The sequence below is a fragment of the Streptomyces sp. NPDC002176 genome, from assembly GCF_044903645.1.
Taxonomy (GTDB): domain Bacteria; phylum Actinomycetota; class Actinomycetes; order Streptomycetales; family Streptomycetaceae; genus Streptomyces.
Genome location: NZ_JBJDQW010000007.1, coordinates 112423 through 170093, shown reverse-complemented (window position 1 = coordinate 170093; position 57671 = coordinate 112423). Strand labels below are relative to the sequence as shown.

The window sequence follows — 57671 nt, the reverse complement described above, 5'->3', positions numbered from 1 at the left end:
CGCCACCACCCCCGGCACCCGGCTCAGCACCGCCCACGCGCCCATCACCATCGACGCCGCCCGCGCCGCCACCGAGGCCGCCCTCACCACCCCCGGCCCCCGCCCCACCGCCATCGTCTGCGACGACGACAAACTCGCCGCAGGCGCCTACAAGGCCCTGCGCCGCCTCGGCCTGCGCATCCCCGACGACATCTCCGTCACCGGCCTCGACGACCTCGCCCTCGCCACCGCCCTCGACCCCGAACTCACCACCGTCCGCCTCGACGCCGAACTCTTCGGCGAACGCGGCATGCAAGCCCTCCTCGCCGTCCTGGACGGCCGCGAACCCGCGCACGGGGACATCCCGGTCCAGCTCATCCCCCGAGCCTCCACGGCCCCACCACGGCCCTCCTAGGGGTCATGGGGCGCCACCGACACGAAGCGCCCCCGACCGGAGACCGGCCGAGGGCACCTGAACAACACCGCGCGGGGCGCGCGCCTCACTCCTTCGCGGAGCCCGAACCACCCGACGAGCCCGACGCACCCGCGGCGTCCTCCGGGTCGTCCGCGCTCTCCGCCTCGGTCGTCGCACCGTTCGCCGCCAGCAGCCGCGACAGCTGACCGCCCACGATGCGCTTGAACTTCCGCTTCTGCGGACGCGTCCGGTCCAGCACCGCCACCTCGAGACGCTCCGCCGGAATCTCCCGCTCACCGCCATTGGTGTCCCGCGACAGCGCCTGCACCGCCAGCTTCAACGCCTCCGCCAGACTCATCCCGTCCCGGTGCCGCTGGTCCAGGAACGTACTGATCTGCTCCGCGTTGCCGCCGACCGCCACCGAACCGTGCTCGTCCACGATGGAACCGTCGTGCGGCAGCCGGTAGATCTGGTCACCGTCCGGAGTCCCGCCGACCTCCGCCACCACCAGCTCCACCTCGTACGGCTTCTCGGCCGCCGAGGAGAAGATCGTGCCCAGCGTCTGCGCGTACACGTTCGCCAGGCCGCGCGCGGTCACATCGTCACGGTCATAGGTGTAACCCCGCAGATCCGCGTACCGCACACCACCGATACGCAGATTCTCGTACTCGTTGTACTTACCGGCGGCCGCGAAACCGATCCGGTCATAGATCTCGCTGAACTTGTGCAGCGCACGGGACGGGTTCTCGCCGACGAACACGATGCCGTCGGCGTACTGCATGACCACCAGGCTGCGACCGCGCGCGATGCCCTTGCGGGCGTACTCGGCGCGGTCCGCCATGGCCTGCTGGGGTGAGACATAGAACGGCGTCGACACCGGTTATCCGTCCCTTTCTGTCATGGTCACTGGATCACCTCGCTGTGAAGACCGGAAGCCCGCTCAGAGCAGGGCGGCCCGCGGACCGTCCGGCTGCTCCAGCCGCCGCTGCAGCACCGCGCGCGACAGCTCGGACGCCTGCTCCTCGGTCAGCCTGCGGAAGCCCTCGTCGGTGATCACCGTGATGATCGGATAGATCCGGCGGGCGACATCGGGACCACCGGTCGCCGAGTCGTCGTCGGCCGCGTCGTACAGCGCCTGCACGACCAGGGTGGTGGCCTCCTCCTCGGTCAGGTCGCCGCGGAACAGCTTCTTCATCGCACCGCGCGCGAACACCGAGCCCGAGCCGGTCGCCGCGAAGTTGTGCTCCTCGCTGCGGCCGCCCGTCACGTCGTACGAGAAGATGCGGCCCCTCTCGCGGTCCAGGTCGTACCCCGCGAACAGCGGCACCACGGCCAGGCCCTGCATGGCCATGCCGAGGTTGGAGCGGATCATCGTCGACAGGCGGTTCGCCTTGCCCTCCAGGGACAGCTGGGCGCCCTCGACCTTCTCGAAGTGCTCCAGCTCCAGCTGGAAGAGCTTCACCATCTCCACGGCCAGACCCGCCGTGCCGGCGATGCCGACCGCCGAGTACTCGTCCGTCGGGAACACCTTCTCGATGTCCCGCTGGGCGATGACGTTGCCCATGGTGGCCCGGCGGTCACCGGCGAGGACCACACCACCGGGGAAGGTGACGGCCACGATCGTCGTCCCGTGCGGGGCCTCGATCACGCCCTGCACCGGCGGCAGCGTCCGCTTCCCCGGCAGCAGCTCCGGCTGGTGGTCCGACAGGAAGTCCATGAAGGAGGACGACCCAGGCGTCAGGAAGGCAGCTGGTAGACGCCCGGTGCTACGAGTGTTGGCTTCCACGCGTTTCCTTCCACGTATGCAGCAGCCCGCCTTATGGCATCGGGCCGATCCCTCAACTGCCCCAGCGCGGCATTGCAACTGAAGCACAGTACGCCTCGGACCCTACCCGTCTCATGGCAGTGATCCACATGTGCGGGCGGAGCAGAAAGACAGATGCAGCAGACACCGCCCTGCGAGGCGATCAGGGCGTCCCGCTCGGACTCGCTGAGGCCGTAATGGCGCTTGAGGTGGTCCTGCCGACCGTAGGCGGCCCGGCAGGCTCGGCACCGGGTGGACAGGCCGTCCGAGGCGCTCGCGTTGCGATGCCATTCGCTGTGCGGCTTGACCTCTCCGCACGCCCGGCAGAGCTTGTGCCCGGACGGCACGTCCACGTTTTCCCGGACCGGCTTCCCCATGGCCTCACGGCGGCGCCGGTAATGCGAGGCGCTGTATTTCGCCACGCATTCCCGGCAGTACGGCTGGAGGCCGTCGCGTCGGTTCCGGTCCCGCGCGAACGCCGCGGGAGCCATCTCCCGCTCGCACTTCCCGCAGCGTTTCGCGGTCGGTCCCTCAGCCACCCGATTCCCCCGCACCCTTCACTTCAAAGGCGAGCTTGCCATCCGGCCTTTATTCGCCGCCTTTTTGCACGAAGGAGCGCACGAAATCCTCCGCGTTTTCCTCGAGTACGTCATCGATTTCGTCCAGCACCGAGTCGACGTCGTCGCTCAGTTTTTCCTGTCGTTCCTTGAGGTCTTCGGAGCCCTGTGCTTCCTGGGTCTGCTCCTCGACCTCTTCGGTGGAGCGTGTGGCCTTCTGCTGGCCGCCGCCGGTGTCCTTGGTCGCCATAACCCTCACCCCGCTCAGTTCGCCGTTCGGTGATGATCAGACCCTACAAGCCGGGTCCGACATCGGCCCCGTAGTTCCAGGAACGTACGGGGGCCATCTCGATGATTCCCTGACGCCGGGATTTCCACCCTGCGAAGGGAGCCGAATCAATGCCCCGGGCCGGGGTTTCAATTGCCGGAGAGCACCCTGACCAGCTCGTCGGCGGTCCGGCACCGGTCCAGCAGCTCCTTGACGTGATTTCGCGTTCCGCGAAGCGGTTCCAGGGTTGGCACCCGCTGGAGCGAATCGCGGCCGGGGAGGTCGAAGATGACCGAGTCCCAGGAGGCCGCGGCCACGTCGTCCGCGTACTGCTCCAGGCACCGCCCGCGGAAGTAGGCGCGGGTGTCCTCCGGCGGCTTCGTGCGCGCCCGCTCGACCTCCGCCTCGTCCAGCAGCCGCTTCATGCGGCCCTTGGCGACCAGGCGGTTGTAGAGGCCCTTCTCGGGGCGTACGTCGGCGTACTGGAGGTCGACCAGGTGCAGCCGGGGCGCGTCCCAGTCGAGGTCGTCGCGGCGGCGGTAGCCCTCCATGAGCTGCCGTTTGGCGACCCAGTCGAGTTCGGCGGCCAGGCTCATGGGGTCGCTCTCCAGCCGGGTGAGGGTGTCCTCCCAGCGGACGAGGACGTCCTTGGTCTGGTCGTCGGCGTCGGCGCCGTAGCGCTCCTCGACGTATTTGCGGGCCAGCTCGAAGTACTCCATCTGCAGCTGCACGGCGGTGAGCGTGCGCCCGCTGCGCAGCGTGATGAGGTGCTGGAGGGAGGGGTCGTGGGAGACCTGGTGGAGGGTGCGGACGGGCTGGTCCACGGCGAGGTCCACCGCGATGAAGTTGTCCTCGATCATGGAGAGGACCAGTGCGGTGGTGCCCAGCTTGAGGTAGGTGGAGATCTCCGAGAGGTTGGCGTCGCCGATGATCACGTGCAGGCGGCGGTACTTCTCGGCGTCCGCGTGGGGTTCGTCGCGGGTGTTGATGATGGGCCGTTTGAGGGTGGTCTCGAGGCCCACCTCGACCTCGAAGTAGTCGGCGCGCTGGCTGAGCTGGAAGCCGTGTTCGTGGCCGTCCTGCCCGATGCCGACGCGGCCGGCGCCCGCGAAGACCTGGCGGGAGACGAAGAAGGGCGTCAGGTGGCGCACGATGTCCGAGAAGGCGGTCTCCCGCTTCATCAGGTAGTTCTCGTGCGTGCCGTAGGAGGCGCCCTTGTTGTCGGTGTTGTTCTTGTAGAGGTGGATGGGCTGGGCGCCGGGCAGCGCGGCGGCGCGTTCGGCGGCCTCGGCCATGATGCGTTCGCCCGCCTTGTCCCAGAGGACGGCGTCGCGCGGGTTGGTGACCTCGGGGGCGCTGTATTCGGGGTGGGCGTGGTCGACGTAGAGCCGGGCGCCGTTGGTGAGGATGACGTTGGCGAGGCCGATGTCCTCGTCGGTGAGCTGGCTGGAGTCGGCGGCCTCCCGGGTGAGGTCGAAGCCTCGCGCGTCGCGCAGCGGGTTCTCCTCCTCGAAGTCCCAGCGGGCCCGGCGGGCCCGGTGCATCGCCGCCGCATAGGCGTTGACGATCTGGGACGAGGTGAGCATGGCATTGGCGTTGGGGTGGCCGGGGACGGAGATGCCGTACTCCGTCTCGATGCCCATTACTCGCCGTACGGTCATGCGGCCCTCCTTGCCCGGCGGCACCCTCTGTCTTGGGTGTCGCTCGCGTACCGCTGGCGCTCCGGTGCGTGTGCGGTGCCCGTCCCCGCACTGCGCGACTCGGCGGTAGGAATGAGCCTAGAACGCCTTTGCACTGGTGGGGAGATCATTTGCGTCATTGACTGCTCCGGTCGTGGCCTGAAAAGCGAGCGGCTGCGGATGCCCGAGGCGGGCATCCGCAGCCGCTCGGCCTTTTACAGGTACTGACCGGTGTTCGCCACCGTGTCGATGGACCGTCCGGTGTCCGCGCCCTGCTTTCCGGTGATGAGGGTGCGGATGTAGACGATCCGCTCGCCCTTCTTTCCGGAGATCCGGGCCCAGTCGTCGGGGTTGGTGGTGTTGGGCAGGTCCTCGTTCTCCTTGAACTCGTCCACGCATGCCTGGAGGAGGTGGGAGACGCGGAGGCCCTTCTGGCTCTTGTCGAGGAAGTCCTTGATCGCCATCTTCTTGGCGCGGCCCACGATGTTCTCGATCATGGCGCCGGAGTTGAAGTCCTTGAAGTAGAGGACTTCCTTGTCGCCGTTGGCGTAGGTGACTTCCAGGAAGCGGTTCTCCTCGGATTCGGCGTACATCTGCTCGACCGCCGTCTGGATCATGCTCTGGACGGTGATCTCCTTGTCGCCGCCGTGCTCGCCGAGGTCGTCGGAGTGCAGCGGGAGGCGCTCGGTGAGGTACTTGCCGAAGATGTCCTTGGCCGCTTCGGCGTCCGGACGCTCGATCTTGATCTTCACGTCGAGTCGGCCGGGCCGCAGGATGGCGGGGTCGATCATGTCCTCGCGGTTGGAGGCGCCGATGACGACCACGTTCTGCAGGCCCTCGACGCCGTCGATCTCGGCGAGGAGCTGGGGGACGATGGTGTTCTCCACGTCCGAGCTGACGCCGGAGCCGCGGGTGCGGAAGAGGGATTCCATCTCGTCGAAGAAGACGATGACGGGGGTGCCTTCGCTGGCCTTCTCCCGGGCACGCTGGAAGACGAGGCGGATCTGCCGCTCGGTCTCGCCGACGTACTTGTTGAGCAGTTCGGGGCCCTTGATGTTGAGGAAGAAGCTCTTGCCCGATGCCTGTCCGGTCACTTCGGCGACCTTCTTGGCGAGCGAGTTGGCGACGGCCTTGGCGATCAGGGTCTTACCGCATCCGGGGGGTCCGTAGAGGAGGACGCCCTTGGGCGGGCGCAGCTCGTGCTCCTTGAAGAGGTCGGGGTAGAGGTAAGGGAGCTCGACGGCGTCGCGGATGGCCTCGATCTGGCCGCCGAGTCCGCCGATCTGTTCGTAGCCGATGTCGGGGACTTCTTCGAGGACGAGCTCTTCGACCTCGCTCTTGGGCACGACTTCGTAGACGTAGCCGGAGCGGGGTTCGAGGAGGAGGGCGTCGCCAGGGCGGATGGTAACGCCCCGGAGCGGTTCGGCGAGCCGGACCACGCGTTCCTCGTCGGTGTGTCCCAGTACCAGGGCTCGTTCGCCGTCCTCGAGGATCTCCTTGAGGGTGACGATGTCGCCGACGCTCTCGTACTCCATGGCCTCGACCACGTTGAGCGCCTCGTTGAGCATGACTTCCTGGCCGCGCCTGAGGGTGTCGAGTTCGACGCTCGGGCTGACGTTGACGCGGAGCTTGCGGCCGCCGGTGAAGATGTCGGCGGTGCCGTCCTCGTTGGCCTGCAGGAAGGCTCCGAAGCCGGCCGGCGGCTGGGCGAGCCGGTCGACTTCCTCCTTGAGGGCCACGATCTGGTCGCGGGCTTCGCGGAGTGTGTTGGCCAGGCGCTCGTTCTGTGCGGAGACGCCGGCCAGGTTGGTCTGAAGCTCGACGATCCGCTCCTCGAGAATCCTCGTGTGCCGCGGAGAGTCGGCGAGCTTGCGGCGCAGGACGGCGATCTCCTGCTCAAGATAGGCGATCTGCCCGGCGGGGTCGTCGGACCCTCGTCCCGAGCGGATGCCGCGGTTGATGTCGTCGTCGTGGGCTGCCACGGTCCTCACCTCCTCCAAGGGGAGCTGGACGCTTCCAGACCCTACCTGGGTGGGTGTCGATTGAAACCCCTAGATCAAAAAGACTGTCAAGGTGTGTCGTCGGTCACCCGGTGCGCTCCCTCTCGCACGGAGGGGATACCCACTGAACGTGATGCGGAAGCCGCTTGTTCCGGGTGATCCGTTGGCCGGGTGGGCGCGGACGGTGGGAAAGCGGGCGGCGGAGGTAGGGTCGGGATGTTCGACAGCCGCCGGGCACCGTGGTCCGGCGAATCGAGGTCAGGAGAGATGAGCGTGCAGCAGGAGGCCCCGGACGGCGAGGCGCTGGAGGTCTGGATCGACCAGGACCTGTGTACCGGTGACGGGATCTGCGCCCAGTACGCGCCGGAGGTGTTCGAGCTGGACATCGACGGGCTGGCCTATGTGAAGGACGCGGACGACGAGCTGCTCCAGGGGGTGGGCGCGACGACGCCGGTGCCGTTGCCGTTGCTCGCGGACGTGGTGGATTCGGCGAAGGAGTGTCCGGGGGCGTGCATTCATGTACGCCGGGTTTCGGACCGGGTCGAGGTGTTCGGGCCCGAGGCGGACTGAGGGCCGCCCGGCACGGTTTTCCCGAGGACGCGCGCGTGCGGTGGCATGCGCGCGTCTTCGTGCGTTCGGGGTGGACGCGCGGGAGGGTTCAGACGCCTCGGGTGTCGCCGGGGGTGGAGCGCAGGAAGGCGTGGCCGTTCCAGTGCCAGGCGGCGGGTTTCCTGACGTCGGGGCAGCAGCTGGGTACGTCGTCGGTGGAGTAGCCGAGCAGAGTGGCCGTCACGGTGCGGGCTTTCAGGTCGAGGTCGGTGACGGTGAGGCGGTCGGCGGGCTGGACGAGGGTGGCGACGACGCGTGGGTGGCCGTCGGCGAGGTCGCGGGTGAGGACGTAGAGGGCGTCGGGCGGGGTGCCCATGGCGGCGTCGCAGTGGACGACGGCGACGGTTTCGGGTCTGCCGTCGCCGTCGAGGTCGCCGCTGGTCTTGCGGGCGACGACGGCTTTGACGGGGCCGCAGTCCAGGGGGAAGGCGACGCCGGTGGTGCCGGGCGGGGTGGTGGCGGTGGGCGCGGGGGCGGGCCTGGCCTCGGTGGCGGTGGTCGGCTGGGCCGCGGTGGCCGGGCCGGGCTGTACGAGGGAGGTCAGTGCGATCACGCCGGCGACCGCGGTGGCCGTGGCGACCCAGTGGATGGGCCGGGTGTCCGTGCGGGCGAGCTCCGGGACGGCGGGTTGCTGCACTAGGAGGGTCTCCTGTGGGGCTGTGCCGGTGATGGGGTGGCCAGCATGGTGTCACACGTCACGGTGGGTGGGAACGGCGGGGCGGCTGCGGATCTGGGGCGGGCCGGGGTAATGCGAAGGCGCCGGGCCCGAGTTCCCGCGGGTGGTGGGGAACTGGGGCCCGGCGCCCTCGTGTTGTGCCGGGTGGGTGCGGGTCAGCGGCCCGCGCCGCCGTCGGCGTTGGGTCCGGCGTAGTCGTCGCCGTAGGCGCCCTTGGCGGGGCGGCGGCGGCGCATGGGGGGCTCGACGCCGTCGGCGAGGCGGCGGGCGGTGAGGAGGAAGCCGGTGTGGCCGATCATGCGGTGATCGGGGCGGACGGCGAGGCCCTCGATGTGCCAGTTGCGGATCATGCTTTCCCAGGCGGTCGGCTCGTTGAAGCAGCCGATCTCGCGGATGGACTCGACGGTCCGGGCGAGCTGGGTGGTGGTGGCGACATAGGCGCAGAGGATGCCGCCGGGGACGAGGGCCTTGGAGACGGCCTCGAGGCATTCCCAGGGGGCGAGCATGTCGAGGATGACGCGGTCGACGTCGGTGTCGGACAGGTTGTCCTGGAGGTCGCCGACGGTGAGCTGCCAGGCGGGGTGTTCGCCGCCGAAGTAGCGCTCGACGTTCTGCTTGGCGATCTCGGCGAAGTCCTCGCGGCGCTCGTAGGAGTGCAGCATGCCCTGGTCGCCGATGGCGCGGAGCAGGAAGCTGCTGAGGGAGCCGGAGCCCACGCCCGCTTCGACGACGCGGGCGCCGGGGAAGATGTCGGCGAAGGCGAGGATCTGCCCCGCGTCCTTGGGGTAGACCACGGCGGCGCCGCGGGGCATGGACAGGACGTAGTCGGGGAGCAGGGGGCGCAGCGCGAGGTAGGCCACGTTGCCGGTGGTGCGGACAACGCTGCCCTCGGGAGCACCGATCAGTTCGTCGTGCGGGAAGGAGCCCTTGTGGGTGTGGAAGTTCTTCCCGGCTTCGAGCGTGAACGTGTAGTGGCGGCCCTTGGGGTCGGTCAGCTGAACCTGGTCCCCGACCTTGAAGGGCCCGCGCCTGCGGGCGGCACCGGTCGGTTCGGACATGTGACCAGCTTACCGGCTTCCCGCCGGGGGCTTGACCGTCGGCAGAGGTCCGGGGAGGTGGCGGTGCGTCGGCCGGTGCGGGCCGTTCGGGGCCGGTCGCGCAGTTCCCCGCGCCCCTTGGTCGGCACGACTTCGCGGGGTTGTCAGGTGGGCCTTGCCATTGCCTTGACAAAGGCTTTCTCCACGTCCGCCGCGGAGAGGACGCCGTAGATCTCGCCGGTGTTCTCGATCACGAGGTACTCGGTGGCGGGGGTGGCGCGGAGGGTGTCGAGGAGTTCCTCGCCGGAGAGCTCGGCGGAGACGCGCATGCCGTCGGTGAGGTCCTGGGCGAGTTCGCTGACGGCGACCCAGGGGCGGCGGTGTTCGGGGACGCCGACGATGGCGGCTTCGCGGACGAGGGAGAGGGGGGTGCCGTCGGTGTCGACGACGACGAGGGCGCGGGCTCCGGCGGCGTTGGCGCGGCGCAGGCCCTCGGAGAGGGGGGTGTCGCTCTGTACGGGGACGGCGCGGCGGGTGAGGGTGCGGGCGCGGAGGTCGGGGAGGTGTTCGCGCAGGCGGGCCATGCGGAGGCTGTTTCCGGCGCCGGTCCAGATGATGGCGGCGAGGATGGCGGCGAGCAGGGCGTCGGTGACGGTGTCCATGCCGCTGATGTCCTGGTCGCCGCCGAAGGTGCCGGACTGGTTGAGCAGGGGCAGTCCGATGAGGACGGAGACGGCGAGGGCGCGGCCGACCCAGGCGGCGGCGACGGTGCCGGTCATGGGTTTGCCGGTGATCTTCCAGACGACGGCGCGGAGCATGCGGCCGCCGTCGAGGGGGAGGCCGGGCAGCAGGTTGAAGATGGCGACGATGAGGTTGGAGATCATCAGTCCGGCGAGGAGGACGCCGGGGACGGTGCCGGGCTGGACGGGTTTGAGGGCGAGGTAGAAGAGTCCGGCGAGGACGAGGGAGAGCAGGGGGCCGACGAAGGCGAGGACGAATTCGCGGCCGGGTGTCTCGGCTTCCTTCTCGATCTCGGAGACGCCGCCGAAGAACTGGAGCTGGATGCGGCGGACGGGGAGTTTGAAGCGGAGGGCCGCGATGACGTGCGCGAGTTCGTGGACGAGTACGGAGGCGTAGAAGACGACCGCGAAGAAGAGGGAGACGAGGTAGCGCAGGGCGCCGAGTTCGGGCAGGACGCGGTCGAGCTGGCCGCCGAAGACCCAGGTGATGAGGGCGGCGACGAGGAACCAGCTGGGGGCGACGTAGACGGGTACGCCGAAGGGGCGGCCCATGAGGATGCCGCCGCCGGGTTCCTTGGGGCGCTCGGGGGGCGGGTCGGTGCGGGCGATGCCTGCGTGGGCGAGGGAGCGGTGTTCGTGCTCGTGCTCGGCGCGGTCGGCGGTGTCGCCGGGTTCGGGCCGTTCGGGCTCGCTCTTGTCGTGTTCGGGGTCGTGTTCCGGGTTCGGGGTCGGAGGCACTGGGGGGTGCTCGGCCGGGTGGTTGTCGTCCGGCCGCGGCTGCCCGTTCCCGCCGCTCACGTCCACGGTGTCCCCTTGTTCGAAGCGTCTTCCGCGCGTGGCCGGGCGGAAGGGTCTCGGGTCGATGGTATGCGGCCGGGGTGGCGCGGTCGGCTCCGGCACCCTGGTGTTCTTGGGGCGGGGGGTGCGCGGGCTGGGTCGCTGTCAGTGCCGGGCCGTATGGTCTGGGGTCATGGAGAGCAGCGGTGAGGACAGGGGCCCTGAGGGCGTTTCCGGTGGCGAGGGCGGCACGGAGGGTGTCGCGCGGGTCGTCGTGGCGCCGTCGTCGCTGTCTCCGTCGCGGGCGAGTGATTTCATGCGGTGTCCGTTGTTGTACCGGTTCCGGGTGATCGACCGGCTGCCGGAGAAGCCGAGTGAGGCGGCGACGCGGGGCACGCTGGTGCACGCGGTGCTTGAGCGGCTGTTCGACGTACCGGCGAGGGAGCGTACGGCGCCGTGGGCGAAGTCGTTGATCCCGGCGCAGTGGGACCGGTTGCGGGAGAGCCGTCCGGAGGTCGCGGAGCTGTTCGAGGGTGATCCGGAGGGTGAGCGGCTGGCCCGCTGGCTGGGTGAGGCGGAGCGGCTGGTGGAGCGCTGGTTCGCGCTGGAGGACCCGACGCGGCTGGAGCCCGCCGAGCGTGAGCTGTTCGTGGAGACGGAGCTGGAGTCGGGGCTGCGGCTGCGCGGGATCATCGACCGGGTGGATGTGGCGCCTACGGGTGAGGTGCGCATCGTCGACTACAAGACGGGCAAGGCGCCGCGGCCGGAGTACGCGGAGGACGCGCTGTTCCAGATGAAGTTCTACGCGCTGGTGGTGTGGCGGCTGAAGCGGGTGGTGCCGAGGCGGTTGCAGCTGGTGTATCTCGGCAGTGGTGATGTGCTGACGTACGACCCGGTGCCCGCGGATCTGGAGCGGGTGGAGCGGAAGCTGCTGGCGTTGTGGGCGGCGATCCGGGAGGCGACGGAGTCGGGGGTGTGGCGGCCGCGGCCGACGAAGTTGTGCGGCTGGTGCGATCACCAGGCGGTGTGCCCGGAGTTCGGGGGTACTCCCCCGCCGTATCCGCTCAGTGTGAGGGCGGCGGAGTCCGGTGCGGAGGATGTGGGCAGAATGGGGCCGGTCTAGCGAAGGAGTTGCCACGTGGCCATCCGTGTCCTTTTGGTCGATGACCAGCCGCTGTTGCGTACCGGGTTCCGGATGATCCTGGAGGCGGAGGCGGGCATCGCGGTCGTCGGTGAGGCCGGTGACGGTCTGCAGGCGCTCGATCAGGTGCGTGCGCTGCAGCCGGATGTGGTGCTGATGGACATCCGGATGCCCCGGATGGACGGGGTGGAGGCGACCCGGCAGATCACGGGTCCGGAGCGGGACGGTCCGGCGAAGGTGCTGGTGCTGACGACGTTCGATCTGGACGAGTACGTGGTGGAGGCGCTGCGGGCGGGGGCGAGCGGTTTTCTGCTGAAGGACGCTCCGGCGGACGAGCTGGTGCAGGCGATCCGGGTGGTGGCGGCGGGTGAGGCGATGCTGGCGCCGAGCATCACGCGTCGGCTGCTGGACAAGTACGCGACGCATCTGCCGTCGGGTGAGGAGCCCGCGCCGAGCACGCTGCACACGCTGACGGACCGTGAGGTGGAGGTGCTGAAGCTGGTGGCGCGGGGGCTGTCGAACGCGGAGATCGCGGCGGATCTGTTCGTGAGCGAGACGACGGTGAAGACGCATGTGGGGCATGTGCTGACGAAGCTGGGCCTCAGGGACCGGGTGCAGGCGGCGGTGTACGCGTACGAGAGTGGTCTGGTGCGGCCGGGCGCGCAGTAGCCGGTACGGCTGAGGGCGCCCCTTCCTGGTGGGAGGGGCGCCCTCGGTGTTCCCGGTGCGGGGGTCAGCTCTTGCTGAGTTCCCAGAAGCGGAAGACGGTGGAGGCGTCGAGGCAGTACTCGAGGCCGTAGACCCCGTCCCGGACGACGGCGTACTGCTTGGCCTGCCAGACGGGCAGGATGGGCAGTTCGTCGGCGACGATGTCCTGGACCTGGGCGAAGTCCTTGTCGGTGGCGGCGCGGTCGCTCTGGGCGGCGGTGGCCGGGAGCAGGGTGCCGGTCAGGCGGCTGTTGTCGTAGCCGTTGGACAGGACGTTGCCCTTGCCGAAGAAGGGGGCGGTGAAGTTGTCGGCGTCGGGGTAGTCGGGCACCCAGCCCTTGACGTAGACGCCGTACTTGCCCGCGGCGATGTCCTTCTCGTACTGGCCGAAGGCGACGGACTTGACGTCGGCTTCGAAGAGGCCGCTGGCGTTGAGCTGCCCGGCGACGGCGCGGAGTTCGGCGTCGGTGGCGGGGCCGTAGCGGGCGGGGGTGGACCAGAGGGTGAGCTTGACCTTGCTGGTGATGCCGTCGGCGCGCAGGGCCTGGGCGGCTCTGGCTCGGGAGGGGCGGGCGCCGTAGGTGTCGAAGAAGGCGGTGTTGTGGCCGATGATGCCCGCCGGGATGATCGAGTACAGCGGGGTGGCGGTGCCCTGGTAGACGTTGTGGATGAGGGCGTCGCGGTCGAGCAGGTGGGCGATGGCCTTGCGGACGCCGAGCTTTCCGGCGACGGGGTCCTTCATGTTGAAGACGAGGTGCTGGACCTCGGCGCTGCTGCCCTCGATGACGTCGATGCCCTTGGTGCCTTCCTGGGCGTCGATGTCGGTGATGTCGGTGGCGCTCAGGCCGCGGTAGGCGATGTCGATGTCGCCGCCGAGGAGGGCCTTCTTCAGCGCTTTCTGGTCGCCGTGGAAGAACTTGAGGGTGACGCCGGAGTTCTTGATGTCGGCGGTGCCCCGGTAGTGGGGGTTGACCGAGAAGGCGGCCTGGCCCTTGTCGAAGGAGTCGAGCGTGTAGGGGCCGGAGCCGATGGCCTTGTGGTCGGTGCGCAGGGCACCGGCGTCGTACTGGCGGTGGTCGACGATGGAGCCCGCGCCGGAGGCGATCTTGCTGGGGAAGGTCGCGTCGGGGGCGTTGAGGTGGAAGACGACGGTCTTGTCGTCCGGCGTCTCGATCTGCTCCAGCGTCGGGAACATGACAGCCGGACCGGCGGCGTCGTTGATCTTCAGCAGGCGGTCGAAGGAGAACTTGACGTCCTCGGAGGTGAGGGAGTCGCCGTTGCTGAACTTCAGGTCGGGCTTCAACTGGCACTTGAAGACGGTGGCCCGCGCGTCACCGAACGCGCAGGACTTCGCCAGTTCCGGTTCCGGCTGAGTGCCGCCGTTGGGGAAGCTGAGGAGCGACTGGAAGACGTTGTTGAACAGCAGCCAGGAGCCGGGGTCGTAGCCGGATGCCGGGTCGGTGGCCAGGACGTCGTCGGACATCCCCATCACCATCGCCTGGCCGGTGCCCTTGGCGTCGTCGGTCCCGGAGCCGCAGCCGGTCAACAGGCCGCAGGCCAGCCCCACCACCACGGGCAGGACCGGCCACTGGTTGCGCATGTTCACAGCAGTGCCTTGTCGTCGGTTCGTGGCCCGGAGCCGCCAGCGCGGCTCCGGGTACGGGAGACGTCAGCCGCTCACACCGCGGCCGAGCTCCCACAGCTGAAGCGTCGAGGAGGAGTTCAGGGCGTACGAGGTGCCCGTGATGTCGTCCCGTGCGGCGACGTACTGCTTGCCCTGCCACAGCGGCAGTACGGGGACGTCCTCAGCGACGGTGTCCTGGATGTCGGTGATGCTCTTGGCGGCGTCGAGGCGGTCGGCCTCGCGGCGGGACTCGGGGATCAGTGTCCGCTCGATCGTGGGGTTGCGGTACGGCGAGCCGAGGAAGTTGTCCTTGTCGAGGAACGGCGCCAGGAAGTTGTCGGCGTCGGGGAAGTCGGGGAACCAGCCCATGCCGTAGACGTCGTACTGGCCCTTCTGCTCCGCGGGGCGGAAGGTGGCCCAGGGGTGGCCCTGGATGGTGACGTCGAAGAGACCGCTGTCGTTGAGCTGCTTGCTGAGGACCTCGAACTCCTGCTTGGTGGCGGAGCCGTAGTGGTCGGTGGTGTAGTGCAGGGTCAGCTTGACCGGGGCGGTGACCCCGGCCTTGGCCAGCAGCAGCTTGGCCTTGGCGGCGCTCGGGTCACCGTACTTGTTGAAGAACGAGTTGGAGTGGCCGGTCAGGGTGGCGGGCACCAGGGAGTACAGCGGCTCGGCCTGGGTGCCGTAGACCTTGGAGACCAGTTCGCCGCGGTCGATGACCTGGGCCATGGCCTGGCGGACGGCCTTGTCCTTGACGGTCTGCGCGTTGGTGTTGAAGGCGAGGTAGCGGATCTCGAGACCCGGCATGTCGACGAGGTCGGCCTTCGCGTCGGAGCCGCCGTCGAGCTTCTGGATCTGACCCGGCGACATGGTGCGGCTCATGACGTCGATGTCGCCGCGGTCCAGGGCGGCGCCCATCGCGTCGGCGTCGTCGAAGGAGCGGATCTCCACCTTGTCGTTGTTCAGCTCGGAACTGCCCTTGTACGAGGGGTTCTTGGTGAACGTGGCGCTGGTCATGGCGTCGCCCTTGACCTGGGCCTTGAAGGTGTACGGGCCGGAGCCGTCGACCTCGAAGCCGTCGCGCAGCTTGCCCTTGGCGTAGACCTTGGGGTTGACGATGCCCGCGACCGGGGTGGACAGCTTGAAGGGGAAGGTGGCGTCGGCCGTCTTCAGGTGGAAGATGACCTCGCGGTCGCCCTGCGTCTCGACGGTGTCGACGGTGTTCAGCAGGGCGGCGACACCGCTGTCGGCCTGGAGCTTGATGGCGCGGTCGATGGAGAACTTCACATCGGCGGCGGTGACGGGGTCGCCGGAGGCGAACTTCAGGCCGCTGCGCAGCTTGCAGGCGAAGCGCTCGTTGCCGGTGTCGGTGAAGCTGCAGCTCTCGGCGGCCTCCGGGACGGGGTTGCCCTCGCCCTTGGGCTGGGTCATCAGCGTCTGCACGGTCTGACGCAGGATGTTCCAGGTGCCGACGTCGTACGCGTAGGCGGGGTCGAGGGGCGCGGGGGCGTCGCTCGTGGCCGTGAACCGGTCCGTGGTGCCGACGACGATGGGGTCGCCGTTCTTGGCCCCGCTGTCGGTTCCGCCGCAGGCGGCGAGAACCGGCGTGAGCAGGCCGGCCACTGCCGGCAGCACCAGAGTCTTGCGGTTCATGCGGGACTTTCTCCAGAGCTGTTCGATTCCGTGAACCCGGTGGGCGGGGTGACGCGGCGGATCACGGGGGTTGGTGCGATGTTGTCGCGTCGACATTAGTCCGCGCCCGCAGGGCGGTTCGCGGCCGCCTGAGTTGAGGGCTCATCACGCAGTGAAACCGGGTGTGGACGCACCGAAAAACCGACAGCGGCAGGTTTCGTACAACGGTCCATCAATCAGGACACAAGGGCTGGCGCGCCCCGCGTCCGACGGGGATTTCTGCATATGCGGGCAGCCTTGTCGAGGCCGCCGGGAGTGGCGAACGTCACAGCGTCAACTGCGGTCCGGTATACCGGAATTCAGCCGGTCCGGCGGTTCGGAATTCCTTCCGGGGGCGCCGGTGGAAGGAATTGCGCCCCTGGTCATCATTGTTTTCGCACGCTGGGTGAACGGCTAGTGCGTGAGCGTCATCAGCCCGCGCAGAAAAGACAGGTCGACCTGTTCCAGCGAGGGTACGACGGTGCGTCGTTCGGCGGGGACGATGGGGGCGATGGAGGGGACGGCGACCACGTGGCAGCCCGCGGCCTCGGCGGCGGCGACTCCGGTGACGGTGTCCTCGATGACGGCGCATCGGGCCGGATCGGCGCCGAGTCCGGCGGCGGCGAGGAGGTAGGGGTCGGGGTGCGGCTTGGTGCGGGAGACCTCGTCGCCGCCGATGGAGAGGGTGAAGTGGTGCGGGCCGAGGGTGGCCAGCACGCGGTCGATGATGCGCCGGTGGGACGCGGAGACCAGGGCGGTGGGGATGTCGTGCTCGTGGAGTTCGGCGAGCAGCCGGGCGGCGCCGGGCATCAGCGGGAGGTGGCCGTCGATGCGGGCCTCGAAGCCCTCGTTGAGGAGGACGGAGAGGTCGGCGAGGGTGATGGCGGCGCCGGTGGCCTCGATCAGGAACCCGGCGCTGCGGGTCATGGGGCCGCCGACGACGACATGCCGCCAGGAGTCGTCGAGGGTGTGACCGAGGGCGCCGAACACCTCGACCTCGACGTCCCACCAGAAGCCCTCGGTGTCCACCAGGGTGCCGTCCATGTCGAGGAGGACCGCTTGAAGGGCGGAGCCTTCGGCCGTTCGGGTTCCGAGCGCGGGGACCGTGCTGGTCATCCGGGCGCACCTCCTTGAGGGACGATCAGGCCGGTTCCCGGAAAGGGAACCGGCCTGCGGTGGACCGACCAGCATACGTCGCTCGCGCCGGATGCGCCTGTCGTGTGCGCGTGTCCGCCGACGGGCCTGGTCAGCCCTGGTCAGCCCTGGTCGGAGGGGTCAGCGGGCGTTGAAGTACTTCGCCTCGGGGTGGTGGATGACGATGGCGTCGGTGGACTGCTCGGGGTGGAGCTGGAACTCCTCGGAGAGGTGGACGCCGATCCGCTCCGGCTGGAGCAGGTCGGCGATCTTGGCGCGGTCCTCCAGGTTGGGGCAGGCGCCGTAGCCGAGGGAGAAGCGGGCGCCCCGGTACTTCAGGGCGAACATGTCCTCGATGTCGGCGGGGTCCTCTCCCGCGAAGCCGAGTTCGGCGCGGACCCGGGCGTGCCAGTACTCGGCCAGCGCCTCGGCCAACTGGACGGAGAGGCCGTGCAGTTCGAGGTAGTCGCGGTAGGCGTTGGCCTCGAAGAGCTTGGCGGTCTCCTCGCCGATGCGGGAGCCGACGGTGACCACCTGGAGACCGACCACGTCCTGCTCGCCGGACTCCTCCGGGCGGAAGTAGTCGGCGAGGCAGAGGCGGCGGCCCCGGCGCTGGCGGGGGAAGGTGAAGCGGGTGCGTTCGTTGCCGTCCTCGTCCAGGATGATCAGGTCGTCGTCCTTGGAGACGCAGGGGAAGTAGCCGTGCACGACGGCGGCTTCCAGCAGGTTCTCGGTCTGGAGGCGGTCGAGGAGGCCGCGCAGCCGGGGGCGGCCCTCGGTCTCGGCGAGTTCCTCGTAGGTGGGGCCGTCGCCGGTGCGGGCCTGCTTCAGCCCCCACTGGCCCTTGAAGAGGGCGCCCTCGTCCAGCCAGGAGGCGTACTCCTTGAGCTGGATGCCCTTGACGACGCGGGTGCCCCAGAAGGGCGGGGCGGGCACCGGGTTGTCGGTGCGGACGTCGGAGCGGACGTGGCCCTCCTGCGCGGGCTCCTCGGGGAGGTCGGCCGCGGGGGTGGCGCGGACGCGGCGCTGCTTGAGTTCGGGGAGCTGGGCGCCGGGGCGGCCGCGCTTGACGCCGATGAGGGCGTCCATCAGGCGCAGGCCCTCGAAGGCGTCGCGGGCGTAGCGGACCTCGCCGTCGTAGATCTCGTGGAGGTCCTGTTCGACGTAGGCGCGGGTGAGGGCGGCGCCGCCGAGGATGACCGGGTAGTCGGCGGCCAGCCCGCGCTGGTTCAGCTCCTCCAGGTTCTCCTTCATGATCACGGTGGACTTGACCAGGAGGCCGGACATGCCGATGACGTCGGCGCGGTGTTCCTCGGCGGCGTCCAGGATCGCGGAGACGGGCTGCTTGATGCCGAGGTTGACCACGTTGTAGCCGTTGTTGGACAGGATGATGTCGACGAGGTTCTTGCCGATGTCGTGGACGTCGCCGCGCACGGTGGCGAGCACGATGGTGCCCTTGCCCTCGGCGTCGGACTTCTCCATGTGCGGTTCCAGATGCGCGACGGCCGTCTTCATGACCTCGGCGGACTGGAGCACGAACGGCAGCTGCATCTGGCCGGAGCCGAAGAGTTCACCGACGGTCTTCATGCCGTCGAGCAAAGTGTCGTTGACGATGTCGAGGGCGGGGCGGTCCTGGAGGGCTTCGTCCAGGTCGGCTTCGAGGCCGTTGCGCTCGCCGTCGATGACGCGCCGCTTGAGGCGTTCGTCCAGGGGCAGCGCGGCGAGTTCCTCGGCCTTTCCGGCGCGCAGGGACTTGGCGGTGGCGCCCTCGAAGAGCGCCATCAGCTTCTGGAGCGGGTCGTAGCCCTCGGCGCGGCGGTCGTGGATGAGGTCGAGGGCGGTCTGGACCTCTTCCTCGCTGAAGCGGGCGATGGGGAGGATCTTGGAGGCGTGCACGATGGCCGAGTCCAGGCCCGCCTTGACGCATTCTTCGAGGAAGACGGAGTTCAGCAGGATGCGGGCGGCCGGGTTGAGGCCGAAGGAGATGTTGGACAGGCCGAGGGTGGTCTGGACGTCGGGGTGGCGGCGCTTCAGCTCGCGGATGGCCTCGATGGTGGCGACGCCGTCCCCGCGGGACTCCTCCTGACCGGTGCAGATGGTGAAGGTCAGGGTGTCGATGAGGATGTCCTCCTCGCGGATGCCCCAGTTCCCGGTGAGGTCGTCGATGAGCCGTTCGGCGATCTCGACCTTCTTCTCGGGGGTGCGGGCCTGGCCCTCCTCGTCGATGGTGAGCGCGATCAGGGCGGCGCCGTGTTCGCGGGCGAGCCGGGTGACCTTGGCGAAGCGGGAGTCGGGGCCGTCGCCGTCCTCGTAGTTCACCGAGTTGATCACCGCGCGGCCGCCGAGCTTCTCCAGTCCGGCCTGGATGACGTCGACCTCGGTGGAGTCGAGCACGATCGGCAGGGTGGAGGCGGTGGCGAGGCGACCGGCGAGTTCGGCCATGTCGCTGACGCCGTCGCGGCCGACGTAGTCCACGCACAGGTCGAGCAGATGGGCGCCCTCGCGGATCTGCTCGCGGGCCAGCTCCACGCAGTCGTCCCAGCGGGCCTCCAGCATGGCCTCGCGGAACTTCTTGGAGCCGTTGGCGTTGGTGCGCTCGCCGATGGCGAGGTAGGAGGTGTCCTGGCGGAACGGGACGGACTGGTAGAGGGAGGCGGCGCTCGCCTCGGGGCGGGGCTGCCGCTCGGCCGGGGTGAGGTCGCGGACCCGCTCGACGACCTGGCGCAGATGCTCGGGGGTGGTGCCGCAGCAGCCGCCGACCAGGGAGAGGCCGTACTCGTGGACGAAGGTCTCCTGGGCGTCGGCCAGCTCGGGGGCGGTCAGCGGGTAGTGCGCGCCGTTCTTGCCGAGGACGGGGAGGCCCGCGTTGGGCATGCAGGCCAGCGGGATGCGGGCGTTGCGGGCGAGGTGGCGCAGGTGCTCGCTCATCTCGGCGGGGCCGGTGGCGCAGTTCAGGCCGATCATGTCGATGCCGAGGGGTTCCAGCGCGGTGAGCGCGGCGCCGATCTCGGAGCCGAGCAGCATGGTGCCGGTGGTCTCGACGGTCACGGAGACGATGACGGGCAGGTCGAGACCGAGGGCGTCCAGGCCGCGGCGGGCGCCGAGGACGGCGGCCTTGGTCTGCAGCAGGTCCTGGGTGGTCTCGATCAGCAGGGCGTCGGCGCCACCGGCGACCAGCCCCTCGGCGTTGCGCTGGTAGGCGTCGCGCAGGGTGGTGTACGGGGCGTGGCCGAGGGTGGGCAGCTTGGTGCCGGGGCCCATGGAGCCGAGCACCCAGCGGGGGCGGCCGTCGCGGGCGGTGAAGGCGTCGGCGGCCTCGCGGGCGACGCGGGCGCCGGACTCGGAGAGTTCGTGGACGCGCTCGGGGATGTCGTACTCGCCGAGCGCGGAGTGGTTGGCGCCGAAGGTGTTGGTCTCGACGCAGTCGACGCCGACCTCGAAGTACGCCTCGTGGACGGAGCGCACGATGTCGGGCCGGGTGAGGTTGAGGATCTCGTTGCAGCCTTCGAGCTGCTGGAAGTCGTCGAGGGTCGGTTCCTGGGCCTGGAGCATGGTGCCCATGGCTCCGTCGGCGACCACCACACGGGTGGCGAGTGCCTGACGGAGCGCGGACGCACGGGTCCGGCTGTCGGCGGAAGGGGACGTCGGCGACGAGGCCATGAAAGGGGCTCCCTTGGGTGCGACGGCTGTCGGCTATGCGCCTGCCAGGACGGATCTGGCGTGGGGCACGGCGTCAGCGTAACCGCCAGTGGGCTTGGATGGGCACACGCGTCCACGACACGGACGCGGATGGCGGAGTCCGGCCGGTCGGGTGCCGTGGCCGGAACCCGACGGGTGTTCCGGCGCGGCCCTGCTCATTGGCGGGAGGTCGGCATGGACCGGTAATGTTCGGCATTGCCGAACGCGTGTGGGATGGCTCGGCGGTGGCCGATGCGGACGGAGGCAGGACGGCGATGGCACGGAACATCCAGTCGCTCGAACGGGCGGCCGCGATGCTGCGTCTGCTCGCGGGCGGCGAACGGCGGCTCGGCCTCTCCGACATCGCCTCGTCGCTGGGTCTGGCCAAGGGCACCGCGCACGGCATCCTGCGCACGCTCCAGCACGAGGGTTTCGTGGAGCAGGACGAGGCGTCGGGCCGCTACCAGCTGGGCGCGGAGCTGCTGCGGCTGGGCACCACCTACCTGGACGTGCACGAGCTGCGCGCGCGGGCGCTGGTGTGGACCGACGACCTGGCCCGCTCCAGCGGGGAGAGCGTGTACCTGGGGGTGCTGCACCAGCAGGGCGTGCTGATCGTGCACCACGTCTTCCGCCCGGACGACAGCCGTCAGGTGCTGGAGATCGGGGCGATGCAGCCCCTGCACTCCACGGCGCTCGGCAAGGTGCTGTCCGCCTACGACCCGGTGGCGCACAGCGAGGCGCTGGACTCCTCCCGCAAGGCGTTCACCGACCGTACGGTGTGCGCGCCGGAGGACTTCGAGCAGGTGCTGGACCTCACCCGGGCGCGCGGCTACGCGGCCGACCTGGAGGAGACCTGGGAGGGCGTGGCGTCGATCGCCGCGCCGATCCACGACCGGCGCCGGATGCCGGTGGGCGCGGTGGGGATCGCGGGCGCGGTGGAGCGGCTGTGCCGGGACGGCGAACCGCGTCCGGAGCTGGTCGCGGCGGTGCGGGACTGCGCCCGCGCGGTGTCCCGTGACCTGGGCGCGGCCCGCTTCTGAGCACACCCCTGCCGGAAGGACGAAGAGGGCGGGTCTGCTGTGCCCCCGTCCGTAACGATCCTGCCTTCTGTGCTTTTTTTCGCCCTCGGAACCCTTGACGCGTGCGCGGGCTGAAAGCCAGACTCCCGTCCATCGGTCGGCATTGTCGAACACCTATCGGTATTACGCGTTAGGGTGGGACAGCGCCAAGGGCCGGGTTCCCCTGGACGAAGGACAAAGGAGTCGCGGGTGTCCAGCTCCGACATCTTCATCGGCGAGACCATAGGTACCGCCATACTCATCCTGCTCGGTGGCGGTGTGTGTGCCGCCGTGACGCTGAAGGCGTCCAAGGCGCGCGGCGCCGGATGGCTGGCCATCGCCTTCGGGTGGGGTTTCGCCGTTCTGACGGCCGTCTACACCTCGGCGCCGCTCTCCGGCGCGCATCTCAACCCGGCCGTGAGCCTCGCGCTGGCGATCAAGGATCACGGCTACAGCACGCTGCCCGCCTACTGGGGCGGCCAGTTGCTGGGCGCGATGATCGGCGCGACGCTGGTCTGGGTGGCCTATCTGGGCCAGTTCCGCGCGCACCTCACCGACCGGGAGATCGTCGGCGGGCCCGGCGCGCAGGACACGGCCAAGGCGGTCGAGGCACAGGAGGCGGCCGCCGGTCCGGTGCTGGGCATCTTCTCCACCGGTCCGGAGATCCGGAACGCGGTGCAGAACCTTCTCACGGAGATCATCGGCACGATCGTGCTGGTGCTGGCGGTCCTCACGCAGGGCCTGAACAACGAGGGCAACGGTCTGGGCCCGGTGGGCGCGCTGATCACGGCCCTGGTGGTCGTCTCGATCGGTCTGTCGCTCGGCGGTCCGACGGGGTACGCGATCAACCCGGCCCGTGACCTGGGGCCGCGCATCGTGCACGCCCTGCTGCCGCTGCCCAACAAGGGCGGCTCGGACTGGGGCTACGCATGGGTGCCGGTCGCCGGTCCACTGATCGGCGGCGCGATCGCTGCGGGCATCTACAACGTCGCTTTTGCTTGATGAGTAACGATTTGCGCGAAAAGCACCGATCATTCGAGTAAGCGCCGTACACACCGCCACCCTCACCTCGGATCTCCCAGGAGCACACAGTGACCGACGCCCACACCGCAGGCCCCTTCATCGCCGCGATCGACCAGGGCACGACCTCCTCGCGCTGCATCGTGTTCGACAAGGACGGCCGCATCGTCTCCGTCGACCAGAAGGAGCACGAGCAGATCTTCCCCAAGCCCGGCTGGGTCGAACACGACGCGAACGAGATCTGGACGAACGTCCAGGAGGTCGTCGCCTCCGCCGTCGACAAGGCCGGCATCACCCGCGACGACATCAAGGCCATCGGCATCACCAACCAGCGCGAGACGACCGTGCTGTGGGACAAGAACACCGGTGAGCCCGTCCACAACGCCATCGTCTGGCAGGACACCCGTACCGACGCCCTCTGCCGGGAGCTGGGCCGCAATGTCGGGCAGGACCGCTTCCGCCGCGAGACCGGTCTGCCGCTGGCGTCCTACTTCGCCGGGCCCAAGGCCCGCTGGCTGCTGGACAACGTCGAGGGCCTGCGGGAGCGCGCCGAGGCCGGGGACATCCTCTTCGGCACCATGGACAGCTGGGTCATCTGGAACCTGACCGGCGGTGTGGACGGCGGCCAGCACGTCACCGACGTCACCAACGCCTCGCGCACCATGCTGATGAACCTGCACACCATGCAGTGGGACAAGAAGATCTGCGAGTCCATCGGTGTGCCCCCGCAGATGCTGCCCGAGATCCGCTCCTCCGCCGAGGTCTACGGCGACATCACCGGCGGCAGCCTCGGCGAGCTGCTCGGCGGCATCCCCGTCGCCTCCGCGCTCGGCGACCAGCAGGCGGCCCTGTTCGGCCAGACCTGCTTCTCCGAGGGCGAGACCAAGTCGACCTACGGCACCGGCACCTTCATGGTGATGAACACCGGCGAGCAGATCATCAACTCCTACGCCGGTCTGCTGACCACGGTCGGCTACAAGATCGGGGACCAGCCGACGGTCTACGCCCTGGAGGGCTCGATCGCCGTCACCGGCTCGCTGGTGCAGTGGATGCGCGACCAGATGGGCCTGATCTCCACCGCCGCCGAGATCGAGACGCTCGCGCTCTCGGTCGAGGACAACGGCGGCGCCTACTTCGTACCGGCCTTCTCCGGCCTGTTCGCCCCGCACTGGCGCTCCGACGCGCGCGGTGTGATCGCGGGTCTGACCCGGTACGTCACCAAGGCGCACCTCGCGCGCGCCGTCCTGGAGGCCACCGCCTGGCAGACGCGGGAGATCGCGGACGCCATGACCAAGGACTCCGGGGTCGAGCTGACCACCCTCAAGGTGGACGGCGGCATGACCGCGAACAACCTGCTGATGCAGCAGCTCGCGGACGTGCTGGACGCCCCCGTGGTCCGCCCGATGGTCGCCGAGACCACCTGTCTCGGTGCCGCCTACGCCGCCGGTCTCGCCGTCGGCTTCTGGTCCAACACCGACGAGCTGCGCGCCAACTGGCGCCGGGCCGCCGAATGGACCCCCCGCATGGACGCGGAGACCCGCGACCGTGAGTACAAGAGCTGGCTCAAGGCCGTCGAGCGGACCATGGGCTGGCTCGAGGACGAGAGCTGACCGGGCCGGCCCAGCCGCCAGGTCCGGCTCCGACGAGGAGTTAAGTACCCGACATGACCAGTCCCACCACCCTGCAGTCCGTACCTGCCCTGGGCACGCACCCGGCCTCCGGCTCCCACCCGAGCCGCGCCGAGACCAGGGAGCAGCTCGCCCGGGCGTCGTACGACCTTCTTGTGATCGGCGGCGGCATCCTGGGCATCTCCACCGCCTGGCACGCCGCGCAGTCCGGGCTCAGGGTGGCGCTGGTCGACGCCGGTGACTTCGCCGGTGCCACCTCCTCCGCCTCGTCCAAGCTGCTCCACGGCGGCTTGCGCTACCTCCAGACCGGCGCGGTGAAGCTGGTGGCGGAGAACCACTTCGAACGGCGTGCGGTCTCCCGCCAGGTGGCCCCCCACCTGGCGAACCCGCTCACCTTCTACCTCCCGGTGTACAAGGGCGGCCCGCACGGCGCGGCCAAGCTCGGCGCGGGCGTCTTCGCCTACTCCGCGCTGTCCGCGTTCGGCGACGGCGTGGGGCATCTGCTCTCGCCGTCGAAGGCCGCGCAGGACGTGCCCGAGCTGCGCACCGAGAACCTGAGGGCCGTGGCCGTGTACGGCGACGACCAGATGAACGACGCCCGCATGGCGCTGATGACGGTCCGCGCGGCCGTCGACGCGGGCGCGGTCGTCCTCAACCACGCCGAGGTCACCGGGCTGCGCACCACGCGCGGCCGGGTCACCGGCGCCGAGCTGAAGGACCGGATCACCGGCGAGGAGTTCGGGGTGAACGCCCGCCTGGTGCTCAACGCCACCGGCCCCTGGGTGGACCACCTGCGCCGGATGGAGGACCCGCACGCGGCCCCCTCGATCCGCCTGTCCAAGGGCGCGCACCTGGTCCTGAAGCGCACCGCCCCCTGGAAGGCGGCGCTGGCCACCCCGATCGACAAGTACCGCATCACGTTCGCCCTGCCCTGGGAGGACATGCTGCTGCTCGGCACCACCGACGAGGTGTACGAGGGCGACCCGGCGGACGTGTCCGTGACCGAGTCGGACATATCCCAGATCCTGGACGAGGCCGCGTTCTCCGTCCGGGACCAGCAGCTCCAGCGGGATCTGATCACCTACTCCTTCGCCGGGCTGCGGGTGCTGCCGGGCGGCCCCGGCGACACCGCGAAGGCCAAGCGGGAGACGGTGGTCACCGAGGGTCCGGGCGGAATGCTGTCGGTGGCGGGCGGCAAGTGGACCACGTTCCGGCACATCGGGCGGACCGTGCTGAAGAAGCTGGAGGAGCTGCCGGGACGGCCGCTCGGCGACGACTTCGAGCCGGTCTCCGAGCTGCCCAAGCGGCTGCCGCTGCCCGGTGTCGCCAACCCGCGCGCGGTCGAGCACCGGCTGCTGGTGGACCGTCCGGCGCCCGGCCCGCGCATGGGCGCCGACACCGCCCGCCACCTGGCCACCCACTACGGCTCGCTCGCCTTCGACATCGCCCGGCTGGCCAACGAGCACCCGGAGCTGGCCGAGCGGGTGCACCCCGACGCCCCGGAGATCTGGGCGCAGGTGGTCTGGGCTCGCGACCAGGAGTGGGCCGAGACGGCGGACGACGTGCTGCGCCGCCGCACCACGCTCACCATCCGCGGCCTGGCCACGGACGAGGTGCGCGCGCGGGTCAGTGAGGTGCTCGACAAGAAGCAGTAGCGCGACGCAGTGACAGGGGCGGTTCCGCATCGGCGGGACCGCCCTCGCGCGTATCCGCACCTCCATCCGCCCCCGAACACTTCCGCGCGCTCCCTCGAACGTGTTTCAAAGTGTGCGTTTACCACCCACTCTCCGGCTAAAACGGATCTTTCAGACAGTGGTGGAACCGGCGACGGCGGAGTGGGGCGAGGCCCAGGTGCGGGGAGCGGTCATATGCGAGGCGGTTGGCACACTGCGCGGGCGCGGCGGCGCGTCGGTTTCGCCGCGTGCGGCGCGGCGCTCGCCGCGCTGGCCGCGGTCCTGCGGTTCTGGTGGCTGGACGCGGCGGTCGCGGGCGTCCTGATCTCGGCGATCGGCGCGTTCGTCTCGGTGGTGGCCCTGGTGGCTGACATCCTGCGCGGCGACGGGGACCCGCCGCTCCGTTCGGCGGCCGAGGACCGCTGCCGGGCCGCGGACGCGCTGGCCGAGGCGGTCCGGGACCAGTGGGCGGCGGAGGCCCGGTTCCGGCGGCTGCGGGACCCGTTGCCGATCGAGGTGGGCTGGGCCCCGGCCGACCGGCGGCTGGCGGACCATCCGGAGAACATCCGCCGCGCCCAGCCGCTGCCCGCCCCGCGTGACGCGGTGGTGCAGCACGTACCGGACTCCTCCGCGCTGCCGTCCGGCCGCCGCCTGGTGGTGCTGGGCGGTCCGGGGTCCGGCAAGAGCGTGCTGGCCCTGCGGTTCGTCCTCGGCCGACTGGCCGTCCGCCCCTCGGGCGGCCCGGTCCCGGTGATCGTCCCGGTGGCCGGGTGGGACCCCTGGCGTACGGGGCTGCGCGACTGGCTCGCCGAGCGGCTGGCCGCCGACTATCCCCCGCTGTCCGCCCCCGACGGGCAGCGCACCCTGGCCCGCGCCCTGCTGGACTCGGGCCTGGTCATGCCGGTCCTGGACGGCTTCGACGAGCTGGCCCGCCCCGGCTGGGCGGAGGCCGTGCGCCGGGTCAACGCCGAGCTGGACGACGATCTGCCGCTGCTGCTCACCAGCCGCAAGGAGGCGTGGGCGACGGCGGTTGCCGAGGGTGACGTGCTCACCGCCGCCGAGGTGATCGAACTGCGGCCGCTGGACCTGGCGCAGGCCGGGTCCCACCTGGAGCGCACCGCCCGGCCCCGGCCGACGGCGGACGGCGAGCGGGCCACGGTGTGGACGCCGGTGCTGCGGGAGCTGGCCGAGCGGCCCGGGTCGGCTCCGGCGCGGGCGCTCACCACTCCCCTGATGGTCTCGCTGGCCCGTGCCGTCTACGGCGACACCTCCGGCGACCCCTCGGAGCTGCTGGACACCGGGCGCTTCCCCACGGTGGCCTCGGTCGAGGAGCATCTGCTCGGGGCGTTCGTCCCGGCCGCGTTCGCCGGTTCCGGGCCGCGGGCCACCTCGGACGCGGAGCGCAGGCTCACCGTGCTGGCGCGGGCGCTGCAGCACCGCGACACCGGGCGGCTGGCGTGGTGGGAGCTGGAGTCGATGCTGCCCGCATGCTTGCGGGTGTACACGCCGGGGCTGCTGGCGCTGGCGGTGCAGGCGCTGCTGGTGCTCCCGGTGATGGTGGCGCGGGGGTTGAGCGGGCAGGCGCGGACGGAGGACGTCGTCTCGGTGGGGGCCACGCTGTTCGGCCAGACCCTGGGGTTCGCGTTCGGCGCCGCCTGTCTGCTGCCGCGCGACGGGGGGCTGCCCAGCAGACGGTTCATCCTGCGGCAGACGCTGCTGACCGCGCTGGTGAGCGGTTTGCTGTGGGCGGCGTTCGCCTGCACCGACGATCTCCGGTTCGGCTTCCGCTACGGCACGCTGACCGACGGCTGGCTGCCGGACCTGCTCGGCGGCTGCCTGTTCTCGCTGCTGTTCACCCTGTTCTTCGGCATCGCGGGACTCCCCCGGCGCCCGGTGCCGCTCAGCCTGCCGTGGAGCGGTGCGGCGGGCCGGGCGGTGGCCCGCGTCCTGGGGGCCGGGCTGCTGCTGGGCGGGGCGGGTTCGGCGGGGTCGGTGCTGCTGGACTCCTCGCGCGATCCGTGGACCGCGCTGATCGGCACCACCTGCATGGCGGCGGGCACGGCGCTCCTGGTGAGCGGCACCCATCGGCAGGACGGCCAGCATCCGGGCCGGGCGGGCCGGATCGGCCAGCGGTTCGCGGCCGGTGCCGTACGGGGCACGGCGGCCGCCCTGCTGATCGGGATCACCGCGTGCACGGCCGCCGGGCTGGCGGCGGTCGGGGTGACGGTAGGGAAGTCGGGTGGCGCGGCGGACCTGGCGGGCCGTCGGATCGACGGCTGGCGGTTCGCCGTACGGGACGGGGTGCGCACGGCGGTCACCTCGCGGCCGCTGCGCGGCAGGATGCTGATCCCCGGCGACGGCGCCCGGCCCATCGCCTATCCGGGCGACGGGGAGCCGCCGGACTGCACGATCCCGCTGCTGAAGGACCGTACGTGCCGCCCCTTCACGTCCCGGCGGACGGTGTTCGAGTCGCGGGAGGGGGTCGTCGTGGTGCGGCTGGCGCTCACCGGCGGCGCGGGCGGCCCGGCGACGGTGGTGTACCCGGCGAATCTGCGGTCCGTGCTGCCCGCGCCCGCCCGTGGCTGGCTCACCGAGGGCCCGGCCACCGGGCTGCTGATGCGCTGTCTGCCGCCGTTCGTGGCCAGCGGGGTGCTGATCGGGCTGGTGGGCGGGTGTGTGTGCGGGGTGTACCGGGCGCTGAGCGTGCCGTCGGACATCATGCGGGCGACCGGTCCCGGTTCGTCGCTGCGTACGGACCGGACGGCGTCGTTCACGCGGGCCGGGGTGGTGGCGCTGCTGGTGGCGCTGGTGTGTGTGCCGGTGATGGTGCTGCCCGGTGACTGGGGCGGGCTCGCGCATGTCGGGACCCGGCTGTGGCTGCCGCTGGGCGCGGCGGCGCTGGCGCTGAGCGCGTGGGGGCGGTTCGCGGTGGCGCGAGTGTGGCTGGCGGTGACGGGGCGGCTGCCGTGGCGGTTGATGGCGTTCCTGGAGGACGCCCACCGGCGGGGTGTGCTGCGCCGGTCGGGCGCGTGCTTCGAGTTCCGGCATCTGCGGCTCCAGTCCCACCTGGCGGGCGGCGCGGCGGGGGTACGGGGCCAGGGCGGGCCGGTGGACGGCGCCTGGGAGCAGGCTCCGCTGCGGGGTGTTCCGGGCCGGGGTTCGGGGCAGTGATCCGTTCAGCCCCTTGCGAGGGGGCTGCGGAGGCTCCCGTCGGACGCCGTAAGGTTGGGTGGTCAGGCGAGAGCACGTCGGAAGGAGGCACTGGGTGATCGAGCTGGAGGGTGTTCCCGAGCTGATCGACCCAGTCATGGTGGCCGCGTTCGAGGGCTGGAACGATGCCGGTGACGCCGCCTCCACGGCGGTCGCGCATCTGGAACGCGAGTGGAAGGGCCAGGTGTTCGCGGCGCTGGACGCCGAGGACTACTACGACTTCCAGGTGAACCGTCCCACGGTCTTCATGGAGGGCGGCGTACGCAAGATCACCTGGCCGACGACCCGGCTGTCGGTGGTCCGCGTCGGCGGGGACAAGCCCCGTGACCTGGTGCTGGTGCGCGGTATCGAGCCGTCGATGCGCTGGCGCTCGTTCTGCAACGAACTGCTGGGCTTCGCCCATGAGCTGGGCGTGGAGCTGGTGGTGATCCTGGGCGCGCTGCTCGGCGACACCCCGCACACGCGTCCGGTGCCGGTCAGCGGGGTCACCTCGGACGCCGACCTGGCCCGCCGGATGAACCTGGAGGAGACCAAGTACGAGGGCCCGACGGGCATCGTCGGTGTGCTCCAGGAGGCGTGCACGCACGCCGGTGTCCCGACGGTGTCGCTGTGGGCGGCGGTGCCGCACTACGTCTCCCAGCCGCCCAACCCCAAGGCCACGCTGGCGCTGCTGAACCGTCTCGAGGACCTGCTGGACCTGCGGGTGCCGCAGGGCGAGCTGCCGGAGGACGCGCGTGCCTGGCAGACGGGCGTGGACCAGCTGGCCGCGGAGGACAGCGAGGTCGCGGAGTACGTGCAGACGCTGGAGGAGGCCCGCGACACCGCCGAGCTGCCGGAGGCGTCCGGCGAGGCCATCGCGCGCGAGTTCGAGCGGTATCTGCGGCGCCGGGACGTGGGCGGCCCGGGTGGGCACGCCACGGCGGACGGCTCGGACAGCGGGCCCTACCGCCGGGACACGCCGAGTGGCCGTACCCGCCCGCCCAAGCCCCAGAAGCCGGAGGCGCCGGGCGTCTCCGACGGTGACGAGCCGGACGGCTCGGAGGATTAGCAAAGTGGGGCGGTACCCGGCCGGGTACCGCCCCACTCTTTTGTGTCAGCTCAGAGCGCCACGCCGAGCAGCGCGTCGACGGTGCGGCTGACCACGCCGGGGGCGCCGATGTCGGTGCCGCCCTCGCCCTCCTGGCGGGCCGCCCAGCGGTCCACGGCGGCGAGCGCGGCGGGCGCGTCCAGGTCGTTCGCCAGCGCCTCGCGGACCTCTTCCACCAGCGCCTCGGCGGACGGGCCGTCCGGCCGGGAGACGGCGGCGCGCCAGCGGCCGAGCCGGTCCACGGCGTCCTGGAGCACCTGGTCGGTCCACTCCCAGTCGGAGCGGTAGTGCCGGGAGTGCAGGGCGAGCCGGATGGCGGCCGGGTCCACGCCGTCGCGGCGCAGCGCGGAGACGAAGACGAGGTTGCCCTTCGACTTGGACATCTTCTCGCCGTCCAGGCCGACCATGCCCGCGTGGACGTACGCCTTGGCCATGGGGTACTCGCCGGTGAGCACCTGGGCGTGGGAGGCGCCCATCTCGTGGTGCGGGAAGGCGAGGTCGGAGCCGCCGCCCTGGACGTCGAAGGTCATCCCGAGGTGGTCCAGGGCGATGGCCACGCACTCGATGTGCCAGCCGGGGCGGCCCCGGCCGAGCGTGCCGCCGTCCCAGCTGGGCTCGCCCTCGCGGGCCGCGAGCCACAGCATCGGGTCGAGCGGGTTCTTCTTGCCGGGCCGGTCCGGGTCGCCGCCGCGCTCGGCGGACAGTACGCGCATCGCGGCCGCGTCCAGGTGGGAGACCTGGCCGAAGTGCGGGTCGGCGTCCACGGAGAAGTAGATGTCGCCGTCCAGGTCGTAGGCGGCGCCCAGTTCCCGCAGGCGCTCCACCAGCGGGACGATGCCGGGTATGGCCTCGACGGCGCCTATGTAGTGCTGGGGCGGCAGCATCCTGAGGGCGGTCATGTCCTCGCGGAACAGGGTGGTCTCCTGCTCGGCGAGCGCGGTCCAGTCGACGCCGTCGCGGGTCGCGCGCTCCAGCAGCGGGTCGTCGACGTCGGTGACGTTCTGGACGTAGTGGACCTGCCGCTTGGTGTCCAGCCACACGCGCTGGACGAGGTCGAACGCGTTGTAGGTCGCCGCGTGACCCATGTGGGTCGCGTCGTACGGCGTGATGCCGCAGACGTAGATCCGGGCGACGGGACCGGGATCGAGGGTGACCGGACCGTCGGTCGCGGTGTCGTGAATCCTCAGGTCGCGGCCCTGACCAGGCAGGGCGGGGACCTCGGAAGCGGGCCAGGCATGCATGTACATGAGCGTAACCGGCCATGAGCTGGGGCTACGAACCGGATCGCGCCGGAGGCCGCCGGATGGCCGGATGGGCGCTCTTGCGGCCATCCGGCCTTCTGTGCCTCGGGGTCAGACCGGGGGCCAGGGGATGGCGGGCCAGTCGCCGGTGGGTTCGGGGTGGCGGCCGGTGGTGAGGAGGTCGTCGACGCGGGCGCGGGTGGCGTCGATCTCGGCCGGGGTGAGCAGCGGGGCCAGCTTGGCGGCCAGGGGGCCGTCGAGGGCTTCGCGGAGCCTGCCCAGGACCGTGACGGCGTCGTCGGTGAGGGGTTCGCCCGCCCAGCCCCACAGCAGGGTGCGCAGCTTGTTCTCGGCGTTGAAGGAGACGCCGTGGTCGATGCCGTAGAGGCGTCCGGCGACGGTGGGCAGGAGATGGCCGCCCTTGCGGTCGGCGTTGTTGATCACGGCGTCGAGGACGGCGAGGCGGCGCAGCCGTTCGTCGTCGGCGTGCACGAGCAGCGCGGTCCGGCCCTCGCCGACCTCGGCGAGGCCGATGGCCTTCCAGCCGGGCCCGGCCTCCTCGCCCTCGGTGAGCGCGAGGAGTTCGGCGTCGGTGCTCACCTCGATCCAGAGCTGGCACATGCCCTCGCCGAAGGGTCCGTCGCGCAGCACGGTGGGCGGGATCAGGCCCCAGCCGGTGACTTCGGACACCTCGTAGGCGGCGACCTCGCGGCCGGCCAGGGTGCCGTCGGGGAAGTCCCACAGGGGGCGCTCCCCGGCCACGGGCTTGTAGACGCAGGTGGCTTCCTGGCCGTCGAGGGCGACGGTGCAGAACAGGGCGGCGTTGGAGGCGTCCCGGATGCGGCCGCGTACGGTCAGCTCGCCGTGGGCGAGCAGTTCGGCGGCGTCCGCGTCGGTCCCCGTCCCGGCGGCGCTCACGCTCCCCGGCGGTATCCGTTCTGGCGCGGACATACGTGTCCTTCCGGGTCGAGCGGGAGGCTGCACAGCGGGCACGGCGGCCGCCCGGCGTTGACGACGTCGAGGGCGCGCTTGGCGAAGGCCCTGGCCTGCGCGCCGGTCAGGCGGACCCGCAGCATCGGGGGGCCGTTCTCCTCGTCCTGGAGGAGGCGTTCCTCGGCCTCGGCCAGGTCCTCGGCGGTCTCGGCGTCCAGCTCCACCAGGGCCTGGGCCTCGACGACCATGCGCTGTTCCTCGCCGTCCCAGGCCAGGGCCATGGTGCCGACGCGGAACTCCTCCTCGACGGGGCTTTCCAGCGGGGCGGTGTCGGCGATCTCGACGGGGGCGACGGCGGGCACCGCGGCGTTGCCGCCGCTCCGGCGTACGACCTCGTCGAGGAGTTCGTCCATGCGCTCGGCGAGCGCGGCGACCTGGGCCTTCTCCAGGGCCACGCTGGTCGCCCTCGGGCCCGCGGTGGCCTGGAGGAAGAACGTGCGGCGTCCGGGCAGTCCGACCGTGCCGGCCACGAAGCGGTCCGGCGGGTCGTAGAGGAACACCTGACGGGACACGTCCTGTCTCCATGGGTCGGGATCGTTCGAGCGGTTCAAGCGGTCGGTGCGGGCGTGCGGGCACGCCCTGCGGCCGACCGCCTCACCCTACTGCGAGCGGCGATCACGGTGCGCCCGCACCACCCCCGACCGGTGCGTCGTCGTCGGGGGGCGTCTCGCGCGGGGCGAGGGAGGCGAGGTCGCCGGTCTCGCCGAGGCGGACGAGGTAGGGCCGCAGCCGGGTGTAGCGGATGGCGGTGACGGAGCAGGGCTCCACGGAGACGCGCTGGAAGAGGTCGAGGTGGAGTCCGAGGGCGTCGGCGACGATCGACTTGATGATGTCGCCGTGGGAGCACATCAGGTAGACGGCGTCGGCGCCGTGCTCGCTCTCCACGCGCGCGTTCCAGTCGCGTACGGCGGAGACGGCGCGGGCCTGCATGTCGCGCATGGACTCGCCGCCCGGGAAGGCGGCGGCGGAGGGGTGGCTCTGGACGACCTCCATCAGGGGTTCGTCCTTCAGCTCGGCGAGTTTGCGGCCCGACCAGTCGCCGTAGTGGCACTCCCCGATCCGGTCGTCGGTGTGCGGGCTCAGCTCGGGGCGGGCGTCCAGCAGGGGCCGTACGGTCTCCTGGCAGCGCTGGAGCGGGCTGAGGACGATCTCGCTCAGCGGCAGGCCGTCGAGGCGGGCGGGGAGCGCGGCGGCCTGCTCGGTGCCGCGTTCGTCGAGGGCGACGCCGGGTGTCCAGCCGGCGAGGAGCCCCGCGGTGTTGGCGGTGGAGCGGCCGTGCCTAACGAGGATCAGGGTGGGCATGCGGCCCAGCGTAGACCGGCGCCGCCGGGTGGTGATCCGGGGCGCACAATCAGGGGGCCCCGAGTGCGTGCGGGGCGGGACGACGGGAGAATGCACTCCGTGATCTTCGACTGTGCCATCTACCGGGAAGGGCATCGGACCGATTCGTCCGACGACCCCGCGAAAGCCCTGCGGGAGGCGCGTGCGGCGGACGACGCGTTCGTGTGGATCGCGCTGCACGATCCGACCACGGAGGAGTTCGAGCAGGTCCGCAAGGTGTTCGGCCTGCACCCGCTGGCGGTCGAGGACGCCCTGAAGGCCCACCAGCGCCCGAAGCTGGAGGTGTACGACGACTCCCTGTTCGTGGTGCTGAAGCCGGTGTTCTACGAGTCCTCGCGCGACACGGTGACCACGGGCGAGGTCATGCTCTTCCTCGGCGACTCGTTCGTGGTGACGGTGCGGCACGGCGAGTCCTCCCCTCTCCCGGAGGTGCGGCGGCGCCTGGAGGCGGACCCGGACAAGCTGCGGCACGGGCCGACCTCGGTGCTGTACGCGGTCGCGGACGCCACGGTGGACGAGTACCTGGAGGTGGCGACCGAGCTGGCCACGGACCTGGACGAGCTGGAGGCGGAGGTGTTCTCCCCGTCCGACGCGGGTTCCCGGGGCACCGCGTCCAAGATCTACCTGTTCAAGCGGCAGGTGCTGGAGTTCCGCCGGGCGACGGGGCCGCTGACGGTGCCGATGACCCGGCTGTCGGGGATGGGGTCGTCCGCGACCGAGGTGCCGTTCGTGGACGCGTCGGCGCGGCCGTTCTTCCGGGACGTCAACGACCATCTGACCCGCGTCAACGAGTCGGTGGAGGGCCTGGACCGGCTGGTGTCCGACATCCTCTCGGCGCATCTGGCGCAGATGGGTGTGCGGCAGAACGACGACATGCGCAAGATCTCGTCCTGGGCGGCGATGGCCGCGATCCCGACGCTGATCGCGGGGGTCTACGGCATGAACTTCGAGCACATGCCGGAGCTGCGCTGGGTGTGGGGCTACCCCACCGTGGTCGCGGTGATGGTGGCGCTCGAGGTGGTGCTGTACCGGAACTTCAAGCGGCGTGGCTGGCTGTGACTCACACCGGTTCGGTGGCCCGGGGGGCGGGGCCGCCGAGCGCGTCGCGCCGTGCGGGCATCTCCAGGGTGACCATGCGACGCCAGCCGACGGCCCGTTCCCACGCGTACAGGGCGTGGACACCGGCGGCCAGGAGCGCGTTCCTGGCGCGGGACCAGCGCAGGACGCGGCCCATGTGGGCCATGACGGCGAGGCTGACGTCCCGGTAGATCCGGATCTCGGCGAGCGCGCTCTCGCGCAGCACACGCTGGATGAAGCGGCCGTGGCCCTGGTACGCGAGGCGCAGGAGTTCCTCGTGGCAGTAGGCGAGGTGGTTGTCCTCGTCGTGGGAGATCATCCGCACCGCGCGGCCCACGTCGGGGTGGTCGCCGAAGTGCTTGACGAGCATCCGCATCTGCTCGGAGGCCCGCTGTTCGGTGACCCGGCTGTGGGCGAGGTAGACGACGATGTCGTGCTCGGTCAGCGGCCGGTCGGCCTTGAGCTTGTCGTGCGGCAGGCCGATGCCGCGCCGTTCGAGGAGCATCGTGTAGTCGGTGTCGGGCGGCACCTCGACGGGCTTCAGGCCGCGTTTGCGCAGCAGGGCCTCGAAGAGGCGGCCGTGCTTGTCCTCGTCGGCGCCGTGCCGGGCGATCCTGGGCGCGAGACCGCGCGCGCTCTCCGGGACCAGGGCGGCGATCCTGCCGTTCTCCCAGCCGCCCTGGGACTCGCCGCCCGCGGCGATGGAGCAGAAGAGCCGGAAGGACGCGTCGTCGTCGAGGATCTCCTGGAACAGGCTCTTGGCCGAAAGCATCGCGGGCCCCTCTCTGCACGTCTCCGCAGAGAAGTAGTCAAATGCGGGTCAAGGGGGCGCGCAACAGGAGGTCGGCCGCGCTGGGCCGAAAGGGGGACGGGCGGGGGCGTAACCCCGTCCGGCCCGGCGCGTTGTTCCTCGTGACGGCCGTGGCGGGGAAGACTCCCCGAGCCCCCACCACGGCCGCGGACTTCTCCCCCGAACCCCTGGGGCCCCTGGGCTCCCGTCAGGCGAGACCGGCGCGCTCCAGGGCTTCGGCGCCGCCGCGCAGGGCGGCGATCCGCTCCTCCAGCGTGAAACCGGCCGGGGCGAGCGTGAGGGTGGTGACCCCGGCCGCCGCGTACGCCTTCATCCGGTCGGCGATGCGGTCGACGGAGCCGAGCAGGGTCGTCTTGTCGATGAGGTCGTGCGGGATGGCGGCCGCGGCGCCGTCCTTGTCACCGGCGAGGTACTTGTCCTGGATCTCGGCGGCCTCCTTCTCGTACCCCATGCGCTGGGCGAGCGCGTTGTAGAAGTTCTGCTTGCGGCTGCCCATGCCGCCCACGTAGAGCGCGGTGTAGGGGCGGAAGGTGTCGGCGAGCCGGGCCACGTCCGCGTCCTCGCCGAGCGCGAGCGGCACGGTGGGGCAGATGTCGAAGCCCTCGAGGGTCTTGCCCGCCTTCTCCCGGCCCGCGCGCAGGTGGGCGACCGCGGTGTCCTCCAGGTGCTCGGCGGAGGGAAAGATCAGCAGGGCGCCGTCGGCGATCTCGCCGGTCTGCTCCAGGTTCTTCGGGCCGATCGCGGCGATGTACAGCGGGATGTGCTCGCGCTGCGGGTGCACGGTCAGCTTGAGCGGCTTGCCGGGGCCGCCGGGCAGCGGCAGCGTCCAGTGCTCGCCCTCGTACGACAGGCGGTCGCGGGTCATCGCCTTGCGGACGATCTCCACGTACTCGCGGGTGCGGGCGAGCGGCTTGTCGAACTTGACGCCGTACCAGCCCTCCGAGACCTGCGGTCCGGAGACGCCGAGGCCGAGGCGGAAGCGGCCGCCGGAGAGGGAGTCGAGCGTCGCGGCGGTCATCGCCGTCATGGCGGGCTGGCGGGCCGGGATCTGGAAGATCGCCGAGCCGACGTCGATGCGCTCCGTCTGCGCGGCGACCCAGCTGAGCACCGTGGCCGCGTCGGAGCCGTACGCCTCGGCGGCCCAGCAGACGCTGTAACCGAGGCGGTCGGCCTCCTGTGCCACCGCGAGGTTGTCCCCGTCCATCCCGGCGCCCCAGTAGCCGAGGTTGATCCCGAGCTGCATGACCGATCCCCTTACTCGCAAGTAACGTATCTGCGGCCGACCTTAGCGACCCTTTCCCGCGCGGCCCACCCCGCCTGCGCTGTTCCCGTGGGTCTCGTGGCCGTGTCTCGTGGCCGGTTCCGTTGTCCACAGGCAACCCACGGCAGCAGCTCTGGCCAGTAATCTCGCGCACATGGAGCAGAGGCATCTCGGCCGTACCGGCCTGCGCGTGTCCCGGATCGGACTCGGCACCCTCACCTGGGGCCGGGACACCGAGGAGCACGACGCCGCGGACATGCTGAAGGCGTTCTGGGAAGCGGGCGGCACCCTGGTCGACACCGCGGACGTGTACGGCGACGGGGCGGCCGAGTACCTGCTCGGGCAGTTGACGGACTCCCTGGTGCCCCGCGAGGACCTGGTGATCTCCACCAAGGCGGGCAGCGTGCCCGACCCCGAGCGCCCGGCCGACGGTTCCCGTGGGCATCTGCTCGCCGCTCTCGACGCATCCCTGGAGCGGCTGGGGACCGACCATGTCGACCTGTGGCACATCCACTGCCACGACCCCGACACCCCGCTGGAGGAGACGCTCCAGGCGCTGGACCTGGCCGTGAGCACCGGGCGCGCCCGGTACGCGGGGGTGTCCAACTTCTGCGGCTGGCAGCTGGCCAAGGCGGCCACCTGGCAGCTGGCCGCGCCGGGCACCCGCACCCGGCTGGCCGGGACGCAGCTGGAGTACTCCCTGCTCCAGCGGGGCGCCGAGCGCGAGGTGCTGCCCGCCGCGCTGGACCTCGGGGTCGGTCTGCTGCCCTCCTCGCCGCTGGGGCGGGGGGTGCTGACGGGGAAGTACCGGGGTGGCGTGCCGTCCGACTCGCGCGGCGCCTCCGAGCACATGGCGCCCTTCGTCGAGCCGTACCTCGACGACACCGCGAGCCGGATCGTGGACGCGGTGACCACGGCCGCCGACGGGCTCGCCGTCACCCCGCTCCAGGTGGCGCTGGCCTGGGTCCGGGACCGGCCCGGGGTGACCGCCCCCGTCGTGGGCGCCCGTAACGCGCGCCAGCTCGCGGCGGCGTTGTCGGTGGAGGCGCTTAGTCTTCCTGACGAGATCTGCCGGGCGCTGGACGATGTGTCGGCCCCCGTGCACCGCTACCCCGATCACGACTGGAGCACCCTGTGACCACGGAGCAGACGCCTGCCGGCGACTCGGAGGGGAGCGCCTCCGGCGGAGCGGCGGAAGTCCAGACCGGGGCCGACGCCGACCGGGCACCGTCCGCCAAGGCCGCCGAGGGCGGGGACGGCAGGGCTGACGTGCCCACAGGCGGAGTAGAGCCCGATGACCCGACGGCCGGGGCAGCCGACGGCGGCCGGGACGGCGCAGGTGCGTCAGCCGCCGAAGGCTCGGACGCGGCGGCCGAGGCCGAGGACGGCGGAGCCGACGCGGACGCCGACGGCAGGACGACCGGGGACGGGGACAGCGCCGGTGCGTCGGACCAGTCGCCGTCAGCCGAAGGCGCCGTCGCGCCCTCCGAGGCCGAGGCGGAGTTGGCTGCTCAGCGGGTTGAGCGGGAGCGGATTGCTCGGCGTAGGGCGGAGCGGCAGGGGCCTGTGGCGAGTGGGGGGAAGCTGAGCGGGACGGCGGCCGATCTGTTGGCCGCCGTGCGGGCGGTGGAGAGCGGGGAGAAGCCGGTCGCGCCCGCGTTCGTGGAGCCCGCTCCGGCGCCGCGGCGCCCCGCGCCCGAGCCCGAGCGGCGTCCGCAGCCCGTGCGGGCGGCGCCCGCGCCGGACGCGGAGGCCGTGGGCGCCGTACGCGCGGTGCTCATCGAGGGCGGTGCGCCGGAGACGCTGGCACCCCAGGTGGCCGCCGCGCTGGGTGACGACGCGGAGGACACGCTGCGCGCCGACCCCTGGCAACTGCTGCGGGTCGCGGGTGTGCGGCCGGAGCAGGCCGACGGTTTCGCGCGGGCCCTGCTGGGCGCGGAGTGCCGTCCGGACGACGAGCGGCGCGGGCGCGCGCTGACGGTGTGGCTGCTGGAGCAGGCCGCGCTGGCCGGGCACACCGCGCTGGACCTCCCGGCGCTCATCGAGGCCCTCGGGAAGCGGGCGGTGCCGGACCCGGACGAGGCCGTGCAGAGCGCGCTCGCCGAGGGTGACGCGCTGGTCTTCCAGGACGCCCTGGAGGAGCCCGGAGCCCAGCCCGCGCCCCGAGCGACGGATGGCGACGACGAGGCAGCGGAGGTGCCGGTCCGCGTCCTGGCCGGTCTGGAGCGGTACGCGCTCGCCGAGGAGAGCCTCGCGGACGCGCTGGCCCGGCTGGTCAACTCGGTGCCCAAGGAGACCGAGGAGCCCTGGGAGGCGGCCGTGGCCGCGCTGTCCAGGGGCGCGGCCGACCTGGCCCGCCAGGTCGCCGGGCACGGCCTGGTGCTGCACACCGGCGGCGAGGCGGCGCGCGCCGAACCCGCCGCGCTGCTCGGCGCCGCCCGCACGGCGGGCCTGCGCGCGTTCGCGGTCTGCCACACCCCCGACGGCGCCCGCCGCTTCGCCGCGCAGCTGGGCGAGGAACCCGGCACGGGCGCGGTGGGCACGGTCGCGGGCCTGCTGTCCGGCGCGTCGGGCCCCGGCCGGGACGCGGAGGGCGCGCTGGCCCTCGACCTGCTGATCGTGCTGGACGCGCCCCAGCTGGACGTGGAGGGCGCCGCGATGGTGGCCGAGTCGCTGCCGGACGGGGCCCGCCTCGTCCTCAGCGGTGACCCGGCGGTGCTGTGGTCGGCCGGTCCCGGCCGGGTCTTCGCCGACCTGCTCGCCGTGCCCGCCTGCCCGCAGGTCGCCTCCCGCGTGCCCGATCCCGGCCCGCTCGGCGAGCTGGTCTCGGGCATCGGGGTGGGTGAGCTGAACCAGGTCGAGGCGCCCGGCAAGGAGATCGTGATCGTCCCGGTGCGGGACGCGGGCGAGGCGGTGCACCGTACGGCGCAGCTGGTGGCGGACTCGGTGCCGCGCGCGTTCGGGGTCCCGCCGGAGGAGACGGTGGTGATCACTCCGGGGCACGGGGGCGCCGCGGGCACCCGTGCGCTCAACACGGTCCTGAAGGAGCGGCTGAACCCCGGCCCCGGCCGGTTCGGCGGCTTCGATCCCGGCGACCGGATCGTGCACTCCCCCGCGCCGGGCCGTTCGGTGCCGGGCCGCGTGGTGGGGGCCGACGCGGAGGGGCTGCGGCTGGAGTGCGCGGGCGTGCCCGTGGTGGTGCCCAGGGAACTGGTGGAGAGCCGGGTGCGGCACGGCTGGGCGCTGACCGCGCACCAGGCGGTGGGCGGCCGCTGGGCCGCCGCCGTGGTGGTGCTGCCGGGTGACGCGGCGGGCGTGCTGACCAGGCCGTGGGTGTACACCGCGTTCGGCCGGGCGGAGCGGCACCTGTCCGTGGTGCACGGGGTGGAGCAGGCGCTGCCGCAGGCGGTGGCGGAGCGCGTGGCCAAGCCGCGTACGACCCGGCTGCGGACCCTGCTGCGGGTGCAGCTCCCTCCGGCGGGCTGAGCCCGGAAACACGGCGGTGCCCGTACCGGAACACTCCGGTACGGGCACCGTCGTTCGCTCACCGGTCGCGGTCGAGCGGCTCCAGATCGTCGTCGGCCGACACGTCCAGGGTCTGGTGCGACTCGGCAGGCTCGTCGGGATCGTCGCTGTCGTCCCGGTCGAAGACCGCGCTGACGTCGAAGCGGCAGATCACCTGCTGCGGGTCGGCCTCCTCGAAGGGGGCCTCCAGCCATTCGCCGGGCTCGGCCGCCTCCTCCGCCGCGCTGACCCAGAGCGTGGAGTCGCCCTCCGCGAGACCGAACTCACGGTGCCGGGACGCGATCTCGTCCGGCTCGAACTCGCCGAACAGGATGCCGAGCGCGCCGGGGACGGTGCTCGCGGTGTCGTCGTCGGTGAGGGTGTCCTCGAACTCCGCGGCCTCCACCCGCTGGGCCTGGGCCAGCAGCCGCTGGGGTTCCGCCACGGTGTAGTCGCGGCGGATCAGGACGCTGACGGCATGGGGGTCCTCGGGGCCCGCGTACGGCGGCAGCGAGTCGTCGGCGCCGGGGATCTCGAAGGGGGTGACCTCGTCGTAGCGGTCGTAGAGCAGCTCGTCGTACACCTCGCCGGCCGCCGCAAGCTGATTGAACGCCTCGTGGACGGCCGGGTCGTCGTCACCCGTCCTGCGTTCGACGGCCGCCAGGTGGCGGTCGAGCGCGGTCTTGACCGCCTCGGCGGCGGCGCGTACCTCGGCAGCGGTGGGCTGCGCAGCATCAGACATAGTGCAGACGCTATCCGTACCGGGCACCAGCCCGCACAATAGATGCGATGCCGGAATACGAATTTGTCGACGTGTACGTCCCGCGCGGGGTGTCCCGCAACGAGGCGACGCGTCTCCTCACGGACCATGCCGAGTACGGACACTGGGAGTTGGACCGACTGAGCCTGATGCGCGATGGCAGCCGCAGGGTGCGGTTGCGCCGACGGATCATCCGCCAGGTGCGTGCCACGTGGTGAGGACGGGCGAGCGGACAGACTGATCGGAGCGGGCCCCGCCGGGACACGGCAGGGGCCCGCTCCGTCTTTCGGGTCACCCCTGGGATCAGGCCGCGTTCCGGGCCTTGCGGTACAGCACCGCGCCCGCGAGGACCGCGCCCGCGCCGGCCGACAGGGCGAGGCCCAGCGGCAGGTCACCACCGGTGTGGGCGAGCTGGCCGCCTGCGGCGTGGCCGCCGGACCCCTGGTGGCCCACCTGAGCGGCCCCCTGCGGGCGGCCACCGCCGGTGGAGGGGGTGGTGGGGGTGCTGGGTGCGGTCGGGGTGTGGGGCTGGGCCGGGGTGCCGGGGTTGCCCGGCTGGGTCGGGGTGCCGGGAGCGCTGGGGTTGCCCGGCTGACCGGGGTTGCCCGGAGTACCGGGGTTCCCAGGGGTGCCCGGACCTCCGGGGGTGCCCGGATTCCCGGGCTGGCCGGGGTTTCCAGGGTGACCGGGGTGGTGCCCGTGGTGTCCGGGCGGGCACGAGTCCCCGCCGTGACCGGGATGCCCAGGCACACCGGGGTAACCAGGAATTCCAGGCGTCCCCGGATTCCCAGGCATCCCCGGATTCCCGGGCTGGCCCGGGTTACCAGGCGTCCCCGGCGGATTGTGCTGGTCGCGGCCCTGGCCGCCGTTCCCGCACTGGTTGCCCCCCGCCGGATTCCCCACGCCGATGACATCGACGCTGTTGCCGCACAGGTTGAGCGGGATGTCGACCGGGGCCTGGACGGTGTTGCCGGAGCCGACGCCCGGTGAGTCGGTGGTGCGTCCACCGGCGTGCGCGCCCCCTGGAGCGCCCCCGGGGCCGCCCCCCGCGCCGTTGCCGCAGGCGTTGCCCACGGACGGGTTGAGCAGTCCGACGACGTCGACGGTGTTGCCGCAGGCGTTCACCGGTACGTGGACCGGGGCCTGCACGGTGTTGCCGGACAGTACGCCGGGCGAGCGGGCGGCGGAGCCTGCCGCGCCCGAGTCGGCGTGTGCGTATCCACTGGCGGCGGCGATCACTCCGGTCGCGGCCGCCATGGTCATCAGGCCCTTACGGGTGCCCTGTCGCATGTGCTGATCCCCCCTGGGATTTCCTGCTTCGACTGGTCGCGAAAACCGGTCGGCCCCGGAGCGCATGACGCGCGCTCCGGGGCCGACGGTTCGCTGAAAACGCCCCTCGAACAGCTGACGTCAGTCGTTGACGCAGGTGTTGCCGAAGGCGGGGTTCAGGAGCCCGATCACGTTGACCGTGTTGCCGCAGACGTTCACCGGAACGTGCACCGGCACCTGGACGACGTTGCCGGACAGGACACCGGGCGAACCGACGGCCGCACCGTTGGCACCCGCGTCGGCGGCGGCCATGCCCGCGCCCGCGAGAACGAGTCCACCGGTGGCAACCGCGGCAGCGACGACCTTCTTGATCATTATTCCTCCTAGTTGGAAACACGGCCCCAAGGTGCGGGGTCACATCACGGGTAACGAGGAGGAAGTAATCGGGCTACGAGCTTATCGGCGCATTCACTCTTCTCAGTCGATCTCGTACGCCTGCCTGATTACCCCTGGCCGGGGGCGTCAGGAGGCGTCGATGAACCGGTCGAGCACCCGCACGCCGAACTGGAGCCCGTCCACCGGGACCCGCTCGTCCACGCCGTGGAACATCCCGGCGAAGTCCAGCTCCGGCGGCAGCTTGAGCGGCGCGAAGCCGAAGCCGCGGATGCCGAGGTCGTCGAACGACTTGGCGTCCGTACCGCCGGAGAGCATGTACGGCACAGCGCGCGCGATCGGGTCCTCGGCCAGCAGCGCGGACTGCATGGCCTCCACGAGGGCTCCGTCGAAGCTGGTCTCGACGGCCTTGTCCGCGTGGACGTCCGAGCGGCGGACGTTCGGGCCGAGCAGCCGGTCGAGGTCGGTGAGGAACTCCTCCTCGTGGCCCGGCAGGAAGCGGCCGTCGATGTGCGCGGTGGCCTCGCCGGGGATGACGTTGACCTTGTAACCGGCGTTCAGCTGGGTGGGGTTGGCGGTGTTGCTGAGGGTGGCGCCGATGAGCTTGGCGATGCCGCCGAGCTTGGCGAGCGTCGACTCCATGTCCTCGGGGTCGAGTTCGGTGCCGAGCGCGTCGCCGAGTTCGTCCAGGAAGGCGCGGGTGGTCTTGGTGACCCGTACCGGGAACTTGTGGCGGCCGACGCGGGCGACCGCCTCGGACAGCTCGGTGATGGCGTTGTCGCGGTGGATCATCGAGCCGTGCCCGGCGGTACCGGCCACGCTCAGCTTCATCCAGTGCATGCCCTTCTCGGCCGTCTGGATCAGATAGAGCCTGCGCTGCTCGTTCACCGTGAAGGAGAAGCCGCCGACCTCGCTGATGGCCTCGGTGACGCCCTCGAACAGCTCGGGGTGGTTGTCGACCAGGTACCGGGCGCCGTAGGTGCCGCCCGCCTCCTCGTCGGCGAGGAAGGCGACGACGATGTCGCGCGGCGGCTTGCGCCCGCTGCGCAGCCGGTCGCGCACGACGGCCAGCGTCATCGCGTCCATGTCCTTCATGTCGACGGCCCCGCGCCCCCACACGCACCCGTCGGCGACCTCACCGGCGAAGGGGTCGTGGGTCCAGTCGTCCGCGTTGGCCGGTACGACGTCGAGGTGGCCGTGGATCAGCAGGGCCGGCCGGGACGGGTCCTCGCCCTCGATGCGGGCGACGGTGGACGCGCGCCCCGGATGCGACTCGAAGATCTTCGGCTCGAGCCCGACCTCGGCGAGCTTCCCGGCGACGTACTCGGCGGCGGCGCGCTCGCCGGGGCCGGAGTGGTCGCCGTAGTTGCTGGTGTCGAACCGGATCAGCTCGCGGCAGAGGTCCACGACCTCGTTCTCACCGGTGACGCCCTTGGCCGTGTCCGTCTCAGTCACGCTGCTTCCTCCCGCTGTCACTGCTGGTGGGTCACCCCCATCCTCCCCCTGCCCGACCCGTTCGCGTCCACCCCGCCACAGGGCGTTCACACAGCGGGGACCGGGACCGGGGGGTGATCGGACACCCCCGAAAGCCTGGTAATGTTTCCTTCGTCGCCGCGGGGAACACCCCGCACGACAGACACCTTGTCCGGGTGGCGGAATGGCAGACGCGCTAGCTTGAGGTGCTAGTGCCCTTTATCGGGCGTGGGGGTTCAAGTCCCCCCTCGGACACCAGCGAAGGACCCCTGGCCACCAGGGGTCCTTTCATTTTCCGTTTCAAGTGACCGACAGCTGCGCCAGTCGCCTTCGTCCGTGAGCCGGACCGCCGGAAGACAACGAGGGCTGCCCGCGGCCAAGACAGCTCGGGCTTGTCTTATCCCGGCTTGTTTACGCCCCGCGACTGCAACGACGCCTCCTGCGCGCGCCAGCCGGAAACGGCATGAGTCAGTCGGAATCGGGAGCGAGGCTTCTCCTCACGCGCAAGTAAGCGTCCCTCGATGCGACCGTGGCCGGATGGCCCTTTCCGAGAGCTCTGCTGCGCAGCCTTCTCGCGTCGCGGTAGCAGATGAGGGCCTCACGGGCTGCATAGCCTGTGGCCTCCAATGCCTCGCCAAGCAAATGCCTGGTCTCCAGAGTCTCGGGGTCAAGCTCTCCCATCGCGCTGCACTGAGCCCGCCAGACCTGCCTGGCGCGCTCAGCGGCAGCCCCCGGGAGCCGACAGCGGAGCTCGAGCCGGGCGAGGAGGCTGCCAGTACGCAAAGTTTCCCGATCATGTTCGCCCAGCCACGCCGCTTGCTGACGTTCAAGGCCTTCCGCCATGAGGCGAGCCGCTGCGGGATCAAGCATGCCGAAAAGACGGGTCGCCACGAAACTGTCGGACAGCGTACGGCGATCATGGGGTCCTCGCCGGCCTGTCTCCGCAGTCACCGCCCGTACAGCGCACTCGAAGGCTTTGCGAATGTCACCGACTCCCTCGTACGCCTGAGCCAAGTGCCGATCGACCTGCGCTTCCCATGATTCTCCGCAGCCTGCTCCCCATGTGGCACGGAAGTGCTTCAGTCGTTCGATGGCAGTGTCGTAGTGGTGATTTCTCAGGTGGACTCTGATCAGGTCGGTCATCGCCCAGCGACCTTCGACTGTGACGATCCGGCTGGGTCCAAGCGCCAACATGTGCCGCGCCGCCAGGTCGGCTGCGAAGCTGTGGACCGGCTCTTGATCTTCGGCTTCGAAAGCAATCACAAGGGATTCGAAAAGACGGTCAGCGCGAGTACGTGCTGGAGAGTCGGCGATCAGAAGCGAGACGAGACGCGGGAGATTGAGAAGCTCGACCGTCCCGGCGTCGCCGAAGCGAAGCAAGCCACGTCGAGCCAAAACCTCAAGCGCTTCCACGAAGAGTGCAACCGGAAGGTGGGCGTTGCTCGACATCTGACCTGGAACCATGTGCACGACTCGACCGAGGCAGCGAGTCGGAAAAACTGGAGAACCGATCAGTGAAAGGGCAAGTAACAGGTCTTGAGCGAATTGCCATTCGGGGTGCAGCGCTACCACTGCGGCTCTGATCCGGTCGACAGGGGAGCAGAATTCGCCGCTCCGTAGCAACCTCAAAAGCTCCGCGTGGGACATCTCCAGCACTTGTCTTGCTGACAACTTACGCGACAGTGACTGGCCTACGTACGCCAGTGCTTCCGGCGAGTGGTCAAGCCGAGCGGCGAGCTGCTCGGCTTCTCGTTTCGACAGCCCCGGCTCATACCGGCCCAGCAGACGTACGGCATCGTGTTCCGTCAGCGCCGAGATAGTCAGCACAGACCCGACGCCCCTCCACGGCTCGACATCTGCGGAACAAGTGATCAGGATGTGGGTGCCCGCAGCGGGCAAAAGCCCAGACAACTGCTCTGGACTCGCTACGCCGTCCAGCACGAGAAGAGCGGGGCCGCCCATCTCCTGGAACCGCTCCTGGGCTTGAGCCACAGCAACAAGGTGTCCGACCTCGTCACTGCCGCCGAAGTCGATCCACTCAGCGGCGACGTAGTGACGCGGGTAGGTCCGGTGCAGATACTCAACAGCGGCTGCCGTGGCCCCTGAGCCAAGCACGCTGCGCAAGACCACCGGGCACAGCCCGTCGGCGGACCGCAGGCTCTGCGGAATTGCCTCTTCCAGCAGATGATCCCGGCCGACGAAGTCGGTGAGGCGCTCCGGCGGCACCGATCTGTTCACGCGCTCTCCTCGACCGCCGCCAGTTCCCCAGCGGGTCTGCTCTCGCCGTGTTCGGAGGTGACAGCTGTGTCTGACAACGAGCCAGCACCTCGTAGGTTGTGGGTCATTGCACGTCGCGATGCCATACTTGCGTGGTACTCAGGTGCCGCAGACCGACCCACTCCTGGGCCAGGCGCTCCCCGCTCATCAGCAGCTCGATCGCCCGCCCACGGTGCTGGTCTGGCAGCCACGCCGCGAGTTCCTCAGCCTGAGTAGCACTGAGTGGCTTCTCCTTCCCCGGCGAGGGCGTCCCGAGAGAGAAGAGGGCGTCGTACAGATTTTCGGCGGGCTGGACCTCGGGCAGCTTACTCTCTTCTGCTCTGGCGTTGGCGCCGATGGGAATGGCCAGACCGCTCGCGTCGACGTCTCCGAAATAGCGAATAACATCTACCTCATGCTTGGGAAGAATGCTGGCAACTGATCGGACAAAAGATTTTCCGATTCCCCATGCGAGGTGCTTGAGGCCATGATCGATGCCTTCAAGCGCTTCAGCCATGGACCAGCATGTCGTATGATTCTCCACTACCATCAAAATGTTACCGGAGTCCATGGACGCATAACCGGATTCCTCGGATCCACCGAAGTACCTCTCGGTGAGAAGTGGCGGCTGAGAGTCGCGAACGTTCAGCAACTTCCTGAGTTCCTCCCGGTCAGAGAAATAGGGGCCGAAGGAGAAGCTCCGGAAAGCCTTCTCGGGTTCCGGAAACCAGCGCGTGAACTTCGGCTTACCGAATATCTCCAAGGCTCGTTCGCACAGCGGTGCAGGGTGCGGTTCCGGATGGTTGAGCATCCACTCGTTTACCGCCGTGTACACCGCCTGATGACGGGGTCTCAATCGAGACCATCGATCGGCGAGCCAGCTGAGCGTCTCGACGAGTGGAGGCAGAGGCAACGGCGCTTCCTCAGGTTCCTGCTGCCGATAGATCAAGATGGCGAGGGGAAGCGCGACTCTTTCGCCGTCGTCGCGCCCGACCAATCGCAGGAGACCGTGGCCCTTCAGCCGGTTCAGGCAGTTCAGAAGCGCCTTCGGCTCATACTCCTGCTCCCCGCGCGGCTGATACACCGACCGGTACAGCTCCTTGACCGCGCCGATACCGAGCTTGTGACTCTTCGCCGTCTTACTTTTCCCATGTCCTGCGCGAGATCTCAAAGCGGTGACGAAATCCTGGTCGCGTGTCGAGAGGTGACCACTATCAGGCATGGCGGGGCTCGCTCCCCTGAGAGGGTAGCCGATAATAGCGGGCTGCCGAAATGGCCGAATAGGATTTCTCCTCGTTCCCGTCGTGACCTGAGAGCGATTCATCCAGTAGCCCGCTCATGGTCTCGTGCACTCTCAAGTACTGGCGATGTGCACGCAGGTCTGCCTCGTTACGCAGACGAACGACCAGAGGAAAGTTCTCCAGGACGGTCAGATCCTCCAGACCCGTAGTGAAGATCAGTTGGACGCCAAGGGCACCTGCCACGGCCTGTTGAAGACGGAGCAGGTACGTCGCAGAGGCCCGCCCGATCGGGTTGTCGAGGAAGAGAACGCCCGAGTGCCGGTGCGACGATCGTCCCCGTTCGTTAGCACGCAGAGCCGCCATGGTGCAGTACAGAACAATGGCTGTCGTGAGTACCTGACCTCCCGAGAACACGTCCTTGAGCTGAGACACCGGGACGCGCGTCTTGCGCAGCACCGCCTCCGGCTTCAAGATGCGGACCTTGAAGCCCCTGGTGCCCGCCGCGGCCGCCACACCGCGCAAGAGGAACGACGTCCCGTCTCGCTGCAGAGCACGACCCGCCACGATCTCAGCGGATGCCTCGTCAACGACGGCTGCGAGCCGATCGGTGAGTGCGTCACCCTTCGGGGCCTTGAAGGAGATCTGCAAAAACGTCTCACCCGACCAGTCGCCCAGTCCGTCTGGAAGCCGCGAAAGACGCTCGGCGCGACGCAGCGTCTTCAGAGCTTCCTCCACCTGCTGCGCCAGCTGCCTCACGATCGATCGACGGTGGCGGTCGATCGAGTTGAGGTCGATGTCGAGCGAGGACAACCGCTGCCGCAGTGCCGTCTCCCACTTGCCCGCCATGGCGGGCAAGTCAGCGCGCGGGGTTGCGAGAATGATGCTCTTGCTGGGCAGCTCCAGGTGAGCGTAGCGGTGATCAGCGGCGTGGCCAGCCAGTCTGTCGGCCTCTGTCCGTTCCTTCCGCCGGGCCTTTTCCGCGGCGTCTTTCGCCTGTTCGTGCGTGGAGTGCACTGCTTCGTGGCGTAGACGCGCTGCTCCTGGATCACCCTCGAAACCGGGTTCTCCCAAGATCGGTTCCGGGCCGGTGCCGGGACCGAGAACGCGGGTCAGATCTTGAAAGGCGTCGCTGCTGCGACGGATGCTCTCGTAGACCCGTTCGGCTCGCTCGAGGTGGTGCCGCAGTTCCTGTAGCACCCGTCGTGAGGTCTGTTGGTCTCTTTCCGCTTCAGTGATCAGGTGCATGGCCTCACTGAGGTGAGTCGGCTGCCGGTAGGGCGCCAGGACCACCGGCTCCGTTGGGGCGGTGAAGGCGTTTGCGTCCGCCCTGCGGGCCAGGGTGACGACACTCAAGTCGCTGAGCCGCTTCTTACAGACATCCACCGCGCGATGCGCCGCCTCGCGGGCAAGGGCCCGCGAGGCACTGTCCGCGCCATCCGGGCCGGCCAGCAGAGTTTTGGCGAGTTCACGGACATCGGACGTGAGGTCCTCGACCTCTTTCTCCGCCACCTTGAGCCGATCCCGGGCCAGTGCGGCTTTGGCCTTGAGGTCTTCGCCGACGGCTACCCGTAGGTACTCGTCAGCTGCCTCGTTGTAGGCGCGGCGCAGGACAGGCAGCGGGAGCTCGGAGGTGACCGAGCCGACAGCGGGCATCGAGTCGAGTGGCGGTAGCTCCGCGACCTCCAGCGCCAGCCGTTCGGCGGTGTTCTTCAGAACATCGGCAGCACGGCGAAGCGCTGCGGCCTCGTCGCGATGCGCCTGATTCCGAGTGGCGGCTTTCACGGCCACTTCCCGATCGGTCAGCGCTGCCTGCCGCGCGGCGGCTTCCGCCTCGTGGAGTCCTGGGAGCAGTGACTCACGAACCGAGAGGCGTTCAAGAAACCGCTCCGCCTCAGCGTGCCGTTCCTGGCGAGCCCGCTGAGGGGGAAGCGCCGTCTTTATTGCGACGCGTTCGGCGTTGAGTCGTTCGCACGATGCCGACATGGTGGCTAGGCGATCCGCAGCGGCTTCTGCTGCCGACTGATGTTCTCCGACCTGGGTCCGCAGGTACTCAAGGTGACCCGGTGGGCAGTCCTCACGCCATTGCGCGAGCCGGGAGGTGAGCCGGGAGGCGGCGTTCAACCGGCCAGTGGTCTCTGCCAGTCGATGTTGATGAAGTTCGTGTCGGTGCACCAGTCGGGAGCGTTCGGCGTCGGCCGCCCGTTCGTCGTACAACGCCGGGTGGACCGGAACCGCGAACGGGCTCTCGTCCGTGTCCAGTGGCGGAGAAGTGAGGTGCGCCCTGGTCCCTACCGCAATGTGACTCTGTGGCCACAATTCACTGGCCGCCAGAATGCGACGGGCGGTATCAAAGTGGTCGGAACGGTTGAGGATGATGCCTGTCGCAAGGCCCGGAGCCTGGCTGACGAGGGACTCCCTGCGTTCAACGTCGCTGATCGCTGCCAGGTACTCCCAGCCCGTCCAAGCTTGGATCCCCGCGTTCTCCAGAGCCTTGCACGCTTGAACGGCTTCAACAGAGGGCGGAAGCAGTTCCGTAGTCTCCAGTGCGCTCCGGGCCCGTTCATCTCCTGCCATCAGCAGGAGGATCTCGGCACGTGCGCTGTCCGCTTCCTGGTGTGCTTCAGCGAGCCTGGTAAGCAGGGCCTCGGTATCTGCTTCCAGATCCACCGCCTCCGGACCGAGCAATCCGGCGAAACCGGGGTCAGCAGCCAGCGTGTCAGTGCGTTTGCGTGCCTTGTCGTGCTCTTGCGTTGCTACGCGTAGCGCCTCGTTGGCTTTTGTCGCTTCAGCCTGATAGAGCAGCTGCTCCTTCACAGCGTTCTCGTGGTCTTCCTCCGCCTGGCTGAGGAGGTCTTCCAACTCAGTCGTCCGGGCCTTCGATACCACGAGCGCCCGGCGTGCTTGGTCTGTCGCTTGCCCGACGGAAAGACCATCCGGCAGGTGACCGTCGCGAACGGCAGTACGGATTTCATGGGTGATGGCGTCGATTTCCTGGCGCCGGTGGTTCGCGTCGGCGTCATGGGCCGCCGAGGTGGCGACAGCCGTGTTGTGCTCGGCCTGCGCCTGTCCAGCCCACACGTCCTGTTCTTTGGCAGAGTCCTCCTTGGTCACCGCGTCACGACGGGCCTGCTCACGTAGGGTCGTGAGTGCACTGGCGAGATGGCGAGCAGCCACGTCGCGGGCGGCAAGAGCTGGGCGGGCCGCTTCATGCGTGGCCGCGATGGTTTCTGCAAGTCGACGATCCTCGGTGGCGGCATCCTGATGGCTGAGCACCGCAGGTGTGGCCAGCCAGGCGCTTTTAGCCAGCTCCGCCCCTTGCAGTACTTCTCGCTGGTGCTGCTCCTCGGCTTCGGCCTCAGTCAAGCGCATGTGAGAGACGATCCTGCGCAACTCGGTGACGATGCCGGTCAGATTTTCGTGTCGCTCGTCCTCGCGACGAAGGTCGTCGCGGAGCTGGTCCCCTTCAGACTTGTGAACCGTCGCGCTTTCCAACTCCCTGGCCGCTCTGACGCGGATTCGCCGAAGCACATCGTTCAAGCGAGCTCCCGCCTCGTCACGCTCAGCTGCCGCTCTGAGCCACTCGTCACGGGCCAGAGCAAGCGGTTCCAGCGAAACGAGACAGCCGTTGACGAACTCCCTCTCTCGCTCCAGATCGGAACGGACTGACAACTTGTCCGCGTAGGTATTGACCAGGGCCGCTAGGTCCTCGGGAGGTTTCGGGGGGACGACAACCCGCAGCAAGAAGTTGACGAAAGCGCTGTCGTTACTGAACGAGAAGGCGTCGGCGGCGTCCCCCTCATCGGCGTTCATAGCCCGTTGGTACTGAAACAGCACAGGGTCTAGACCGAGGTCGGTGAGCCGGTCAGTCCACTGCCCTTGACGACGGAAGACGGCATACTCCATCGCCGGATCTGCATCGGACGCCTGATGCATCAGGTCACAGAACTCCGTCAACGGCCGGTAGCGACCCTCGCTGACGATTGGCAGGTTCCGCAAGCTGTTGTTGTCCGTCGGGCGGAAGTGATACCAGCGCTGTGTGAGTTGACTGTGGTCAGCGGAGGGCCGACCGTTACGCCAAGCGGATACCTTGCCCGTGATGAGCCTTCGGCCGCTTCTGGCATGTACCCACTCCAGGACGATGTGTGACACATCGCCTTCCAATACGAAGCTGTCGAGAGTGCGAGTGTTGCTGGTACCGACGGTCTGGCGCACTCCTGGCAGGACTACAGAGAAGATGAGTTTGATCAGGACGGACTTACCACCGCCGTTCTGAAGCTGCAAAACGCTCGCTGGCGACGGGCGTTGTACCGTGTTGGCCTCTCCGAAAAGCGTGTCGGAACGGCCCCGTACCGTACGGCCGGCGTCACCGAAGTCCAGAAGCACGTCCTCATAGCGCGCTGCCTCGGGGCCAACTGCCCGGAGCAGTACGCGGGAAAGCTCATACATCCGTTGTCTCTCCGTTCTGCGTTGACGGTGCTGTCGCCGCGCCGGAGCGCAAGGAGCCGGAAGCGTCGGTCATGGGGACGACGTTGAGTTTCAGGAGCTCATTGAACGCTTGCGTTGCGGCAAGTTCCCGTACCTGCAGCTGGTAGCGCGAGGTCGTCCGGTAGGCACCGTCCTTGGGATCACCGACAGCCGTCAGGAAGCCGCTCTCCGTGAGGAAGTTCAGTGCACGTCCCACCATGGCACGGGTCGAGTTCGGTGCTGCCCGGTCATCCTTGGTACGGGACGTCTCCGGGCGCCTTGTGTACGCGTGCCATACGGCTTCGAGTTCCGGGGTGTCAGAGGGGGTGTCAATACCCCCCTCGCTCTTGGCAACTCTCTCTTTGAGTAGCTGGCAGGCATCGCGGACGGTGGCATCGATCAAACCAGCGTCGACACGTCCGATGTATCCATCTTGCGCGAGATCCTGTGGGCGGGGGAAGGCAAGCGCCGCGACGGCGAGATGGATGATGCCGTGCAGCACCCGTTCGGTATCCCCACGCTCCCCTCGATATCGGGCCCTTTTGGCGTAATCATCGAGCTTTGTCTCAAATACCGAGCCCTCCAGTGCAGCAAGAGCAATGGAATCAGTGCCTCGCTCACTACCCAGCACTCTCAGTCCGAGACCGTTGCCGATACGGTCAGTGAGAAACCGGAATTCCGTATCGTTCCGGTAGCGCAGAGCGAGCTCCTTGTAGTCGTCATCCCGCGACGGCGTGACACGCGGTCGTAGACCGAAGGCGAGGAGGCGTGCTGCATCTTCTGCGTCGGTTGCGCTGCGACTTGTCATATTACGGGGAGCTCCTGTTGCGTATCCTGCTGGCCTTCGCGCTGTTCTGGAAATTCGGGTGCAGCCTCGGCTACCGCTGCATCCTGGGTGTCGGCCAAATCCAACGGTACGGCTGAGAGCAGTAGTTCGTCGCCGCCGAACTCGCTGTCTTCCAGTGCTCCTCCGGTGGGTACGGCGATCAACAGCCGCGGCGCCGCCCCCCGTACTGCATCGCCGACGGCAGGACTGAATGCTTGACCAGCGCGATGAAGGACTAGCCGGGCAACCTCGGGTCCGCTCGCTCGGGCTCGGTGCAGCAGAGAGCTGAGCGGCTCAGGTTGACCGCGCAGATCGAGCAATTCTTCGGCCTTATGAAATTGAGCTTCATTGAATGCTGCCGGGTCATCTGTCACCTTGAGTTCAGGCTCCGGCACCTCGGCACCTTGGACGGCCGGTTCCGGCGCCGACGCGAAGAGCCGTGACACGATGGAGGGCAGCCAGACGGCGTCGGGCACATCAGGGACATTGGCGCACCGAAAGTAGCCAGTGAGCGCCGGCAGGGCCTCACCGATCGTCAACATCAAGACAGGTGACAATAGTTGCCCAAAAATGTCGATGCTGGCTCGTCGAGGCGGTTCAGAGAACTGCTGACGATCCTGCTCCGAACGAAAGAGGTCACCGGCGGTCTGAAGTCGCTGCTGCAATTGCATGTGACGACTGATGCAGTCTCGTACGATCAACACCAAGTCGGCTGCACGCTGCTTGTGCCGGGGATGGGTAGTGGTGTCGCGTTGCTCGGTGATATGGTCAAGAATCGCGTTTTCCATCTCGTACCGTCGCTCAATGTGATCCAGAGCGGCGTTCAGTAGTCCGGGCATCTGGTGCTCCCAGTCGACAGTTCGCACATCACGTTCCGTCGCTTCCAACTGGCGGCGCAATGATTCGCCGTACTGCACGGTGCGATGTCGCGCTTGCTCGGCCGCCACCTTCGCGTCGTCGAGCCGCCCATGCTCAATAAGATGGCGAAGCTTGTGCTCGGCGGCGACTTGAGCAGACTCGACATCCGTATCGAGCGCACCTACGAGGACGTTGATGGCTTCGTCCGTAGTCCGCAATCGGATGCGCCCACGGTCGGCCCGTTCGACGATCAGCTTGAAATCGAAATCGAATCGTCCATAGCGTTCACGCTCTTCGTCGAATCGGCCAAATTTCCAGCTGAACCCACGGTCCACTGTTCCGACATTGATCAGCTTGTGCAGCACCCATTCCGCGACGTGCCGATACTCATCTTCACTTCTCCCCGGCTGCTGGACCGCAGCGAACCGGGCCGCCTGCATAACCACCTTGTCGGGGTCCGCACCCGAATCGAAGTCCATGGCAATGGTCACCAGGTCGATGACATGGAGGCCCATCTCTGCCATGTGGTAACCAGTGGCATCCCAATCAAGCTTGCCCTTGACGAAGTCGAGGGCCTGAAGGGGAGCGGTGCAGGCTAGAGCCTTGATGCGACGTACCAGACTCTCGTCCGGCATCGTCGCGTCGGTACCGTCATGCTCGTCTTGCATAGCTGTTGCCCCCTCACCTCGCCCAGCCCCCGAGGCGGACAGGGAGGTTCCGCACCACAGTAAATCGAACAGGTTTCCCTGCGCCGGGATAACCGGGAGTAGGACGGTACTACATCACTTGTGCGCGTTGCAGTGAGCAGTCCTCGTGAAGCCGTGCCAGACATCCAGCCACCATGTTGGATTAGGTGGCAAGTGACTATCCGCAAGGGCCCAAGGGGAGTACGGTGATGCATCGAAGCTTGGGCGCGGAAACCGACCGTGGAACAGCGGCCGCACTGCCGACAGCTAACTCCCGCATGACGCCTGTCGAGTCACCTCTCTGACGAGACCCGCGCGGCTTTCCGGGGCTGCGAGAGCGGCTAACCGGACCAGCTCTGCCATCCGGCACAATGGCTCGCATGGCCCGTCGCACCTCCCGTAACGCCCGTCCCACCAGCTGCCCTTGCGGGCTGTCGAGTTCCTACGCCGACTGTTGCGGCCGGTTCCACTCGGGGGCCGTTGCCGCGCCCAATGCTGAGGCGCTCATGCGGTCGCGGTACAGCGCGTTCGTGGTGGGCGATGTGGAGTATCTGGTGCGGACCTGGCATCCGCGGACTCGGCCCGAGCAGTTGGAGCTCGATCCGGGGATGCGGTGGACCGGGCTGGAGATCCTGGAGACCGGGGGCGGGTCCGCGTTTCACTCCGGCGGGACCGTGACGTTCCGGGCCTCGTACCAGGGGGGTTCGCTGCATGAGCGGAGCCGGTTCGAGCGGGTGGACGGGGCCTGGGTGTACGTCGACGGGGAGTTCCTCGCCGACTGAAGAACCTACGGCACCAGGATGTCGAGTTCCTGGAGTGCGCCCACCGTGATCTCCCGGGTCAGTTCCTCCGCGCGGACGCTGTCGCCCGCGCGGACCGCCTCGGCGACCCGGACGTGCAGGGTGACGGCGGGCGGGTCGGGGTCGGCGAACATCACGTCGTGCTGGGTGCGGCCCGCGAGGACCTCGGCGACGACGTCCCCGAGGCGGGCGAACATCTCGTTGCCGGAGGCCGTGAGGATGATCCGGTGGAAGGCGATGTCGTGGATCAGGTACTGATCCAGCTTGTGGCCGCGTGAGTTGGCGACCATGCCGAGGGCGCACTCGGTGAGTTCGGCGCACTGCTCGGCGGTGGCGTTGCGGGCGGTGAGACCGGCCGCGATGGGCTCGATCGCGGAGCGCAGCACGGTCAGCGAGCGCAATTGGTGCGGGCGGTCGGCGCCCGCGAGGCGCCAGCGGATGACCTGCGGATCGTAGACGTTCCACTCGTGCTTGGGGCGGACCGTGACGCCGACCCGGCGGCGGGAGGCGACCAGGTGCATGGACTCCAGTACGCGGACGGCCTCGCGCATGACGGAGCGGGACACGTCGAAGCGCTGGGCCAGTTCGTCGGTGCGCAGCACGCTGCCCGGCGGGTACTCGCCCGCCGTGATCGCGGGGCCGAGGGTGTCCAGTACGCGGCCGTGCAGCCCCCGGCCCGGTGTGCTCATGCACTCAGCGTACGGCCTGGATCACAGCCATAAAAAGTCAGACTTATATGTCACAGCCACTTGAATTTGTCGTACCTAATGGGTTTCAGTACATCGACGCCGGAGTACGGCGTCGATGTCGAAGAAGACAGCGAGGCAGTCATGCGCACCCCCCAGGTCGTCGTCGTGATGGGCGTCGCCGGGACGGGCAAGACCACGATCGGTCCTTTGCTCGCCGCCCGGCTGGGCGTCCCGTACGCCGAGGGCGACGACTTCCATCCGCAGGCCAACATCGACAAGATGTCGGCGGGGACTCCGCTCGAGGACGCCGACCGGTGGCCGTGGCTCGATGCCATCGGGCGCTGGGCGCACGGCCGGGCCGGGCTCGGCGGGGTGGTGAGCAGCTCCGCGCTGAAGCGGTCGTACCGCGACCGGCTGCGGGCCGAGGCCCCCGGTGCGGTGTTCGTGCACCTGACCGGCAGCCGTGAACTCATCGAGGGACGGATGTCCCAGCGGCAGGGCCACTTCATGCCGACCGCGCTGCTGGACTCGCAGTTCGCCACGCTCCAGCCCCTGGAGGCCGACGAGGCGGGTGTCGCCGTCGACGTCAGCGGGTCCCCCGAGGAGATCACCGAGCGGGCGGCCGAGGCTCTGGCCGCGTTCGCCGCCGCGACCTCCGCGTAGTCCGCGCGTAGTCCCCCTCCGCAGTACCAGTACCGCGGCATCGCGGTACCCCCCTTTCTCCACCCCCCTCATGTCCCCCGAATCCCCGTAACCGCAAGGGAATCCCGTGACCAGACTCAGCGTCGAGATGCTGGCAGCGGACACCGTCCAGCCGATCACCTCGGCCGGCCACGCCCAGCTGGGCATAGCCGTCCTGGCGGGCATCGCCGTCATCGTTTTTCTCATCACCAAGTTCAAGCTCCACGCCTTCCTGGCCCTGACCATCGGTTCGCTGGTGCTCGGGGCGGCGGCCGGTGCTCCGCTCGACAAGGCGATCGTGAGCTTCACGACCGGCCTGGGCAGCACGGTCGCCGGTGTCGGTGTGCTGATCGCGCTGGGCGCGATCCTCGGCAAGCTGCTCGCCGACTCCGGCGGCGCGGACCAGATCGTCGACACGATCCTGGCCAAGGCGGGCGGCCGTGCGATGCCGTGGGCCATGGTGCTCATCGCGTCCGTGATCGGTCTGCCGCTGTTCTTCGAGGTCGGCATCGTGCTGCTGATCCCCGTCGTGCTGATGGTCGCCAGGCGCGGCAACTACTCCCTGATGCGCATCGGCATCCCGGCGCTGGCCGGTCTGTCGGTGATGCACGGACTGATCCCGCCGCACCCCGGCCCGCTGGTCGCCATCGACGCGGTCAAGGCCAACCTGGGTGTGACGCTGGCGCTCGGCATCGTGGTCGCCATCCCGACCGTGATCATCGCCGGTCCGCTGTTCTCGAAGGTCGCCGCCCGCTGGGTGGACGTACCGGCGCCCGAGCGGATGATCCCGGAGCGCGCCTCCGAGAGCCTGGAGCGTCGTCCGGGCTTCGGCGCCACGCTGGCCACGGTGCTGCTGCCGGTGGTGCTGATGCTGGCG

At 69.6% G+C, this 57671-nt stretch carries 46 protein-coding genes and 1 tRNA gene (2 of these 47 only partly in view); 18 read left to right on the top strand and 29 right to left on the bottom strand.

Translation table 11 applies throughout. From position 1 onward, the window contains the following. On the top strand, positions 1-394 hold the end of the coding sequence (locus ACI2LY_RS28765; RefSeq protein ID WP_404709681.1) for a LacI family DNA-binding transcriptional regulator. It extends 623 nt beyond the left edge of the window; only the last 394 of its 1017 coding nucleotides appear in the window; its start codon lies beyond the left edge, outside the window; its stop codon occupies positions 392-394. Positions 395-479: 85 nt separating this feature from the next. Here the strand turns inward: ACI2LY_RS28765 and prcA are convergent, their stop codons facing one another. From prcA to arc, 6 genes are all read right to left on the bottom strand, one after another. Further along, entirely contained in the window at positions 480-1271 is a 792-nt protein-coding gene (prcA, locus tag ACI2LY_RS28760) for a proteasome subunit alpha (protein ID WP_404709680.1), read from the bottom strand. A 63-nt stretch (positions 1272-1334) separates the two neighbouring features. Beyond that, entirely contained in the window at positions 1335-2180 is an 846-nt protein-coding gene (gene prcB, locus ACI2LY_RS28755; RefSeq protein ID WP_404709679.1) for a proteasome subunit beta, read from the bottom strand. Beyond that, the gene (locus tag ACI2LY_RS28750; RefSeq protein WP_404709678.1) at positions 2132-2689 is read right to left on the bottom strand and encodes an endonuclease VII domain-containing protein; all 558 of its coding nucleotides are present in this window, start codon (positions 2687-2689) and stop codon (positions 2132-2134) included. Before ACI2LY_RS28750 ends, prcB begins: the two co-directional genes overlap by 49 nt. A 97-nt stretch (positions 2690-2786) precedes the next feature. Continuing rightward, positions 2787-3005: a ubiquitin-like protein Pup gene (locus ACI2LY_RS28745; RefSeq protein ID WP_393915902.1), complete on the bottom strand. Its 219-nt coding sequence runs from the start codon at positions 3003-3005 to the stop codon at positions 2787-2789. Between the two features lie 167 nt (positions 3006-3172). Then, positions 3173-4684: a depupylase/deamidase Dop gene (gene dop, locus ACI2LY_RS28740; protein WP_401633554.1), complete on the bottom strand. Its 1512-nt coding sequence runs from the start codon at positions 4682-4684 to the stop codon at positions 3173-3175. 233 nt (positions 4685-4917) lie between these two features. After that, positions 4918-6684, bottom strand: a complete 1767-nt coding sequence (arc, locus tag ACI2LY_RS28735; RefSeq protein WP_389004766.1) for a proteasome ATPase — start codon at positions 6682-6684, stop codon at positions 4918-4920. 285 nt (positions 6685-6969) lie between these two features. Here arc and ACI2LY_RS28730 point away from each other — a divergent pair, with 285 nt between their 5' ends. Beyond that, entirely contained in the window at positions 6970-7272 is a 303-nt protein-coding gene (locus ACI2LY_RS28730; protein ID WP_389004767.1) for a ferredoxin, read from the top strand. 88 nt (positions 7273-7360) lie between these two features. Here ACI2LY_RS28730 and ACI2LY_RS28725 read toward each other — a convergent pair whose 3' ends face one another. From ACI2LY_RS28725 to ACI2LY_RS28715, 3 genes are all read right to left on the bottom strand, one after another. Beyond that, positions 7361-7948 carry a hypothetical protein gene (locus ACI2LY_RS28725; protein ID WP_404709677.1) on the bottom strand — a complete coding sequence of 196 codons (588 nt, stop codon included), beginning with the start codon at positions 7946-7948 and terminating at the stop codon, positions 7361-7363. Positions 7949-8142: 194 nt separating this feature from the next. Further along, positions 8143-9045, bottom strand: a complete 903-nt coding sequence (locus ACI2LY_RS28720; protein ID WP_389004769.1) for a tRNA (adenine-N1)-methyltransferase — start codon at positions 9043-9045, stop codon at positions 8143-8145. A gap of 143 nt (positions 9046-9188) precedes the next feature. Continuing rightward, positions 9189-10568, bottom strand: coding sequence for a site-2 protease family protein (locus ACI2LY_RS28715; protein ID WP_404709676.1), 1380 nt, complete (start codon positions 10566-10568; stop codon positions 9189-9191). A 166-nt stretch (positions 10569-10734) separates the two neighbouring features. Here ACI2LY_RS28715 and ACI2LY_RS28710 point away from each other — a divergent pair, with 166 nt between their 5' ends. After that, positions 10735-11664 (top strand): RecB family exonuclease, encoded by a 930-nt coding sequence (locus ACI2LY_RS28710; RefSeq protein WP_404709675.1) that lies wholly within the window; start codon positions 10735-10737, stop codon positions 11662-11664. A gap of 15 nt (positions 11665-11679) precedes the next feature. Beyond that, complete coding sequence (locus ACI2LY_RS28705; RefSeq protein ID WP_384360587.1) at positions 11680-12351, top strand: response regulator; 672 nt, start codon at positions 11680-11682, stop codon at positions 12349-12351. A 64-nt stretch (positions 12352-12415) separates the two neighbouring features. Here ACI2LY_RS28705 and ACI2LY_RS28700 read toward each other — a convergent pair whose 3' ends face one another. From ACI2LY_RS28700 to metH, 4 genes are all read right to left on the bottom strand, one after another. After that, positions 12416-13996, bottom strand: coding sequence for an ABC transporter substrate-binding protein (locus tag ACI2LY_RS28700; RefSeq protein ID WP_404709674.1), 1581 nt, complete (start codon positions 13994-13996; stop codon positions 12416-12418). A 63-nt stretch (positions 13997-14059) separates the two neighbouring features. Beyond that, positions 14060-15664, bottom strand: coding sequence for an ABC transporter substrate-binding protein (locus ACI2LY_RS28695; RefSeq protein WP_404709673.1), 1605 nt, complete (start codon positions 15662-15664; stop codon positions 14060-14062). A 432-nt stretch (positions 15665-16096) separates the two neighbouring features. Beyond that, a complete protein-coding gene (locus tag ACI2LY_RS28690) occupies positions 16097-16798 on the bottom strand; it encodes an HAD family hydrolase (protein ID WP_404709672.1) in 702 nt (233 codons plus the stop codon). Between the two features lie 159 nt (positions 16799-16957). Next, entirely contained in the window at positions 16958-20476 is a 3519-nt protein-coding gene (gene metH, locus ACI2LY_RS28685) for a methionine synthase (protein ID WP_404709671.1), read from the bottom strand. 293 nt (positions 20477-20769) lie between these two features. On the opposite strand from metH, the gene ACI2LY_RS28680 reads away from it, so the two are divergent. From ACI2LY_RS28680 to ACI2LY_RS28655, 6 genes are all read left to right on the top strand, one after another. After that, positions 20770-21534, top strand: coding sequence for an IclR family transcriptional regulator (locus ACI2LY_RS28680; RefSeq protein ID WP_393915893.1), 765 nt, complete (start codon positions 20770-20772; stop codon positions 21532-21534). 228 nt (positions 21535-21762) lie between these two features. Next, positions 21763-22554, top strand: a complete 792-nt coding sequence (locus tag ACI2LY_RS28675; RefSeq protein ID WP_404709670.1) for an MIP/aquaporin family protein — start codon at positions 21763-21765, stop codon at positions 22552-22554. Positions 22555-22643: 89 nt separating this feature from the next. After that, complete coding sequence (glpK, locus tag ACI2LY_RS28670) at positions 22644-24182, top strand: glycerol kinase GlpK (protein WP_393915892.1); 1539 nt, start codon at positions 22644-22646, stop codon at positions 24180-24182. Positions 24183-24235: 53 nt separating this feature from the next. Then, positions 24236-25855: an FAD-dependent oxidoreductase gene (locus ACI2LY_RS28665; protein ID WP_404709669.1), complete on the top strand. Its 1620-nt coding sequence runs from the start codon at positions 24236-24238 to the stop codon at positions 25853-25855. 213 nt (positions 25856-26068) lie between these two features. Then, positions 26069-29044: an NACHT domain-containing protein gene (locus tag ACI2LY_RS28660; RefSeq protein WP_404709668.1), complete on the top strand. Its 2976-nt coding sequence runs from the start codon at positions 26069-26071 to the stop codon at positions 29042-29044. 94 nt (positions 29045-29138) lie between these two features. Continuing rightward, the gene (locus ACI2LY_RS28655; protein WP_404709667.1) at positions 29139-30131 is read left to right on the top strand and encodes a PAC2 family protein; all 993 of its coding nucleotides are present in this window, start codon (positions 29139-29141) and stop codon (positions 30129-30131) included. A gap of 50 nt (positions 30132-30181) precedes the next feature. Here the strand turns inward: ACI2LY_RS28655 and mshC are convergent, their stop codons facing one another. The 4 genes from mshC to ACI2LY_RS28635 form a co-directional block, all read right to left on the bottom strand. Then, a complete protein-coding gene (gene mshC, locus ACI2LY_RS28650; RefSeq protein ID WP_404709666.1) occupies positions 30182-31411 on the bottom strand; it encodes a cysteine--1-D-myo-inosityl 2-amino-2-deoxy-alpha-D-glucopyranoside ligase in 1230 nt (409 codons plus the stop codon). Positions 31412-31522: 111 nt separating this feature from the next. After that, positions 31523-32362 (bottom strand): SCO1664 family protein, encoded by an 840-nt coding sequence (locus ACI2LY_RS28645; RefSeq protein ID WP_404709665.1) that lies wholly within the window; start codon positions 32360-32362, stop codon positions 31523-31525. Then, positions 32326-32916 carry a DUF3090 domain-containing protein gene (locus tag ACI2LY_RS28640; protein WP_389004784.1) on the bottom strand — a complete coding sequence of 197 codons (591 nt, stop codon included), beginning with the start codon at positions 32914-32916 and terminating at the stop codon, positions 32326-32328. Before ACI2LY_RS28640 ends, ACI2LY_RS28645 begins: the two co-directional genes overlap by 37 nt. A 103-nt stretch (positions 32917-33019) precedes the next feature. Beyond that, on the bottom strand, positions 33020-33706 hold the full coding sequence (locus ACI2LY_RS28635) for a histidine phosphatase family protein (RefSeq protein ID WP_389004785.1): 687 nt from the start codon (positions 33704-33706) through the stop codon (positions 33020-33022). 99 nt (positions 33707-33805) lie between these two features. Here ACI2LY_RS28635 and corA point away from each other — a divergent pair, with 99 nt between their 5' ends. After that, positions 33806-34804 (top strand): magnesium/cobalt transporter CorA, encoded by a 999-nt coding sequence (corA, locus tag ACI2LY_RS28630; protein ID WP_404709664.1) that lies wholly within the window; start codon positions 33806-33808, stop codon positions 34802-34804. Position 34805: 1 nt separating this feature from the next. Here corA and ACI2LY_RS28625 read toward each other — a convergent pair whose 3' ends face one another. Both ACI2LY_RS28625 and ACI2LY_RS28620 read right to left on the bottom strand, forming a co-directional pair. After that, complete coding sequence (locus tag ACI2LY_RS28625; protein ID WP_404709663.1) at positions 34806-35594, bottom strand: ferritin-like domain-containing protein; 789 nt, start codon at positions 35592-35594, stop codon at positions 34806-34808. A gap of 226 nt (positions 35595-35820) precedes the next feature. After that, positions 35821-36876, bottom strand: coding sequence for an LLM class F420-dependent oxidoreductase (locus ACI2LY_RS28620; RefSeq protein ID WP_404709662.1), 1056 nt, complete (start codon positions 36874-36876; stop codon positions 35821-35823). Between the two features lie 172 nt (positions 36877-37048). Between ACI2LY_RS28620 and ACI2LY_RS28615 the strand changes: the two genes are divergently transcribed. Together ACI2LY_RS28615 and ACI2LY_RS28610 are read left to right on the top strand one after the other, a co-directional pair. Then, positions 37049-38032 (top strand): aldo/keto reductase, encoded by a 984-nt coding sequence (locus ACI2LY_RS28615; RefSeq protein WP_393915780.1) that lies wholly within the window; start codon positions 37049-37051, stop codon positions 38030-38032. Continuing rightward, on the top strand, positions 38029-40380 hold the full coding sequence (locus ACI2LY_RS28610) for a helix-hairpin-helix domain-containing protein (protein WP_404709661.1): 2352 nt from the start codon (positions 38029-38031) through the stop codon (positions 40378-40380). Before ACI2LY_RS28615 ends, ACI2LY_RS28610 begins: the two co-directional genes overlap by 4 nt. A 58-nt stretch (positions 40381-40438) precedes the next feature. Here ACI2LY_RS28610 and ACI2LY_RS28605 read toward each other — a convergent pair whose 3' ends face one another. Next, a complete protein-coding gene (locus ACI2LY_RS28605) occupies positions 40439-41140 on the bottom strand; it encodes a hypothetical protein (RefSeq protein ID WP_404709660.1) in 702 nt (233 codons plus the stop codon). Between the two features lie 47 nt (positions 41141-41187). On the opposite strand from ACI2LY_RS28605, the gene ACI2LY_RS28600 reads away from it, so the two are divergent. Beyond that, positions 41188-41376 carry a DUF5703 family protein gene (locus ACI2LY_RS28600; RefSeq protein ID WP_093505037.1) on the top strand — a complete coding sequence of 63 codons (189 nt, stop codon included), beginning with the start codon at positions 41188-41190 and terminating at the stop codon, positions 41374-41376. A gap of 85 nt (positions 41377-41461) precedes the next feature. On the opposite strand, the gene ACI2LY_RS28595 is transcribed toward ACI2LY_RS28600, so the two are convergent. The 3 genes from ACI2LY_RS28595 to ACI2LY_RS28585 form a co-directional block, all read right to left on the bottom strand. Then, on the bottom strand, positions 41462-42448 hold the full coding sequence (locus tag ACI2LY_RS28595; protein WP_404709659.1) for a chaplin: 987 nt from the start codon (positions 42446-42448) through the stop codon (positions 41462-41464). Between the two features lie 120 nt (positions 42449-42568). After that, on the bottom strand, positions 42569-42802 hold the full coding sequence (gene chpH, locus ACI2LY_RS28590; protein WP_361657870.1) for a chaplin ChpH: 234 nt from the start codon (positions 42800-42802) through the stop codon (positions 42569-42571). Positions 42803-42949: 147 nt separating this feature from the next. Further along, complete coding sequence (locus ACI2LY_RS28585) at positions 42950-44275, bottom strand: M20/M25/M40 family metallo-hydrolase (RefSeq protein WP_404709658.1); 1326 nt, start codon at positions 44273-44275, stop codon at positions 42950-42952. 188 nt (positions 44276-44463) lie between these two features. Between ACI2LY_RS28585 and ACI2LY_RS28580 the strand changes: the two genes are divergently transcribed. Further along, a tRNA-Leu gene (locus ACI2LY_RS28580) sits at positions 44464-44551 on the top strand. A 210-nt stretch (positions 44552-44761) separates the two neighbouring features. Here the strand turns inward: ACI2LY_RS28580 and ACI2LY_RS28575 are convergent. The 5 genes from ACI2LY_RS28575 to ACI2LY_RS28555 form a co-directional block, all read right to left on the bottom strand. Beyond that, a complete protein-coding gene (locus ACI2LY_RS28575) occupies positions 44762-46531 on the bottom strand; it encodes a hypothetical protein (RefSeq protein ID WP_404709657.1) in 1770 nt (589 codons plus the stop codon). Between the two features lie 103 nt (positions 46532-46634). Then, positions 46635-47771 carry a hypothetical protein gene (locus ACI2LY_RS28570; protein ID WP_404709656.1) on the bottom strand — a complete coding sequence of 379 codons (1137 nt, stop codon included), beginning with the start codon at positions 47769-47771 and terminating at the stop codon, positions 46635-46637. Continuing rightward, a complete protein-coding gene (locus ACI2LY_RS28565; RefSeq protein ID WP_404709655.1) occupies positions 47764-52236 on the bottom strand; it encodes a hypothetical protein in 4473 nt (1490 codons plus the stop codon). Before ACI2LY_RS28565 ends, ACI2LY_RS28570 begins: the two co-directional genes overlap by 8 nt. Next, entirely contained in the window at positions 52229-53062 is an 834-nt protein-coding gene (locus tag ACI2LY_RS28560; protein ID WP_404709654.1) for a hypothetical protein, read from the bottom strand. Before ACI2LY_RS28560 ends, ACI2LY_RS28565 begins: the two co-directional genes overlap by 8 nt. Then, positions 53059-54606 carry a hypothetical protein gene (locus ACI2LY_RS28555; protein ID WP_404709653.1) on the bottom strand — a complete coding sequence of 516 codons (1548 nt, stop codon included), beginning with the start codon at positions 54604-54606 and terminating at the stop codon, positions 53059-53061. The genes ACI2LY_RS28560 and ACI2LY_RS28555 overlap by 4 nt, the downstream gene beginning before the upstream one ends. A gap of 398 nt (positions 54607-55004) precedes the next feature. On the opposite strand from ACI2LY_RS28555, the gene ACI2LY_RS28550 reads away from it, so the two are divergent. Next, positions 55005-55406 carry a YchJ family protein gene (locus tag ACI2LY_RS28550; RefSeq protein WP_404709652.1) on the top strand — a complete coding sequence of 134 codons (402 nt, stop codon included), beginning with the start codon at positions 55005-55007 and terminating at the stop codon, positions 55404-55406. Positions 55407-55411: 5 nt separating this feature from the next. Here the strand turns inward: ACI2LY_RS28550 and ACI2LY_RS28545 are convergent, their stop codons facing one another. Then, the gene (locus ACI2LY_RS28545; RefSeq protein WP_389004795.1) at positions 55412-56113 is read right to left on the bottom strand and encodes a FadR/GntR family transcriptional regulator; all 702 of its coding nucleotides are present in this window, start codon (positions 56111-56113) and stop codon (positions 55412-55414) included. A 141-nt stretch (positions 56114-56254) separates the two neighbouring features. Between ACI2LY_RS28545 and ACI2LY_RS28540 the strand changes: the two genes are divergently transcribed. Both ACI2LY_RS28540 and ACI2LY_RS28535 read left to right on the top strand, forming a co-directional pair. Further along, entirely contained in the window at positions 56255-56776 is a 522-nt protein-coding gene (locus tag ACI2LY_RS28540) for a gluconokinase (protein WP_389004796.1), read from the top strand. A 106-nt stretch (positions 56777-56882) separates the two neighbouring features. Then, positions 56883-57671, top strand: partial view of a GntP family permease gene (locus ACI2LY_RS28535; protein ID WP_404709651.1) — the 5' portion only. The gene runs 609 nt beyond the window's last position; 789 of the gene's 1398 nt are visible here — the first part of the coding sequence; it begins with the start codon at positions 56883-56885; its stop codon lies off the right edge, out of view.

Excerpts from the sequence above, each read along its gene's own strand:
- metH (WP_404709671.1), bottom strand. The coding sequence starts at position 20,476 with ATGGCCTCGTCGCCGACGTCCCCTTCCGCCGACAGCCGGACCCGTGCG.
- ACI2LY_RS28635 (WP_389004785.1), bottom strand. The coding sequence starts at position 33,706 with ATGCCCACCCTGATCCTCGTTAGGCACGGCCGCTCCACCGCCAACACC.
- ACI2LY_RS28560 (WP_404709654.1), bottom strand. The coding sequence starts at position 53,062 with ATGACAAGTCGCAGCGCAACCGACGCAGAAGATGCAGCACGCCTCCTC.
- ACI2LY_RS28625 (WP_404709663.1), bottom strand. The coding sequence starts at position 35,594 with ATGCTTTCGGCCAAGAGCCTGTTCCAGGAGATCCTCGACGACGACGCG.
- ACI2LY_RS28605 (WP_404709660.1), bottom strand. The coding sequence starts at position 41,140 with ATGTCTGATGCTGCGCAGCCCACCGCTGCCGAGGTACGCGCCGCCGCC.
- chpH (WP_361657870.1), bottom strand. The coding sequence starts at position 42,802 with ATGATCAAGAAGGTCGTCGCTGCCGCGGTTGCCACCGGTGGACTCGTT.
- ACI2LY_RS28645 (WP_404709665.1), bottom strand. The coding sequence starts at position 32,362 with ATGTCCGCGCCAGAACGGATACCGCCGGGGAGCGTGAGCGCCGCCGGG.
- ACI2LY_RS28690 (WP_404709672.1), bottom strand. The coding sequence starts at position 16,798 with ATGACCAGCACGGTCCCCGCGCTCGGAACCCGAACGGCCGAAGGCTCC.
- dop (WP_401633554.1), bottom strand. The coding sequence starts at position 4,684 with ATGACCGTACGGCGAGTAATGGGCATCGAGACGGAGTACGGCATCTCC.
- ACI2LY_RS28550 (WP_404709652.1), top strand. The coding sequence starts at position 55,005 with ATGGCCCGTCGCACCTCCCGTAACGCCCGTCCCACCAGCTGCCCTTGC.
- ACI2LY_RS28680 (WP_393915893.1), top strand. The coding sequence starts at position 20,770 with ATGGCACGGAACATCCAGTCGCTCGAACGGGCGGCCGCGATGCTGCGT.
- ACI2LY_RS28555 (WP_404709653.1), bottom strand. The coding sequence starts at position 54,606 with ATGCAAGACGAGCATGACGGTACCGACGCGACGATGCCGGACGAGAGT.
- ACI2LY_RS28665 (WP_404709669.1), top strand. The coding sequence starts at position 24,236 with ATGACCAGTCCCACCACCCTGCAGTCCGTACCTGCCCTGGGCACGCAC.
- ACI2LY_RS28565 (WP_404709655.1), bottom strand. The coding sequence starts at position 52,236 with ATGTATGAGCTTTCCCGCGTACTGCTCCGGGCAGTTGGCCCCGAGGCA.
- ACI2LY_RS28595 (WP_404709659.1), bottom strand. The coding sequence starts at position 42,448 with ATGCGACAGGGCACCCGTAAGGGCCTGATGACCATGGCGGCCGCGACC.
- ACI2LY_RS28615 (WP_393915780.1), top strand. The coding sequence starts at position 37,049 with ATGGAGCAGAGGCATCTCGGCCGTACCGGCCTGCGCGTGTCCCGGATC.
- ACI2LY_RS28540 (WP_389004796.1), top strand. The coding sequence starts at position 56,255 with ATGCGCACCCCCCAGGTCGTCGTCGTGATGGGCGTCGCCGGGACGGGC.
- ACI2LY_RS28570 (WP_404709656.1), bottom strand. The coding sequence starts at position 47,771 with ATGCCTGATAGTGGTCACCTCTCGACACGCGACCAGGATTTCGTCACC.
- ACI2LY_RS28720 (WP_389004769.1), bottom strand. The coding sequence starts at position 9,045 with ATGTCCGAACCGACCGGTGCCGCCCGCAGGCGCGGGCCCTTCAAGGTC.
- ACI2LY_RS28660 (WP_404709668.1), top strand. The coding sequence starts at position 26,069 with ATGCGAGGCGGTTGGCACACTGCGCGGGCGCGGCGGCGCGTCGGTTTC.
- mshC (WP_404709666.1), bottom strand. The coding sequence starts at position 31,411 with ATGCATGCCTGGCCCGCTTCCGAGGTCCCCGCCCTGCCTGGTCAGGGC.
- ACI2LY_RS28620 (WP_404709662.1), bottom strand. The coding sequence starts at position 36,876 with ATGCAGCTCGGGATCAACCTCGGCTACTGGGGCGCCGGGATGGACGGG.
- ACI2LY_RS28600 (WP_093505037.1), top strand. The coding sequence starts at position 41,188 with ATGCCGGAATACGAATTTGTCGACGTGTACGTCCCGCGCGGGGTGTCC.
- ACI2LY_RS28730 (WP_389004767.1), top strand. The coding sequence starts at position 6,970 with ATGAGCGTGCAGCAGGAGGCCCCGGACGGCGAGGCGCTGGAGGTCTGG.
- ACI2LY_RS28750 (WP_404709678.1), bottom strand. The coding sequence starts at position 2,689 with ATGGCTCCCGCGGCGTTCGCGCGGGACCGGAACCGACGCGACGGCCTC.
- ACI2LY_RS28545 (WP_389004795.1), bottom strand. The coding sequence starts at position 56,113 with ATGAGCACACCGGGCCGGGGGCTGCACGGCCGCGTACTGGACACCCTC.
- ACI2LY_RS28710 (WP_404709675.1), top strand. The coding sequence starts at position 10,735 with ATGGAGAGCAGCGGTGAGGACAGGGGCCCTGAGGGCGTTTCCGGTGGC.
- ACI2LY_RS28695 (WP_404709673.1), bottom strand. The coding sequence starts at position 15,664 with ATGAACCGCAAGACTCTGGTGCTGCCGGCAGTGGCCGGCCTGCTCACG.
- ACI2LY_RS28745 (WP_393915902.1), bottom strand. The coding sequence starts at position 3,005 with ATGGCGACCAAGGACACCGGCGGCGGCCAGCAGAAGGCCACACGCTCC.